43 protein-coding genes are annotated in these 57,671 nt (G+C 49.4%); 1 reads left to right on the top strand and 42 read right to left on the bottom strand.

Translation table 11 applies throughout. The features are described from left to right. Positions 1 to 116 precede the first annotated feature (116 nt). The 12 genes from BM200_RS27105 to BM200_RS27050 all read right to left on the bottom strand — a co-directional run bounded on the left by BM200_RS27105 (position 117) and on the right by BM200_RS27050 (position 10,793). Positions 117 to 1,850: a flagellin N-terminal helical domain-containing protein gene (locus tag BM200_RS27105; protein WP_091190009.1), complete on the bottom strand. Its 1,734-nt coding sequence runs from the start codon at positions 1,848 to 1,850 to the stop codon at positions 117 to 119. 150 nt (positions 1,851 to 2,000) lie between these two features. Beyond that, a complete protein-coding gene (gene csrA / locus BM200_RS27100; RefSeq protein ID WP_091190008.1) occupies positions 2,001 to 2,237 on the bottom strand; it encodes a carbon storage regulator CsrA in 237 nt (78 codons plus the stop codon). An 11-nt stretch (positions 2,238 to 2,248) separates the two neighbouring features. Further along, positions 2,249 to 2,629 carry a flagellar assembly protein FliW gene (fliW, locus tag BM200_RS27095; protein ID WP_091190007.1) on the bottom strand — a complete coding sequence of 127 codons (381 nt, stop codon included), beginning with the start codon at positions 2,627 to 2,629 and terminating at the stop codon, positions 2,249 to 2,251. A gap of 119 nt (positions 2,630 to 2,748) precedes the next feature. Then, a complete protein-coding gene (locus tag BM200_RS27090) occupies positions 2,749 to 3,318 on the bottom strand; it encodes a DUF6470 family protein (RefSeq protein WP_091190006.1) in 570 nt (189 codons plus the stop codon). Positions 3,319 to 3,329: 11 nt separating this feature from the next. Further along, a complete protein-coding gene (gene flgL / locus BM200_RS27085) occupies positions 3,330 to 4,289 on the bottom strand; it encodes a flagellar hook-associated protein FlgL (protein ID WP_091190005.1) in 960 nt (319 codons plus the stop codon). Between the two features lie 30 nt (positions 4,290 to 4,319). Beyond that, on the bottom strand, positions 4,320 to 5,876 hold the full coding sequence (gene flgK, locus BM200_RS27080; RefSeq protein ID WP_091190003.1) for a flagellar hook-associated protein FlgK: 1,557 nt from the start codon (positions 5,874 to 5,876) through the stop codon (positions 4,320 to 4,322). Between the two features lie 21 nt (positions 5,877 to 5,897). After that, a complete protein-coding gene (locus BM200_RS27075) occupies positions 5,898 to 6,401 on the bottom strand; it encodes a flagellar protein FlgN (RefSeq protein ID WP_091190002.1) in 504 nt (167 codons plus the stop codon). Continuing rightward, positions 6,402 to 6,674: a flagellar biosynthesis anti-sigma factor FlgM gene (gene flgM / locus BM200_RS27070; protein ID WP_091190000.1), complete on the bottom strand. Its 273-nt coding sequence runs from the start codon at positions 6,672 to 6,674 to the stop codon at positions 6,402 to 6,404. Positions 6,675 to 6,781: 107 nt separating this feature from the next. Beyond that, complete coding sequence (locus BM200_RS27065; RefSeq protein WP_139230845.1) at positions 6,782 to 7,198, bottom strand: TIGR03826 family flagellar region protein; 417 nt, start codon at positions 7,196 to 7,198, stop codon at positions 6,782 to 6,784. 97 nt (positions 7,199 to 7,295) lie between these two features. Continuing rightward, positions 7,296 to 8,192: a ComF family protein gene (locus tag BM200_RS27060; RefSeq protein WP_091189997.1), complete on the bottom strand. Its 897-nt coding sequence runs from the start codon at positions 8,190 to 8,192 to the stop codon at positions 7,296 to 7,298. Between the two features lie 60 nt (positions 8,193 to 8,252). Continuing rightward, positions 8,253 to 10,238 carry an ATP-dependent helicase ComFA gene (locus tag BM200_RS27055; RefSeq protein ID WP_091189996.1) on the bottom strand — a complete coding sequence of 662 codons (1,986 nt, stop codon included), beginning with the start codon at positions 10,236 to 10,238 and terminating at the stop codon, positions 8,253 to 8,255. A gap of 102 nt (positions 10,239 to 10,340) precedes the next feature. Next, a complete protein-coding gene (locus BM200_RS27050; protein WP_091189994.1) occupies positions 10,341 to 10,793 on the bottom strand; it encodes a hypothetical protein in 453 nt (150 codons plus the stop codon). Positions 10,794 to 10,997: 204 nt separating this feature from the next. On the opposite strand from BM200_RS27050, the gene BM200_RS27045 reads away from it, so the two are divergent. After that, entirely contained in the window at positions 10,998 to 11,474 is a 477-nt protein-coding gene (locus BM200_RS27045) for an endonuclease domain-containing protein (RefSeq protein WP_245773165.1), read from the top strand. 408 nt (positions 11,475 to 11,882) lie between these two features. On the opposite strand, the gene BM200_RS27040 is transcribed toward BM200_RS27045, so the two are convergent. The 30 genes from BM200_RS27040 to BM200_RS26890 all read right to left on the bottom strand — a co-directional run bounded on the left by BM200_RS27040 (position 11,883) and on the right by BM200_RS26890 (position 57,238). Beyond that, complete coding sequence (locus tag BM200_RS27040; protein ID WP_091189992.1) at positions 11,883 to 12,611, bottom strand: response regulator; 729 nt, start codon at positions 12,609 to 12,611, stop codon at positions 11,883 to 11,885. 8 nt (positions 12,612 to 12,619) lie between these two features. After that, positions 12,620 to 13,780 carry a sensor histidine kinase gene (locus tag BM200_RS27035; protein WP_091190147.1) on the bottom strand — a complete coding sequence of 387 codons (1,161 nt, stop codon included), beginning with the start codon at positions 13,778 to 13,780 and terminating at the stop codon, positions 12,620 to 12,622. 174 nt (positions 13,781 to 13,954) lie between these two features. Continuing rightward, a complete protein-coding gene (locus BM200_RS27030; protein ID WP_091189991.1) occupies positions 13,955 to 16,672 on the bottom strand; it encodes a stalk domain-containing protein in 2,718 nt (905 codons plus the stop codon). A 756-nt stretch (positions 16,673 to 17,428) separates the two neighbouring features. Next, positions 17,429 to 21,859: an Ig-like domain-containing protein gene (locus BM200_RS27020; RefSeq protein ID WP_091189988.1), complete on the bottom strand. Its 4,431-nt coding sequence runs from the start codon at positions 21,857 to 21,859 to the stop codon at positions 17,429 to 17,431. 180 nt (positions 21,860 to 22,039) lie between these two features. Further along, positions 22,040 to 23,248 (bottom strand): methionine adenosyltransferase, encoded by a 1,209-nt coding sequence (gene metK, locus BM200_RS27015; protein WP_091189986.1) that lies wholly within the window; start codon positions 23,246 to 23,248, stop codon positions 22,040 to 22,042. 246 nt (positions 23,249 to 23,494) lie between these two features. Next, the gene (locus tag BM200_RS27010; RefSeq protein ID WP_091189985.1) at positions 23,495 to 23,764 is read right to left on the bottom strand and encodes an alpha/beta-type small acid-soluble spore protein; all 270 of its coding nucleotides are present in this window, start codon (positions 23,762 to 23,764) and stop codon (positions 23,495 to 23,497) included. A 122-nt stretch (positions 23,765 to 23,886) separates the two neighbouring features. Then, complete coding sequence (locus BM200_RS27005) at positions 23,887 to 24,384, bottom strand: hypothetical protein (protein WP_091189983.1); 498 nt, start codon at positions 24,382 to 24,384, stop codon at positions 23,887 to 23,889. A gap of 98 nt (positions 24,385 to 24,482) precedes the next feature. After that, positions 24,483 to 26,564 carry a hypothetical protein gene (locus tag BM200_RS27000; RefSeq protein ID WP_091189982.1) on the bottom strand — a complete coding sequence of 694 codons (2,082 nt, stop codon included), beginning with the start codon at positions 26,562 to 26,564 and terminating at the stop codon, positions 24,483 to 24,485. A 203-nt stretch (positions 26,565 to 26,767) separates the two neighbouring features. After that, positions 26,768 to 29,320 (bottom strand): S-layer homology domain-containing protein, encoded by a 2,553-nt coding sequence (locus tag BM200_RS26995; RefSeq protein ID WP_175533041.1) that lies wholly within the window; start codon positions 29,318 to 29,320, stop codon positions 26,768 to 26,770. Positions 29,321 to 29,824: 504 nt separating this feature from the next. Continuing rightward, positions 29,825 to 33,970 (bottom strand): S-layer homology domain-containing protein, encoded by a 4,146-nt coding sequence (locus BM200_RS26990; RefSeq protein WP_091189979.1) that lies wholly within the window; start codon positions 33,968 to 33,970, stop codon positions 29,825 to 29,827. A gap of 296 nt (positions 33,971 to 34,266) precedes the next feature. Then, the gene (locus tag BM200_RS26985; RefSeq protein WP_091189977.1) at positions 34,267 to 35,403 is read right to left on the bottom strand and encodes a glycosyltransferase family 4 protein; all 1,137 of its coding nucleotides are present in this window, start codon (positions 35,401 to 35,403) and stop codon (positions 34,267 to 34,269) included. Between the two features lie 105 nt (positions 35,404 to 35,508). Continuing rightward, positions 35,509 to 36,270: a WecB/TagA/CpsF family glycosyltransferase gene (locus tag BM200_RS26980; protein WP_091189976.1), complete on the bottom strand. Its 762-nt coding sequence runs from the start codon at positions 36,268 to 36,270 to the stop codon at positions 35,509 to 35,511. A 7-nt stretch (positions 36,271 to 36,277) separates the two neighbouring features. Then, complete coding sequence (gene csaB / locus BM200_RS26975; RefSeq protein ID WP_091189974.1) at positions 36,278 to 37,432, bottom strand: polysaccharide pyruvyl transferase CsaB; 1,155 nt, start codon at positions 37,430 to 37,432, stop codon at positions 36,278 to 36,280. Then, a complete protein-coding gene (locus BM200_RS26970; RefSeq protein WP_091189973.1) occupies positions 37,396 to 39,498 on the bottom strand; it encodes a DUF5693 family protein in 2,103 nt (700 codons plus the stop codon). The genes csaB and BM200_RS26970 overlap by 37 nt, the downstream gene beginning before the upstream one ends. A gap of 69 nt (positions 39,499 to 39,567) precedes the next feature. Next, entirely contained in the window at positions 39,568 to 41,280 is a 1,713-nt protein-coding gene (locus tag BM200_RS26965; protein ID WP_091189971.1) for a phospho-sugar mutase, read from the bottom strand. A gap of 63 nt (positions 41,281 to 41,343) precedes the next feature. Then, positions 41,344 to 41,775, bottom strand: coding sequence for a 3-hydroxyacyl-ACP dehydratase FabZ (fabZ, locus tag BM200_RS26960; protein ID WP_091189969.1), 432 nt, complete (start codon positions 41,773 to 41,775; stop codon positions 41,344 to 41,346). Between the two features lie 161 nt (positions 41,776 to 41,936). Next, positions 41,937 to 42,479, bottom strand: coding sequence for a CDP-alcohol phosphatidyltransferase family protein (locus tag BM200_RS26955; protein WP_091189967.1), 543 nt, complete (start codon positions 42,477 to 42,479; stop codon positions 41,937 to 41,939). Between the two features lie 200 nt (positions 42,480 to 42,679). Next, positions 42,680 to 42,976, bottom strand: a complete 297-nt coding sequence (locus tag BM200_RS30535) for a DNA-directed RNA polymerase subunit beta (protein ID WP_245773164.1) — start codon at positions 42,974 to 42,976, stop codon at positions 42,680 to 42,682. 13 nt (positions 42,977 to 42,989) lie between these two features. Then, positions 42,990 to 43,817: a flagellar hook-basal body protein gene (locus tag BM200_RS26945; RefSeq protein ID WP_091189966.1), complete on the bottom strand. Its 828-nt coding sequence runs from the start codon at positions 43,815 to 43,817 to the stop codon at positions 42,990 to 42,992. 40 nt (positions 43,818 to 43,857) lie between these two features. Continuing rightward, positions 43,858 to 44,724 carry a flagellar hook-basal body protein gene (locus BM200_RS26940; protein WP_091189964.1) on the bottom strand — a complete coding sequence of 289 codons (867 nt, stop codon included), beginning with the start codon at positions 44,722 to 44,724 and terminating at the stop codon, positions 43,858 to 43,860. 165 nt (positions 44,725 to 44,889) lie between these two features. Beyond that, positions 44,890 to 45,891, bottom strand: coding sequence for a rod shape-determining protein MreB (mreB, locus tag BM200_RS26935; protein ID WP_091189963.1), 1,002 nt, complete (start codon positions 45,889 to 45,891; stop codon positions 44,890 to 44,892). A 138-nt stretch (positions 45,892 to 46,029) separates the two neighbouring features. Further along, positions 46,030 to 46,317, bottom strand: coding sequence for a sporulation transcriptional regulator SpoIIID (spoIIID, locus tag BM200_RS26930; RefSeq protein ID WP_042170162.1), 288 nt, complete (start codon positions 46,315 to 46,317; stop codon positions 46,030 to 46,032). A gap of 156 nt (positions 46,318 to 46,473) precedes the next feature. Beyond that, entirely contained in the window at positions 46,474 to 47,223 is a 750-nt protein-coding gene (locus BM200_RS26925; RefSeq protein WP_091189962.1) for a M23 family metallopeptidase, read from the bottom strand. Between the two features lie 80 nt (positions 47,224 to 47,303). Next, positions 47,304 to 48,452, bottom strand: coding sequence for a stage II sporulation protein D (spoIID, locus tag BM200_RS26920; protein ID WP_091189960.1), 1,149 nt, complete (start codon positions 48,450 to 48,452; stop codon positions 47,304 to 47,306). Between the two features lie 137 nt (positions 48,453 to 48,589). Then, positions 48,590 to 49,780 carry an ABC transporter permease gene (locus BM200_RS26915; RefSeq protein WP_091189958.1) on the bottom strand — a complete coding sequence of 397 codons (1,191 nt, stop codon included), beginning with the start codon at positions 49,778 to 49,780 and terminating at the stop codon, positions 48,590 to 48,592. Then, positions 49,722 to 50,477: an ABC transporter ATP-binding protein gene (locus BM200_RS26910; RefSeq protein WP_091189957.1), complete on the bottom strand. Its 756-nt coding sequence runs from the start codon at positions 50,475 to 50,477 to the stop codon at positions 49,722 to 49,724. Before BM200_RS26910 ends, BM200_RS26915 begins: the two co-directional genes overlap by 59 nt. Next, positions 50,474 to 52,186 carry an efflux RND transporter periplasmic adaptor subunit gene (locus tag BM200_RS30690; RefSeq protein ID WP_281248444.1) on the bottom strand — a complete coding sequence of 571 codons (1,713 nt, stop codon included), beginning with the start codon at positions 52,184 to 52,186 and terminating at the stop codon, positions 50,474 to 50,476. Before BM200_RS30690 ends, BM200_RS26910 begins: the two co-directional genes overlap by 4 nt. A gap of 178 nt (positions 52,187 to 52,364) precedes the next feature. Next, complete coding sequence (murA, locus tag BM200_RS26900) at positions 52,365 to 53,735, bottom strand: UDP-N-acetylglucosamine 1-carboxyvinyltransferase (RefSeq protein WP_091189954.1); 1,371 nt, start codon at positions 53,733 to 53,735, stop codon at positions 52,365 to 52,367. A gap of 314 nt (positions 53,736 to 54,049) precedes the next feature. Continuing rightward, complete coding sequence (locus BM200_RS26895; RefSeq protein ID WP_091189953.1) at positions 54,050 to 54,313, bottom strand: DUF1146 domain-containing protein; 264 nt, start codon at positions 54,311 to 54,313, stop codon at positions 54,050 to 54,052. 42 nt (positions 54,314 to 54,355) lie between these two features. Next, the gene (locus tag BM200_RS26890) at positions 54,356 to 57,238 is read right to left on the bottom strand and encodes a S8 family peptidase (protein WP_091189951.1); all 2,883 of its coding nucleotides are present in this window, start codon (positions 57,236 to 57,238) and stop codon (positions 54,356 to 54,358) included. Positions 57,239 to 57,671 lie beyond the last annotated feature (433 nt).

The raw sequence follows: 57,671 nt of genomic DNA, 5'->3' as shown, positions 1-57,671 counted from the left end.
TACCTATTATATCGGCATATTAAAAAGCGATTATTATAGGTACATTGCAAGTAAACCCTATTAAAAAAGAGACCTTAGTCGCCTAAGGTCTCTCTTTATTCCGTAATGGTTAAAAATTAACGGAGAAGTTGAAGTACGCCTTGCGGCTGTTGGTTCGCTTGAGCAAGCATAGCTTGAGCAGCTTGTGCAAGGATCGAGTTCTTCGTTTGCTCCATCATTTCTTTCGCCATGTCAACGTCACGGATACGGGATTCGGCAGCAGTCAGGTTCTCGGAAGCTGTACCCAGGTTGTTGATCGTGTGCTCCAGACGGTTTTGAACAGCACCAAGTTTGGAACGTTCGCCGGATACGGAGCTAATAGCCGAGTCCAAAACTTTAATTGCGGAAGAAGCGCCTTCTTTGGTCGAGATATTAAGAGCAGCTTCGGATTTCACGTCGTTAGTTCCGTTAGTAACGGAGTTAGCAGTAGTGAAGCCAGCTTGACCAGCGTTACCAGTGATACCGAGTGCAGCGGAACGCATGTCAGCGATTGTCAAGGACATCGATTGGCCGGAGTTTGCACCGATCTGGAATTTAGTGGAGAAGCCAGAGCCTTGAGCGCCAGGTCCAACTACTTGTTCGATGTTACCAACAGCTTCAAGGTCACCAGGTGTACCTGAAGTACCTGTGAATCCAACAGCAGTTAGAGGAGCACCAGTTCCATTTTCGAGTTTAATATCTTTTCCATTTTCGGAAATAAACTGAATTTTATTATCATCCGAAACAGAAGCCGTTACTTTGCCATCAAGGCCAGCTTTTTGCAATGCTGCGTTCAGATCTTTTACCAGATCAGCTGTCGCTGCTTTTGCAATATTAGCGTCAGTGTTACTAGTGTCGTAAGTTTTAGCGTTAGGTCCCAGATTAATTTCAACCGCGCTATCCGTACCAACAGTAACCTTAAATGTGGAATTAGCGGCAATTGTAACATCTGTGCCGTCTACAGCTGTGGAACCTTCAAGACCATGACGCTCAACAGTTGTTGGTGTACCTTTAACTTCCGTACCAGTCGCTGCTGCGTTAGCGAAACCTAACATTACAGCTGCATCGTCGTCATCTGCAGTAATAGTAATGCTGCTTGTATCGCCTTTAGATTTAGCTGTGAAAGTAAGTGCTGTACCGTTGTCTTTAATGTCAACGAGATCAGACAATTTAACTCCGCCAGCAGTTACATTTTTCAATTGGTCGATTAATTGATCTTTAGTGATAGCTGTAGCAGGGGGGCCAGCTACGCTGAAATCTTTATCGAGTACAGATGTAATATCAAATGTAGTACCATCAACTTTAATTGTTGCAGAAGTAAGTCCCGTAACATCAGCATTACCAGCGAAAGTAGTAGCACCAACAATTTCAGCGCTCTTAGCTTGAGTAATTTTCGAACCATCGTTCGAAGCGATACCGCCATTCAGCAATTTTTGAGTATTGAACTCAGTTGTATTGCCGATACGGTTGATTTCGGAAGTCAATTGGTTCATTTCGTCTTGCAGAGCCGAGCGGTCAGTATCCGTATTCGTACCGTTCGCGGATTGTGTAGCCAGCTCGCGCATACGTTGCAGGATGCTATGAGTTTCGTTCAAAGCGCCCTCAGCCGTTTGGATCAAAGAGATACCGTCTTGACCGTTTTTAGCAGCCATGTCCAGACCGCGGATTTGGCCACGCATTTTTTCGGAAATTGCCAGACCAGCTGCATCGTCACCTGCACGGTTGATACGAAGACCGGAAGACAGTTTTTCCATGGATTTGCTTTGTGCTGCAGAAGCGCTGTTCAGCGAGCTCAAAGTGTTAAGAGCTGCAATGTTGTGATTAATACGCATTGTTATTTCCTCCCTGAATGTCTGTTAGTTCCGCATCCTTGCGGAAGCTTACGGTGAAAGGGTCGGCCGCCCCTCCCCCGCGCTTATTAATTATATCGACAGCATTCGAGGAATTTTATAGAGGAAAAACAAAAATTTCTATTTTTAATTTTATTTGTTTCGATTCTGTTTAAGCAGCTGGACTACATCATTTAAAGACTGCAGGCTGCTCACCGCTTCACGGTTAGAAGATTGTATATTGGCATAGAGCTCTTTGCGTAATATTTCTATATCCTTAGGAGCTCGGATGCCAATTTTCACATTGTCACCTTCGACACCAAGCACAACGACTTCAATATTTCCACCGATCATAATCGACTCATCTATCTTTCGGGATAATACAAGCATGTCGTTCCTCCTTAGGCTTGATATAAAGGGGCTCTTGAACTAAAGGCATGGTCATGAATGATGTGCTGCTTGCCGCGATTTGTTGACTTGTTCAGAACGATCGGCGCAAGTAGGTTTATCGTCGATTTCATAGGATCCGGATTTAACGTAATGATCGACCAGACCTCTACATCCTTTTCGTCGGTTAGGCTTAATTCTTGTATGACCGACTCCGGTAAATCCCATTCATATTCATTATAAAAGAAAAAGGGGTTGGCAATAAGAAACGTGATATTCTCATCCTCAACGGATTGCATCAGCCTTACCGGTAATTCTCCCTCTACTTCAGACAATGTAAATTGTTGCAGGTGTTCAAAGCCCGGTATTCCGTTATCAAACTGGTATGTAGTCAATCGAATCCCCTCTTCGTCTACAAGATAAAAAAGAAAACTACAGACCTCGTATATAAGGCATATACGTTGAAGGCCTATAGTTTATTAAACCTAATTCTATGAGACTTGTAAAATCACCGCTACAGAAAGGTATCTATGCTTGGCGGTGTAATCTGCACGGATGCATATTGACGCATGTAGATTTCTGCTTTGCCCGGCGTATATTCATGAATAGGACGATTAGGTGTGACATTCAAGTCAACACCGCCCTGCTCAACGGATATCTGTACTTTGCCCGGTGTAAAAGATACATCTACATTATCAATAGAAGCCGGCCCTGTAACGGGCATCGACGGCCCTTCGATCTGCCAGTCTTTCGACAGGCTTGCGACTGGATTATTCTTTACATGTGCAAGATCCGCCAGCTGCCGCCCTTCTTCCATCCGACGGGCTACACCCTGAAGCGCAATTTCTTTGGCTTGCGAATAAATTCTACTCGATACTTCCAGGTTGTTAGCTAATCCTAATGCATCCCATGCCCTATCCTGATTAACTTCCAGAACACCCATAGGCTGCTCAATAGACAGCTTCGCTGGAATCTGCCGCATATCGACGGAAGCCTGCGGCTGCTCAATACGTTGCTCCGCAGGTCTTACCTGGATCCCTATTAAGGCTGGCTGCTGATGAATTTGAATCTGACCAATCGCCATTAGAACCCTTCCTATCTCAAGAAGTCTACAAGGCTAGGCTGAATGATTTTAGCACCTGCGGATAATGACGCTTGATAAACGTTCTCCAAGGTGGTGATATTTGTAATAGCTTGTGCCATATCGACATCTTCTACTTTTTGCTGCATCTGCTGGAGATTAACATCCACATCCGACAGTCTGCCTTGTACAATTTCCACACGGTTAACACGCGCGCCAATCTGAGCTCTTGCCGTCAGCATGGTGTTCATTCGCGTATCAATCTGACCGAGCAGACTTGTTAACCCTTCCTGATCACCTGAACCCAACATATCATAGGCACGATGCATAAGCTGGAACAAGTTATCACTTGTTGTATCGGACTCATTACTAACCGGGTCTCCAAAAACATCATTTCCGGTAATGTTTACTTCCATTGTCATGCCCGGTGACAGCTCATAATTGATGCTTCCGGTATCGGTCTGGCTGCTGAATGCTTTTAGTTGAGGAGGATCAGCCAAGGGATCAGTCACCTGATCCAATCCGATTGTAGAATATGGTTTAACACTTGTCTGTTCGCCATTAAACATCTGTTTTCCGTTAAACTGGCTGTTTCCGATTTCAACCATTTGATTGTACAACTGCGAAACCTCTGTCTGAATAGCTGTGAGACTTGTTTGTTCGAGCGTACCATTTGCGCCTTTAACGATCAATTCACGAAACCGTTGAACGATATCCGTTGCCTGACCAATGGTAGTATCCATATATTCCAATGATGACAAAGCCGCATCTGCGTTATCTGTATATTGATCATTAGAAGCAATCTCACCGCGATACCGCAAAGCAAAAGTAATACCAACTGGATCATCTGAAGGCTTATTGATTGCTTTCCCGGTAGAAAGTTGGTTTTGCAGCTTATTCATACTGTTCATGTTGTTTGTAATGTTGCTAAGCATTTGAGAAGACATCATTGTTTGCGTTACGCGCAATGCCACGTGGCTGCACCTCCGGCTCTATCTATTAGATTACAGGCCGACACGGCCCATGCTGTTGATGATACGATCAAGCGTTTCGTCGATAACGGTCATCACACGTGCAGATGCATTGTACGCATGCTGGAACTTCACGAGATCAGACATTTCTTCATCAAGCGATACCCCGCTGACAGACATCCGGCGTGAATCTACCTGCTCAACAATCGTTTTTTGATTCGACTGCAAACGTTGCGTTTCCTTGGACTGCACACCTAATTGGCCAACAACAGAGCGAAGGAATCCATTGATTGTGTTATTGTCTGTACCGTCAAAAGCAAATTTTGTATCGCGAGCCTGGGACATCAGAACTGCCATTGAATTGTTGCCTGATACAACTGATTCCGTTCCATCTGCGTTAAGAGTCACTTTCATGGAAGTTGCTAGCAATGTAGGGTCAGCTGCTATCTTCGGATTCAATTGGATATTAGCTGCGGTTAAATTATCGATATTGCCGTCAGCATCCGTGAACAGCGGTTCACCTTGCTCCCCGTTCATCGTATAGCCCAGCTGATGCAGGCCGTTCAAGCCTTGAACGGTAACTTTCAGATCCTCCGTCAGCGTGCGGTTAGCCCCTGTGTAGGTTACACCGTTAAGCACCGTACCTTCGGGCAATACCGAACCTTTAGGAATTGTGACCTCAATATCGCCATTTGCGATTGTGTTAGCCATTTGATCCAGCTGCTCTATATAACCTTGTACATATTTGTCACGCGACTGAATAGTACCGTAGATAGCGCCGTTACTTAAATCACCGTTCTCTATCGCACTTGCCATATCATCTAAAGTCAATCCTTGTGATCCTTCCGCAGTCTTACCCACAACCAAGGTCACATTGCCCATTGTAATCGTATAACCGTCGGATAAATCAGACACCTTGATATTAGCGAGACCGGATAGTTCATCTACCAGAGCATCCCTTTGATCCCGCAGGTCATTAGCATCATCGCCGATTCCTTCAATACGCTGGATTTGTCCGTTCAAGTTGGCGATTGTGCCCGAGATCGACTTGAGGTTATCAAGGTTAATTTGAGCATTTTCCGACAAATCCGTTTTCAAATCAGTAAGCTGTTTGTATGTATAGTTAAAAGCATCCATCATGGCCTTCGTCTGTTCAACAAGTACAGCCCGGCCATCCGAGCTTTCTGGTGTTTTACTTATATCCGACCAACTATTCCAAAAATTCGAGATTACCGTCTGCAGGCCCGTGTCACTTGGCTCATTTACGATGGTTTCCAACTTCTCAAGCGTATCTGCCTGGACGGTATAATTGCCGAGCCACTTGTATTCACTATGAAACTGGCTGTCCAAAAACTTGTCCCTCACCCGGGTAATTGAGCTCGCTTCCACGCCAGTACCAAGTTGTCCTGCAGCTGTGGAGTGAGAATAGCCATAGGCTTCAATTGGACGAGCTGCAGTGAAGTTAACCCGCTGCCGGGAATAGCCTACTGTATTCGCATTCGAGATATTATGACCTGTCGTATTCAGCGCGGTCTGAGTGGTGAAGATGCTTCGTTTCGCGGTCTCCAGACCATGAAATGTAGATGCCATCGTATCTTGTCCTCTCTATGCTTAAGTCTTGAGATTATAGCGACTAGCACGCTGCACGTTCATCCCTTGTACGGCGCGATGATAAGTAACCTCGTCCTCCGGCGCGCCAAGGAGCAGATCCTGGGTGAATTGCAAGTAATCCAGATTCATTCGAATCAGCTGCTGATTAAATGTATTCACATCCTGCAGTGTCTTAATCGCGGCAGACAGCTCCCGCCACATTTGCTGAAGTTCCAGCTTCTGTTCGGCATGGTAGACCATCTGAATGAGTTTCTCCATCTTTAGAGAACGCATATTGCGCAGCCCTTGTTCAACCGTATACCTTCCTACTTGAAGGAGACGGGTTTGCTCCAGATCGACAATACGCTGCACGCTTTTTCTCTCGCGACTCGTAATGAGCGATACCGCTTCAACATTTTCCGTTCGGATGGCTTCCGTCTTCTCATTGGCATGCTGGATAAGCTCACGATGAGCATCCAGCAGCTCCTGCAAAGTAAGTAAAATCTGACGGATATGTTCGTTCATCTACTCATCACCCTTCAGGTATGGAAGCAGCTTGTCAGCGATTCTCCCGGCATCAACCTTATACGTACCGGCAGACACGGATTGCTTGAGCTCTTCGATGCGTTTTTGCCGCTCAGGGCTGTTTGCTTGGGTATTGGAGAGCATTTCCTTCGCCTCCGCCGAGATCTCTACGACATCCTTCTGTTTCTTCTTATTTGCACCATCAACCCGTTGTTCCATCTGCTTCTGGTAGTAGTTGTATGCGCCGATCCGATTCGTTTCATTTATCTTCATGGATAATCACCTCTTTAGTTACACAATAGAAAAAAACCGATAACCTTTAACAGTATTATCGGTTCAGTAAGTTTGAAAATGAATAGGCCAAGTTATGGGACAAAATATTAATTTAACCTGTTTTTGTACTTATCAATGCCTTTGTAAGATACTCTCTCTTCCGAACGATGAGAAGCATTCCTTGCCTCGTCCTCGTGCATGCGCTGAGTATCCTTCAATAACCGTGCACGGCAATTGCCGCAGATATTGTTTTCCCTAATCAGTGTACCACATACTTCGCAAGGATACATAAGACTCGGGGCATTTAAGAGCGAAATCCGTCCTTCTTTAATAAACTTCGTGATTTGTTTGATCGATACACCCGTTGCCTCGTGCAGCTCGGTTATGATCGCGCCTTTATTCTCACGCAAGTACGTGGAGCACAATTCGTATTCTTTATCAATATCCCGAATACATGCAGGACAGACGTCACGAAAATTTTTCGCAAACAGCTTTCCGCACCGAGGACAATTGTCTAAATTCATCATCGTTTCCCCATTCCAGCAATCAAGAGTAGATAGGGTTTATTTTAACGGATATTGGGAGTTTTTTCACTAGTAATCTTGCAGAGGATATTATCCGCTAGGATCTCGCCCATGTCAGGGCATAAATAGCGAGAGAAATAGATGCCTGCTCATGCAGCGCAGTCGCGCAGGCCTGAATGGTACTGCCCGTGGTATAGATGTCGTCAATGAGCAGAAGACGGATAGGACGGGAGGGTGCTAAAGAGTTTGAAAGTGATGTATGCAAAAGGCCCATTGTCTCCGGCTTCGCTTGAAATAAGCGCCTCGTATCCTTCATACGTTCGGATCGGGTCTTAAAGCTTTGCTTCTCCGTATGACGCTGCCGGATGAGCAGATCATAGAGCGGAATATGATGGTATCCGGAAAGTATCGAAGCAAAACGCTCCGCCTGATTAAAGCCCCTCTCCTCTGCCCGCTCCGAGCTGACCGGCACAAAGGTAATGGCATCCCAGAAGGAGGATGAGCTGCTGACTTCATCGGGAGAAGAGGGTTGTGTGCGAAAGGCTGCTTCCTTCGTAATAGCTGCAAAAGCAGGGAGCATCATCTGGGCAAGCATATGCTCCAGCCTCTCATTGCCGCGATACTTGTATTGGGCAAGCCATTCTCTCATCTCGCTGCTGTACTGAACCGCGCTCCGATTTGCTATAAATCGGGCATCCGTCCGGCGGACACAGTCGGTACAGGTGATTCCTCTCCCGCAAATCCGGCATTTTATTGGTGTTAGCCATGGTATTGCTGCCTGGCAGGAAGAGCAAACCGATTGAATGAAGGAGGACGGCAGATAGGAGAGATAGGCTTGGAGTCCTCCTGATTTGAGAAATGACGGAGATAGGAGAGTTTTGCTTAATCCTTTTCCGCAGAAGGGACATTCGGATGAACTTGTGTTCAGCCACTGCAAAGCCTGCTGGATGTCATGTGTCGAGCGCTGAAAAAGCTGTCGGAGCAGCTGGAGCATGGTAGACCTCCTTCTTTTTTTGAGTGGAGCTTCGTGCGTATGGATGATATGGATTATGCCTCACCGCTTTAACAAGCGGCTCCAAAAGGTACGCGTGGCTGTTCCTTCTTGGATTAAGTATCCTTGCTTTCCGGCTATCCGGTTCATTCCGCGAATATGGCGGACAGCTGAGATTTGGGACCGGGAGCGCTCCCTTCCGCAAAAATAGACGAAGCCATTCGGATCATCTCCCGAACGCCCGGCCCTTCCTGCCATTTGTACGAGTGATGCCTCGTCAAACAATCGTCCGTCCGCATCGAGAATATAAACATCACTGCGCGGAATCGTCACTCCCCGCTCCAGAATAGTCGTGGTTACGAGAACCCGGATCTGGCCCTTGCGGAATCTGCTTACTTTATCCGCTCTAAGCGGATCTTGGGACGAGGTCCCTTCGACAGCTGACTGTTTGAGTACTGTCCGCAGAAGCTTGGCCATCGGTTCAACCTGTGAGATCCGCTGGACAAATAAGAATAGCTGGGCGCCTCTAGCCAGAGAGTGATTCAAAGCGGCAAGCAGTGCTCTCGGCAGACTTTTGGCCTGAAGCAGCTTGGCAACGGACGGTGTACGTATCAGCTGGGGCACAGGCAGCGGATGACGATGATAACGGACAGGTACTCTCGCATGGGGCAATTGACCACTCCTCGCTCTACGTTGAAGCTCAGTTGGCGGCGTAGCAGACAGCAGCAGCTTTGGCGCATGAGGCGCGCGGCTTTTGTCTGCCGCAAAATGCAAGATCGGATCTCCATGGTAGGGAAACGCATCAAGCTCGTCGATAATCACCAGATCAAAAGCTAGATAGAACCGCATCAGCTGATGCGTGGTTGCTAACGTTATATCGCCCGCTTCCCAGCGCTGCTCGCTGCCGCCATATAAGGTGACCACCCTTGCGTCGGGAAAAGCACGCCGAATGCGCGGGTCAAGCTCGATAACAACATCCCTTCTAGGTGTTGCAATTAAGGCTCTGCCGCCCCGGATAAGGACCGACTCGACAAGCGGAAAGATCATTTCCGTCTTGCCGGCGCCGGTGACGGCCCAGAGGAGGAATTCTTTGCTCTGCTGTGACTGGTGCGGCGCTTCGATGAATCGAAGCGCCGATCCGGTGGCGGCAGCTTGCGCGGGGCTGAGCTGCCATTTGTGCAAGTCGGCCGGAATAGAATCGGCCGGTAATGGCGGTGCAGGCATGCCAAGCACCAGCAGCTCGCATTCGCGGCTGCGCCCCATGGTGAGGCATGCCGAGCAATAGGCGCACATGCGCCCGCACGCCGCGCAAGCCGTGCGGTGCATGTGCGCTTCGCCGCTGCCGCATCGCCTGCAGCGGCACTCGCGCCGCCGCCGGCCGTTCCCGGCGGCGACAGCGCCAGTGAGGCGCAGCCAGCCTAGCAGCTGCGCTAATTGCAGTGCGCCGCCAATATCGGCGGCGGCGCCCTCAAGCAGGGCGTGCGCTTCGCTGCGAAGCAGCGCACGGCCCTGCAAGGCCGCGGCGGCCCGCTGCGCAGCGGCCGCCATGGCCTCCCGCGCGCGAGCAGCCGCGCGCGCGGAGCCCGGGCTAGAGCCGCCCGCTTCAGCGGCGGCTCGCGCCCACTGCCGGGCGGGCAGGCTGGCATCGCCTGCAGCCTGCCCGCCCGGCCCCACAAGCGCGCCAGACGCTTCGCGGCGCGCCTGCTCCACACAGGCCGCAAGCGAAGCCAGCGGCCCGCAAGCTTTGCCCGCCTCACCCCGGGCAGCTCCGGCACCTTGCCACAATTCCACGCACCGAATCGCATCGCCTAAAGGCAAGGCTTCCTCCGACAGCAGGCCTTCCTCCACCCGCTCCCCTTTTAACCTCAGCTCCACGGCTTTACTCCGTAGCTTCTCCCTACTCTTCCTTCCACTTTGCCGGCCATCCACCACCCTAGCTGCCTCCGCAAGCCCATCCTCCATCCAAAACAGCCGGTCCACCTCTGGTGCAATCGTCATCTGAGCAGACCACGCCCCTCCAATACATACTAGATATACATAAGCCTTCACCCACACCCCTCCCTGCACACGCAAAAAAGCACACCTCAATGACGCGAATCGCATCATCGGGGTGTGCTTCACTCCGTACTTTCAATTAGGTCCCATTATAGCTCAAAACGGCATTTTCGACAAATCCGAAGGATTCTGCAAATCCACAAGAATAGCCTGGTCCGGCTTACTCACAATTCCTTCGTTTGTAAGCATCCATATGAGACCTGCGGAAGAATCGTCTCGATGTGAGCGCTTACGATCTTTTAAACCTTCATCCGCAAAAACCGTAATATTCCCGTTCTCTTTCCGGAGTCGGTCTACAATCTGAGCAGTCTCGTCAGCCGAGTGACTATCTACAACCGTAAGCTGGACATCCGTCCCCATTCTGCGCGAATACGAAGAAAACTGGCGAAGAAACATCTCCATCTTCATATGCTGGTCATGGGCGACAAGAACATAATGCTTGCTTTCACGCGCCTTGTTTCTCCTAAGCCTATAAGCCACATGCACCGATGCGGCGGCCAAAGCATAACAGCCTATCACAAGGAGTAAAATCGTAATCAGGTCGGCCACCTCCTCTTTGTGACAATATATGCCGTTATGCGCCTAGTGGTTACGGACACAAGGACAAGACAGACAAAATATGCGATCGACATGCCAATTAGCCTGATGTAAAATAAATACAAATATATTTGGCGCGTGAAGCACACCGCTCTATTTCCGTTTTCTAACGGGAGAGAGTAGTGTGCTTTTTATTTTGCTAAGGAGGGATCTCGAATGCTGGAAGCTCAATATGATCAATGGTTAACTTCCCAATTTGCATCCAGTGGAGGAGAACGCAAACGAAGGCTCGAGGAGGAGCGGCATGCCGAGGATATTTTTCTGAAAAAGGTCTGGTGGCCAGCAATCGGACACTTGGAACATCTGCATGCTGAATTTGAAGTCAATGATTACAAAGACGGCCCGCGTTTTCTGGACTATGCCTATCTTCGTAAGCCCTACAAAATCTGTATCGAAATCGACGGCTACGGCCCGCATCACCGGGACACCGACCGCAGACAATTTGCTGACAACCTTATGCGACAAAATCATTTCATCCTGGACGGCTGGACGGTTATCCGTTTCTCCTACGACGATGTGAAAAACAAACCACGCCAATGCCAGCAATTCATCCAGCAGCTGTTCGGCAAACTCTTCAGTCTTGCTCCCGAGACTAACCTTACGCTGCAGCAAGATTTCTCCGAAAGAGGTTAAAACGTTGCTCCAAGTTGGTAATAAAGCTGCTCGATCACTTTTGAAGGAATTAGTTGAAAAGAAGCTCCTTGCCCCAGCCTCCAGCGGCAGCTCCCGAGTTCGTTTTTATACTCTTACCTCACAACTTCGACAGTCGTAGGCCACTCCGACGCCTTTAAGCTCCCTCAGGGACCTTAACTCCCACGCTTCCCATGCTCTCACCAAAACACAAAAAAATCCCGCGTCTACGACACGGGACTCTATTATGTACCTGTAACCAGACCTGCTCTGACTTCGGGTCGCCTGACGGCGGGCCGCTCTTCACCGGGTTCCTGCCTCTCGCATGCAGCTTTGGTCTGCCTTCGATCGAGCCCCTCGCCTCCTGTGCGCTTAGAGCGCACTTTGCGTGTGAAACTAGCTAGCCCCCGGCTACAGTGTTACCCAGCCAAATTTGATGGATTGAATAACCGCTTGCGTACGGTCGTCAACCTCCATCTTCTGCAAAATGCTGCTTACATGGTTTTTAACGGTTTTTTCGCTAATGAACAAATACTCGCCAATCATCTTATTGCTCTTGCCCTCAGCCATAAGACGCAGTACTTCCGCTTCGCGGCGTGTCAGCGGATTGTCTTCGCCCGCTACAAATTTCACTCCCGGCTCCATGCCCGCTGCAGCTCCGGAGATAACGCCCATCTCGTCCAGGTAAGTCATACGGCGCAGCTGGTTGATCAGCTTGCCTGTCACCTTCGGATGGATATAGGCATGACCGTTCACAACGGAACGGATTGCGTTAATCAGAGACTCTGCTTCCATATCCTTCAGCAGGTAGCCTGTAGCCCCTTTGCGGAGTGTCTCGAATACGTAGCTTTCATCATCGTGAATAGATAGAATAATAACTTTCACATCAGGGAAAATCGTTTTCAGTCGCTCGGTTGTTACAACACCGTTCTCGATTGGCATGTTAATATCCATGAGCACGATTTCCGGAATCGTGTGATTGCAAAACTCGAGTACTTGAATGCCGTCCCCGCATTCCCCGATTACTTCAAGATCGTCTTCCATGTTTAAAATCCGTTTAAGCCCTTCGCGGAAAAGTTGGTGATCGTCCGCAAGCAATACTTTAATCTTGCGCTTACTAGCCGGCGCTGCCTGGTTCATTCGTCATCTTACTCCTTTCTACTCTCTACTGAAATGGGGATGTTGACTATAATCTTCGTCCCGTGTCCTATTTTTGAGTCGATTTCCATCCTCCCTTCAAGAAGATCTACACGCTCGCGCATGCCTATCAAGCCAAAATGGGAGTTATTCTGCGCATGTACTTCCGTCTGTTCGGTCTGGAATCCAATACCGTTATCCACGATTGTAATCGTGACCGTCTCTGTCGTAAAAGCAACCTCCAGAGTAATAAAGGATGCTCTTGCATGCTTCTGTGCATTGGTGAACGCTTCCTGAACAAGGCGGAATACCCCAGCTTCCATGGCTGACGGCATTCTGACTTCTTTTCCGTTAAGCTCGAAGATCGTCCGGATCTTCGTCTTATCCTCGAAGTCATGAGCGAACTTGCGAAGTGCAGGTACAAGACCCAAATCATCCAAGGCCATCGGGCGCAGATTGAAAATAATTTTACGTATTTCCTCCAGCCCGGAACGAACCTGACCCTTCAGATCTAATAATTCGTCCTGTACCAATTGAAATTCCTTCTTTATAAGCATTCTTTCTACAATTTCTGTTCGAAGCACGATATTGGCGAGCGATTGGGCCGGTCCGTCATGGATTTCGCGTGAAATCCGTTTCCGTTCTTCCTCTTGCGCCACAATGATTTTGAGTCCAATCATCTGTCTCGTCTTCGCCGACTCCAATATGCGCGACACTTGGTTAAGGTCGCCGGACAAATATTGGAGTACTACATTAATTTGCGAGGCAATCGTCTCCGCCCGTTCGATCGACTTCTCAACATTGCGAACCCGCTTCTGCAGATCATCCCGGCGAGTTTTTAAATAAGCCTCTTTCTCCCGGTAGACCATCAGATCAAGCTGAATTTGAGTTGCCTTCTCATAGGCGGTTTTGATGTCCTCTTCTTTATATCGAACAAAGTCACGGCTAACTTCAGTCAACCGGATGCGGGCGCGCCGATAGTCCTGCTCGAGCTGGTCAACTCGTTCAATTGTGGTTAGCGTTTCTGCCAACACAATCTCGAGCTCCTGGCCAAGCGATTCCAACTCCTGACGCGCCGACTCACATATTTCGTAAATTTGTAGTTTACTGTCCTCCATAACGGAGATCGCATTTGTAATCACATTATTAATATCGACGATGTGCTGGTCCAAAACAATCGGCAACCTTTCTCAAACTCTAATAATATAAAAATTTCTCCTTATAATAGAGCTTAGAATTCTCCGGATTGAAACGCTCTTAACTATCAAAGGACGGCAAAGCCGTTTTACCTTGTAGAAGGCTATTCTCCCCTATCATAACACAGATTGGCGGCCGTTCGTCCACACCTAATCGATGGCAATCTTTTTCGTTTTGCTGTCGTAGGTGACCTTTAGTCCCAGCTTTTCGGAAAATAACCGGATCGGAATTAACGTTCTTCCGTTCTTGATGATAGGAGCAACTTCTGTCTCAGAGAGCGCGCCATTGATAATTATTTCCTTTTTGCCAATAACCATTTCAAGCATCTTCGAGCCATTCAGAACCGTAACGCGATTGAGCTTATTGTCCCATTTTAGCGTAACGCCCATCGCATCGGTTACGAAACGAATCGGTACATAAGTCGTACCACCCGTCTCAAAAGGAGCAACCTCCATTGCAATCGTTTTGCCGTTGGATACTGCCGATTTCTTGCCGATTGTCATCTCGATATGGCCCTTGGTCGGAGTTGTAGCCGTTGCGGCATATTGCAGCTTGATATTATCCAGGCCTACAGTACCTGTCGCTGCACGCTCATCCTGGCCGTCAGGCGTTGTTACTACATAAACCCGCTTAAGCTTGACCGGATAAGCCATTCCTTTGCCGGACAGATCGGCTTTTACCGATTTCCAGCCTGTCCAATCCAGCTGCTTCGCCAGATCAACAAGATGGGCAGTACCATTCGCATCGATAAATTCGGCACGCAGCCAGTTAAGGCTCTTGTCGCCGTATACATCCATAGTCATCGATACCGGCGAGCCTTCAACCGATTTGCCGGAGGTGCCATTGAACTGGGCATATACCGCTTTTGTACCGGTACCGGCACTAAAGTCATAGGAAATTTGCAGTGCTTTTCCGGACGTTTGACCCGGTATATCCGTCACCAGCTTGACGCTTCCCGTTGTGGTAGCAGCAGGCGTCACCTGTGAATTAATGCCATAATTTACATTTTCAAAGTTCTCCAGCGTCTTCTCTGAACCGCCTTGCGTGAACGGAATCATCGTCGGATAACCGTCGTAACGTCCGATCGCGTATCCTGTTGTGGCACCTTGGTTTACGGAATTAACCGTCAAAGTATCGCCGCTCGCCGTTGCGGTAAAGCCTGTAAACTCCCATTTCAGCGAATCGCCTGACAGCTTATAGGTTTTGCCGTTTTTCAGTGTGACTTTCACCGGAATGGAGACTGTCGCGCCATTCGACAATGCGCCAGCCGCCGTGTCAAGCTTCAGCTCAGCAATCTGATCCTTGCCGATGACTTCCACCGGGTAAGTCGCTGTAACCGAACCGGATTTGACTGTAATCTTCGTTGAGCCGGGCTTAGCAGCCGTAAACGTATTGCCGTTAAATGTACCTATGCCAGCGGCAGAGCCGCTCCAGGCAGCATTAGATCCGTCTACGGTGTAAGGATTATAGTACGTGTCATAGCCTTTTACCGAGAAGCTGGCCTTTTGTCCGACAAAAAGAACATTCGAACCGCTAATCGCAATGCCTTTCAAATTACCCTGTGGAGCGGTTGTGAATACCCCGATGCCGTTCGCAACACTGCGCTGTGTCGTCTCATATTGCGTGGAATGGGCAAGGCGTACCGCTGTCTCGCCAAGCGGTCTGTCGATCATTGTTGTGGAACCGCCGCCGTCCAGGTTAATCCCTTTGTATACGCCAAGCTTCACCATTACCTGCTGCAATTCTTTCAAGTTAAGACCCGTGCTGTCGCCGTAGTCCTCGCTTGTAATCAGATAGACCTTGGTGCCGTCTTTGGAGTACCCTACAGCCGAGCGGGATACGTATGACGATCCGCTGACCCCGGTAATATCGCGGGAGAAGGATGCTGCCGCGCCGTTATTTACGAGAATCGTATGACCGCCAACCAGCATCTCAAAGGACGAAGGATCTACCTTTTGACCCGTTGTTGCAGATACGAGCGAATAATCCGACGTCACCGCCTGGCCTACCTGCAGGTGTTCCACAATAAATTTAGCCGCGGTACCATGACCGCGAAGGATATAGCCGTCTGCAGGAATAGCCCCTGTTAGCGGTTTGCCTTCCGAGATTTGCTGAACAACCCCGCCCACGACCAATGCCTCCGTAGGCGTTGCAGAAGAGTTCTTAGGACGCTCTGCGCCGCCCCAGGCGCTGTTGTAGATAAACAGGGCATTGGCATGGCTGTAGTTCGATGTACCGCCCTCTGGCATATACGCAGACTGGTTGAGGCCTGTCAGGACAAAGCTCGAGCCGTCTGCGGACATCACCGTGCCGTCAAACGTAAAGCTGTCGATCGTTGGCTTACGGTCTTTTGTCACGGCAAAAGCATACATGCCTTTGATTTGCATCGGGCTGGTCATCAGCGTTCCGCTTGTAACTTGCGCGCCCATTGGCGAGCCTTCCGTTGTTGTGATGAAAACATCGGCGTTAATACCTGCAACTGCGCCGTTTTCTTTTGTCATGTTCATAACCGTATTCAGCTTGCCGATGGTGTCGTTCTTGCCGCTCATGACGTCCAAGCTTACATAAGGATTCGATAAATCTACTTCAATGACATGAATATTCGCTTTAGCAGCTTTTCCGCTGCGTGTCGTTGTCCACAGATAATCCATTCTTTGCGCGCCAGCCGTAACATAGGACTGCTGGAGAAGCTTCAGGGACGGCTGTGCCGTAGCAGCTGCTGCGGTTCCAACCTGGAGGGGATTCCAATCGAAAGAAATAGCTGACGAGACTGGTTGTGCTAGCAATGTACCACCGATTACGACAACCGCGATTTTCTTGCCTAGGCTACCCGTCTGCCGAACTTTGCTGTTATGTAACTTACTCATCGTTATAGCAACTCTCCTAATCTAATCTATTAATCTACTCATTATAGACTACTAGAAGGCAGGAAAAGTTCCGAGTATAAGAAAATCTTAATAAATTTGAGAGGGAATTACTGGAGGATGATAGGGCTAAAGTCTGGGCAAGGAAGGGCAAGGCTGCGAGAAAAGATCATTCTTCCGATCGCTGTTGCAGACGAATTCCTTGAATTTAACGATGCTATCGTTAGAATTCGCCTGCAAAGGCGAGCATTCCATTTCTCCAGAATGATCTTTTCTCTCCGCCCCTTCAACCAGTCCCCGCCCCCATCCGCCAGCACTTGTGGGGGCGGGCAGAAGGATGTTGGTCATCGCGTGGGCCTGACGCCCACTGATGACCTACTCAATCCAGCAACTTTAAGGTCCTTCTGGGACCTTAAATACCATACCACGGTCCATTTCGACCGCCTACACTACCATTCCGTCAACCTTAAGGTCCTTCAGGGACCTTAACTACCTAACCAGCTGCTCTTTCTCCGCTCTGAAGGTCCCTCAGGGACCTTAACTCCCACGCCACCGTCCATTTCGACCGCCTACACTACCATTCCATCAACCTTAAGGTCCTTTAGGGACCTTAACTGCCTAACCAGCTGCTCTTTCTCCGCTCTTAAGGTCCCTCAGGGACCTTAACTCCCGTGCCATCATCCTTCCTATGCTCACTGGACAGTAAAAAGCCCCGTCATGGCGAACATATCGCTTTGACGGGGCTTTCGATAGAGTAAGTTAGTTTAAGAGATCGACGTATTCGAGCAAACGTTTGATCATAACGATCGCTTCGGCGCGGGTGGCGTTTTTCGTTGGGCCGAAGGTGGTTTCGGTTTGGCCGGTGATTACGCCGATGTAGACGGCTTTGGCCAAATCGCTCTTTGCCCAGGAAGCTACCTTCTTCCGGTCGCTGAATTTCGACAAGTATGTCGTTTCAGACTGCGGAAGTGAAATCGTCACTGCGGCAGCCTTCGCCGCACGCGACATCATAACCGCCATCTCCTGGCGCGTAATCGGACTATTCGGCTTAAACGTGCCGTCTGTATTGCCTGTTACGATGCCTGCCTTGGAAGCAGCGCCGATATAAGCGGCCGTTACTGTACCTGAAGTTACATCCTTATACTTCGAAGCCTCGCTCCGGCTGCCTGACAGCCCAAGACCACGAACGATATAAGCTGCGAACTCTGCCCGAGTGATCGAGCTTTGCGGATCAAACTTCGTTGTTGATCCCGAACGACCTTCGATAATAAACTTGTTTGCCATCATTTTAATCGTAGAACCAGCCCAATGCGAGCCGATATCATTAAACTTCGATGCTCCGCTGACCAGTGCGTATGCACTGTTGCCCTTCCGTTTGAAGGAGACTATGTTCGTGCCGCTTTCTGTAGAGAACGTAGTCGGTACATACGACAGCTTACCGGTTTGCGGATCCAGCCATACTACCGCACTGTTGCTTGCATTTGCAGACATTAACGGCTCAAAGCTCCTTTTTACATAGCCGCCGAATTCCGATAGCGTCTTCTCCGTAGTACCATTCACAACGGATGTCTCGAACGTAATCGGCGTCGACAGAAGGGATGCCCCTGCTTTGCTGATTGCCGAAGTCAAACCGCTGGCTTTGGAGCTGCTGCCTTTTTCAATCTTGATCAAAAGATTACCGGTTGTATAACTCGATCCAATGAGAGAGGCCATACTCTTGAAGGCAAGAGCACTTAACGGAATCTCATACGAACTTGTTCCATACTGCACAACAAAGGACGCTCCGGTACTAGACCGGTATGCACTTTCTAAAACAGTCAATGGAACAGCTACTACAGCAGCTCTCTCTGAGCTTGGAACTTCAAAGACAACGCGTGCGTTGCTGATTCCCGCTCCTTTGGCCGCAGTGTAAGCCGTCGACAGCTTATCGGACTGGATCGTATACCGGGTTGTGGAATAACCAGCAGGAGAAATATCCGATGTCTGAGTCGCCATCGATGTTGTCAATCCGATACCGCCGCCATCGGCTTCTTCATACCCGCCTGGCAGGGAATCAATAAGCGTCGTCTGATTAGCAACGGTCACATTCGTAAAGCTGTTAATAATCGTCCCGTCAGACGTACGCAAGCTATTCGTAGAAGTCGCATAATAAGTAACCGTAATCGAATCGCCAACGCCAGGTGCTTTGGCAAGGGTCAAGACAACCGTATTGCCGCTAACCGTTACATTGGTTGCAGGATCCGATCCGTTATTTACCTTCACAGCGAAGTAAGCTGATGAAGGCACATAAGATGAACTGAGCGTTTTCCAGAAGGACAAGGTCAACTTGGTTCCTTTCGCAACCGCTCCGTACAACCCGTTATCCGCAGATGAACCGTTTCCTACAGATGCCGTTACGTTGCTGAATACCGAAGCTTCATTGCCGGATACATCGGCTACATTCGTATATAGCTTCGAGTAGGATACCCTTACAGTAGAGCCTGATTGGATGTCAGGGCTAACTGTAAGAAGTACCTGAGAACCAGATACGGACACCTGCGTCACACTGTACTGCGAATTGTTGACGATAACCGAGTACTGGCTTGTTGACGGCCTTCTGGAGGAATCCAGCGTTTTATTGTAATTAATAAGGATGGAAGAACCCGACGCTTCAATCGACTGTAAAGCCGGGACAGACGTATCTCCCGTACCTGTCAGTGCATAACTGCTAAAGTTGTTCACTTTGTTACCTGCCGCATCCTGCAGCGGATAGGAACCGGCACTGTAAGATACTCGAACGCTCGAGCTGGAGTCTATCGACGCATTAACAGCCAGAATAACTTTGTTCCCCGTGCTGTACACGGAAGTTGGCGTGTAATAATTGCCTCCAACATAGACACTGAACTGCGAATACGCATAGCTGCTGACCGAAGCCAGATTTTCCGAGAAGACCAGGGTCACGATACCGCCTGCTGCCGTACCGCCGGTCAACTGAGGCTTTGTTGCATCCACTGCGGTTGTCACCGTCTGTGAAGCAAGACTCAACGCCTGATTGCCTGAAAGATCACGAATGCCCAGCGTAGCAACGGATGGTTTGGTATAAGACAGCTTTACCTGCTGCCCATCAACAATTGTGCTGGACACCGTTAACGTAACCTTTGGTCCAGATACGGATACTCCGGTTACGGACCGGTATGCCCCGTCAACGGTTATATAGAAGCTGCCTGCTGTCGGAATCGAGTTCTCCATTAGATCTTCATTATAAGTCATCACTATGTTTGATCCCTTGGCTTCAAGCTTGGATATCGCTGGCGCTGTTGTGTCGCCGCCAATGGTCTTGAATGTCCATTGATATTCATTCTGAATGCCGTTAAACGCATTGCCTGCCAGATCTGTCACGGCATCCGGATCAATAACGACATAATATACTGCACCCGCCTGAAGAGCTTGATTAGGCGAAATAATCAGCCTCTTGTTATTCAGCGGATCTACATTTACCGATGTTCCAACCTGCTGTGTAATACAAAGACTGCTCGTGTTGCTGACACATTGAAGCTTAATTTGACCGTTGCCCGGCTGTACAGCTTCACTGAATGTTGCAGATAAATTCGCATTCGGATCAGCTGAGATCGAGTTGTTAGCCGGCGAAGTTGCAGCCAAAGTCGGCTTCACGTTATCTTGAGTAACCGTATATCGCCAACTGGACGAGCTTGTTAATCCGTCAAAATACAATCCTACTCCGTCTTTAAAAGCACGGCTCCCAACGGTTACGTAATACGCCGTATTGTTGACAAAGGCTTTTGCAGCCTCGCCGCCGTATGCGCTCGTTGCATCGATCGTGATGGTGTCTGTCCCGCCGCCAGATACGCGCCCTGACGTAACCGGTATAGAGCGGAACAAGCTGCCTCCTGTTACTGTTCGAATCTCGATCGTGCCGCTGTCCTGGAATACAGGCTCTGTAAACGTTAATACGAGATTACCTGTTGTTGCCGTTAGAATGCCGCCAGCCACTGGCGAAAGACTCTTAAGTGAAGGCCTTGTTGTATCATTGCCGTACCCGGTTGTAAAGTTCCATGCCGAGGCATTCGAGATCCCCGGGAAAGGATGATTCGAACCGGAATCCGTCTCTATAAATGCCCCTGCATCGACCAATACATAGTAAGACGAGTTGGCATTAAATTTTGGGTAGGATGGCAAGGTGATTATCGCCGTTGCCCCATTAATCGCAACTTGCGAAGAGCTTGTTCTAATTCTTGCAAAAGTCGTGTTGCTCTTCACATCTTTGATCTCCACATATTTCTCGGTTCCCGCCGCAACGTTATGATCAAAGGTGATCGTTAACTTATCCGTCAACACGGATACGGAAGTCGCATTGTCTGCCGGCGTGATCGACACCATATTAAGTGGAGCAAGGTCAGTGTGGAAGCTCCAGCTCACATAGGATGCTCCTCCGGCTTCTATCGCGTTACCGGCGCCATCTTGAAACGCGGTTCTTGGAATCGTAACCGTATAATCCACATCCGAATCCAGCGGCGCATTTGGCGTGATCGTAATGGTAGTTGTACCGCTGCCCTGCACCATGCTTGAGGTTACGGGAATATTTTTCGTATCCGTAACACTGCTAAGAGTCACATAGCCGCTTGACGCATACACGGGTTCATTAAATTGGATAATAACTTTGCTGTTTACAGATACTTGTGTAGCGCTCGAATCCGGAGATTTCAGAGTAATCGAAGGCCCCGTTGTATCCACAACCGCAGCCGTTCTGAAATTCCAGGTTGTTGCACTGGATATTCCCGCATAATAAGCACCATTGGACACGTTGGCAAAAGCGCCGTAATCAATCAAAACATAATAATCCGTATTTACGTTCAGTACAGCATCCGGATTAATTGTCGCGACCCGGCCTGTCGCATCAAGTCTGATTTTGTAAGAGGACAGAGGGATGCTTTCGACAATATCACTGGTGTTGTAGTTATAGATGGTCAAAACCGCTGAATCTGAGCCCTTTGTAACAGCTTCATCAAACGTCAGCGTTAGATCGCTTGTAGGTGTAATTCCTGTTGCATTATCCGCTGGACTCATGCCTGCCACCAAAGGTCCGCTTGATGCAGCATGAACCGCATTCGTATCCCCTGCCCATCCCGGCAGTAACAATTGAAGCAGTAGCAAGACGGCTATCATTACACTTAATCGGCTTCGTACTAACATTTCCCGCAATCACTCCCCAGCTAAATACACTTGTACCCTATTTGTCGGCAAATCGGCTAGAAAAATTTAGGCTGACACGGTATTAGTCGAGGAGAGTTGCAAAAAGGTTGCATCTTCCTGCGAAAAATCGCATAAGAAAAGCCCCGAATCCGAAGATTCAGGGCTTAATTTAAGGCGAGCTTACTTTACAGCAAGCGCGTCTGCTTTAAGGTTCTCTGCTTTGTCCACGCGCTCCCAAGGGAGATCCACATCTGTACGGCCGAAGTGACCATAAGCAGCTGTTTGAGCGTAGATTGGACGGCGAAGGTCCAGCATTTTGATGATGCCCGCAGGACGAAGATCGAAGTTGTTCTTGATTACTTCAACCAGAACTTCTTCCGATACTTTGCCAGTGCCGTAAGTGTCAACGTTGATCGATACCGGCTGTGCTACACCAATTGCGTAAGCCAATTGGATTTCGCATTTGTCAGCCAGACCAGCAGCAACGATGTTTTTCGCTACATAGCGAGCTGCATAAGCTGCGGAACGGTCAACCTTCGTTGGATCCTTACCGGAGAATGCGCCGCCGCCATGACGAGCATAACCGCCGTAAGTATCAACGATGATTTTGCGGCCAGTCAGACCAGCATCGCCTTGAGGACCGCCGATTACGAAACGGCCTGTAGGGTTAATGAAGTATTTTGTTTGCTCATCCAGCCACTCAACAGGAACAACTGGTTTGATAACATGCTCAAGGATATCTTTCTGGATTTGCTCCAGGGAAATTTCTTCAGCGTGTTGAGTCGATACGACAATCGTGTCTACGCGAACCGGTTTGCCGTCCACGTACTCGATTGTAACTTGCGTTTTACCGTCCGGACGCAGGTAACCCAGCGTGTCGTTCTTACGAACTTCGGACAGGCGGCGTGCAATGCGATGCGACAATGCGATTGGCAAAGGCATCAGCTCAGGTGTTTCGTTCGTTGCAAAACCAAACATCAGGCCTTGGTCACCAGCACCGATATCTTCGTTTTCCTTCTGAACGTCTTTTCCATCGCGGCTCTCAAGCGCAGCGTTAACCCCTTGCGCGATATCCGCGGATTGTTCATTAAGCGATGTCAACACCGCACAAGTGCTGGAGTCAAAACCGTATTTTGCACGCGTATAACCAATTTCTTTAATAGTACGGCGAGCAATTGCGGAAATATCGACATAATCAGCACGGGAGCTGATTTCTCCAATAACAAGTACAAGACCAGTTGCAACCGAAACTTCGCAAGCTACGCGAGCGTAAGGGTCAGCTTCGAGAAACGCGTCCAGAACAGCATCCGAGATTTGGTCACAAATCTTATCCGGGTGGCCTTCTGTAACCGATTCCGATGTAAACAAGTGACGACCTTTTACAGACATCCGTATCAACCTCCTACAGCTAGTATGAAATAAGTGCAGACATTCTACACAAAAAATGAACCTTTCCCCGTAGGAAAAGGTTGTTAGACAACTCTCTAAAACAGTATAATACCGAAAATGTCGCTTGGTGTCAACGGATACCAATTTTTGATAAAATATAAGGAAGTATAAATTATCTCTATACTGTGCTTATATTTCACCGCGAAACGTATCTTCGCCACCTTCGGAAGGCACAGCCGTTTGCGCTTAAGAATACCCGTTTAATACTTTTTCAGCTTGAGCAACAAGACGTTGCGTAATGCTTCCGCCGATCGAACCGACATCACGGCTCGTTACTTCTCTCCATTGAATACGAGTGCCGCCGCTTACTCCTCCAAGCTCATCAGCAAACTCCGTATCAGCACCTGTGCTAACGCCATGAGAAGCAAACAAACCAAGTTCCGCAGCAATCTCATACTTCATTTGGTTCAGTGCAGCTTTGCAATCTGGAACGACAACTTTGTTGGAACGACTCATAATAAGAACACCTCCATTTGAATTAGGAACGTGGCTTTATTGTGTGTCCTTCCGGCGAGTTTGAAGCGTATAACCTATTGTCAGTCCGGGCAAAATGTTCTATATCATCCATTGCCTCTGGCTTATTTGATCACGTAACTACCGCGTACAAGCAAAGTTAACGATTTGGTGTACGTTGGTGCTGTTGTCACACCGCGCCCTGCCCGAGGAAACAGGATGTGATGATTAGCAGGGATGGCTTTGCCATTCGTTAGATCTTTGCCGTCGGTCAAATCCGCTATACCATTCGCGTCAGTCGTATATACAACCGCTTTACCCGCGCGTACAACTACCTCCGTGCCTTCATTAGCGATAAGGGTCTTACCGGCAGGTACAGCCACAACCTCAAGCTTCGCGCTGGTACCGCCTGTCTCAGGCTGCTCTGAGCCTCCGCCAGATCCGGAACCTGCTTTCGCAATCTGTTCATCTACATAGCTCTTGGTTACAACCGGATCATCTGCAGAACCTGGTACTGTTGCATTTGATTCCGCTTCAAGGGTTGTCGGCCAGTTCACCCCGGCAATAATGCCTGCTCCTACAAGAACCACTGTCAATACAATCCGTAGTGCATATTTCTTCACTTCGACAAGCTCCTTTCTTACGCTATTACACAAACAAATCTAGTATCTCTTAATAAGATACTAGATTTGAATGGGATTAACCAGTTATTTCTGGACTATTAATGTTCACCGTCAAGCCAGTTGATAAGAGAAGAAAATTGGATTTCTTTGGAAAACAGCTTTTTCTTGCTGCCGTTTACGGTTTCGTAGACGTTTAATGTGTAGCTGCTCCAATACTTATTAGTTTCCATTTTTTCGCTTAAGGAGTTGTAGTTGTCCCCAATCTTCCACGTTAAGCTATTATCTGCTTTGCCTTCCAGACTAATAGTCTTCGTCCAGAGAACGTCACCTGCAGGTTCATATTCTAACTCCATGGTGAGCTTAGACTGTGTAAACCCATCATAGCTGTAATCACGCTGCACTTTGCTGCCGATGTCCAGTTCAAGTGTCTCTCCATCAGCAAATACGTTGAAGTAGTTAAAATCAATATTATAAGGTCCTACTTTAATGGCATGATTGTTAGTCAGATCTGTATTTTCTGCCGGAAGACCAAACAGAACACCACGGATATAACCAGTTGGAGTACCAGTTGCACCTTTAATGAGACCATTCGCATCAATGGCTTCACCAAGCAGCAGCTGCAATCCATCACGGCTTACGTTGCTAGGAAGCTGAGTGTATACGATAATTTGTTCTTTATTGCCTGGTGTTATAGAAGTTGCTGTCTTCTGAATGGTTGCTTCGTAGTAGTTGCCTGCAGCTGATTTGAAGTAACCCGTCCATTGCGGCATCACTTTGCTGCGTGTCTGATTATTCATTACATCCATAAACACCGCATAGGTATCAGTAGTATCACCTTTGTACGTACGCACGTCTGTCACTTTAACGCTCATCTCGGAGCCAAGCGATTTTTGCGTATACACCTTGCCTGCATCAACCGAGTATATACCTGTAATCGCGGATTTTGTTACTTCTGCTACTTGAACATCTTCCGTGCCGGACTTCTCGTTCAATTGAAGCTCGAATTTCTTCCAATTGTAGCCGTAAGGCAGTTTGCCTATAAAGCTAATGGTTGTAGAAGCTCCTGGCGCTAATCCGATGTCACCTGTATTTTTTATGGTCTGGCCATTGATCGTAATGTTCTCATCTAGCAGCATTGTACCTGTTAATTCAGGCAATGGCAGGTAGACAGACTCTTTATTCTTAATAGAGAGTTTAGCAATTACATTATCATCATTACCCCATGGCATACGCTGTACGGATTGCAATTCGACTTCATAAGTACCTTTTTCATCCGTAAATGCTTGCTTAGCTGTTCCAGGAGTGGTATCCAGCGAGAACGGAACCATAAACGATGCTACGGGCAGTTCAACCTGGCTGCTGTCTGCCCCTACTTTTTGAGTAATAACCAGCTTCCAGCCCGTTGTTTTAACGGTATTCGGAATCGATCCTGTTAGTCGAATAGAATTAAGTACAGCAGGCTCAAGCGTCAAGTTAGAATCTGCAGTGTTTTTCAGCTTCAACTTATACAAGCCGCTAGATGTTTTTAAGTAGTAGTTATACTCCGGAATGGCTACACCAATCTGGCTTGTATTACGGGCTACAAATGATAAGTTCACATTATAATAATCCTTTGTTTTGGATACGGTGTTCTGATCCACACGCATATTTACGTTAGAACTGCCGATTTTAACCGTTTTGTATCCGCCCAGTTTAATATCATTATTGTAGCCGGCAGGAAAAGTAAATGAACCAATTGTTTTCTCATAACCGGAAACCGAGAAATCGAACTTCACAAAGTTTAGAATGAGTTGATCAAGAGTAACCTTAGGCCCTACCGCACTATAGAACGTGAGAGTTGTGCTGGACTTCGGGCTGACCATTTTCTTATTAGCTTTGTCTAGCAAAGTCAGCGTATATTTCGTTCCGCTTTTGGACTTTAAGCGTGCCCAGTAATCTACAAGATTAATAGACGAGCTATCGCCGTTGTAGAATTCAAAGGTGAAGCTAGCCGTTGCGCCATTGGCACTCGGTACTATGCTGGCATCTGTCAGCTGTACATACGAAGCCTTCGTTACATACACCTTCTTGTTGACAGAAGAACTTGATGCAGCGAAAGACACCGGTATCGCACTGAGCAGCATAACAAAAGCAACGAAGAGGGATACAAGCATTGTCGTTCGTTTAAAGCTTTTCCGCATTGTCACATTCACTCCGTATAATTAGATTTACTTAAATAGACGATAATGGAATCCCATAAGTTTCGGTACATCTTAAAAATCTTTGCTTCGTCTATATCCGTAACTATATCGAATGTATGTGAACAGCATGTGAACATGTCCTTAAAAACAAAAAAGAAAGCTGAGAGCTTAAGCTCTCAGCTTTCTAGTTAAGTCAGCGAATCTTAGTAAGCAACTACTACGATTACGCCAGCTTCTTCAACGTCACCAGTGGAGGAATCGTACATATCACCAGTACCTTGTACGATAACTTTGAATTGACCGCTGCCTACACCATAGTTAGTGCCGTCTGCAGCTGCACTTACGTCAGCAAATGCACCAGTGCTGATAGTACCGTCGGATTTTTTCAGCAGTACTACTTGAGTGTTGCCAGTTACGATGTAACCAGTACCACCAGCGACGATTGTTCTCGCAGAGTTGTTAACAGTCAGAGTAGCCGCCTCAGTGTTAAACGGAGTTGTAACATCGTAAACGGCGTTAGTTGTAACAGTATCTTGCAGAGTTACGATGTCGTTTTTAGCAACGCCAGTGATTGCAGCACCAATTGCGAATGTTTTCTCTTCGCCTTTAACGTTGAGTTTAACAGTGTATGAAGTACCGTCAGCAGTTGTAACTGCGGATTGGCTAACGAATACACCTTGTACTTGTGGCAGTGTAGTAGATGCCGCACCTTTAGACTTGATAATTACATATTGAGCCACACCGTCTTTAGCTTTAACTGCTACTACGTCGTTTTTCGCAACGTCTGCAGCTTTAGCATTAGCAACTGTGTTCTTAGTAATATCAGCTGCATCGATACCTACTTTGAGGTAGATCGTGTTGTTGTTCAGAACATAGTTAGTAGTACCAACAGTCAGTTTTGTAGCAGTAGGATCAGCTGTTACAGCCGCTGCATCAGTAACTACGTCAACAGCTGCGCTTACTTGAGCAGCCGTCAAATCGATAGCACCGTTAGTGAAGCCCAGTTCTACGATAGTGTTTGCCAGAGCAGCAGCATTATTTGTAGTGTCAGCATCTTTAGTGTAGGCTGTGATTACTTTTTGGTCTTTCAAGGAGTAGTAAACTACTTTTGTCCAACCAGTTTGAACTTCACCGTCTACGATAATCGATTTACCAGCTTCAACGCTGTAAATAACCGCATATGCGCTAGCAGTTACTGCATTTGGAGTCTCGTAAGCTACAACTTCATTGTCTTTATTGAGCAAGAACGAGTACTCTGTGCCGATTGTAGGAACAGTGCCGGAAACGTTTTTGTAAGTAGTGCCGCTTACTTTAACAGTAGCAGAACCGGATTCGGTACCAGTAGCTTCAACTTTACCTGTTACAACGTTACGAGTAGCAACGATTTTAAGCGCGCTGTCAGCAGCGTTCTCAATAACGTTGATAACGTCGTTAGCTTTCAGGTCAGCCAATGTAGCATCTTTACCATTCAAAGTAATCGACGTGTTAGCGTCTACTTTAGTAGAGAAGCCGCTCTTAGCTACGATTCTGCTGTAGTTCGAGTATGCAACGATGTCAGATACAACAAGGTTGGATGCCCAGTTGTTTACGAGTACTGCTTGAACCAGACCAGCGCTGTTTTTGAAGATTTGAACTTCTTTAGCACCAGTAACAGTCAGATTGAAGTCAGCATCCAGATCAGTGTTGTTGTACACTACGAAGTCAGTTGAAGTAGTGTAAGTTGTGCCACCGATAGTGAATGTTTTCGCAGAAGCAGTTGTGCTTCTTTCGAATGTTGTTGTAGCTGGAGCAGCATTAGTAGTTGTAGTAATGCTATTGGAAGCTGCTTGTGCGTCAGTGATAGCAATAACTTTGCCGTCTTTGTTTTTCAGTACGCTTACCGAGTGACCAACCAGGTCAGCCAGTTTTTTGCCGCCAGTGATGAAGTAGTTGTCAGCAACTGCTACATCGCCAGTAACGAAAGCGATTTTTTTGTCAGAAGTCAAAGCCGAAAGCTTAACAACTTCAGTAGCGCTTGTGCCCAATTTGTTGATCAGGTATTGGTCAACTTTTGGAGTACCTGCTTGAACGTTGGATACGTTGCCGTCAGCATCGTATTGAACCAGGTTTTCGCTCAGAGCGTTTTCTGTCAGCTCAGCAACAACGCCACGAGTAGCGTTAGTGCCTTGAGCCAGTTCAACACCGCTGAACAGACCTACTTCGTCAGCTTGCAGCAATACGTTGTAAGGCCACGAACCGGACAGGTATTTATCTTTGTAGCCCAAAGCGCGAACCAAGATTGCAGTTACTTCTTCGAACTTAATTGTATCATTAGGACGGAACTTGCCGTTGTAACCTTGGATAAAGCCTTTAGCTGCAGCAGCATTGATGTAGCCTGTGTACCAAACGCCTTTTTTAACGTCTTTAAACGCTGGAGGCGTGTTAGCCATCAGGTTTGCTGCACTTGCGTTGCCAGTAGCTGTGATAACGATTTTAGCCAGCTCAGCGCGAGTGATCGTGTTGTCTGGTTTGAAAGTACCGTCAGCATAACCATTGATAATACCCAGAGCTGTCAGAGCCTCAACTGCATTTTGAACCGGTTTGCCAACTACGTCAGATGGAGTAGCTGCAAACGCAGGAACTGCCAAAGCGGAAAGCATCGAGCCAGCGAGTGCCAGCGAAATTAAACTTTTTTTCATAACCTTTTTTTCTCCTCCTCTAAATACCTTCGGTTGTTGAGAGTTTTGTGTAGATAATGAATTGCTCGTTTTTCTCATAGCCGATTCACCCCCTTCCCCGAGATAAGAGCATAAATTAGTAAAATGAAATATAAATGATGTCTGCTGCCATGCTTCAACCCTATGTAAGAACATGTCGCAGAAACTCGTAAACCTGCGAAAAAACCATATAAATATATTACTAGAGAAGACCTACCACTTTAACATTATACAATGGGCTATCCATAGCGTAAAGAGGAAGTTGAGAAATCATTCCACTTCGAGAAATAATAGTAGTCCCAAGGCACTACATGCCTCGCTATTTGCAATGTCATGTAATTAAACGCACAGCAGCTCAAAAAGTTGCGCTCAGTTCAAAAAAAGTTCTGAGTTTTTTTCGATTCGGTTGTTTTATGTATTGCTACCCTTCCCTAGGTATGTACCTAGTATAGCTTGGCCTATCAATCTCGTCGATGCTTAACATTTTCCATGGATAAACTTACTTTAGAAATTAATAGAAGAAAACTAGAGCAGTTCGGCCAAGAGCCGAGCCGCTCTATCCCATTAATTTGCGTATATTGCCGGCAATGTTTTGTTGCTCGCCATTACCTTGGAGATAAGAATAGCTGCGTCACTGCGCAGGAGCCTGGAACGAGGCTCAAACACGTAGCCGGCTTTCTTATCATTAGGATTTATCATGGAGCCTTGAATAAAGCCTTTTTTCTGAATCGCAAGAATGGACGGCACTGCATAATAGTCTGCGTTAGCGGAGTCCTTGAACGCTTTATCCAGCGCTGCCTTCGCTTTAGCCGAGTTAGTCTCCAGCTTCAAATTAAGAGCTTTTGCTAGAATAACCGATGCGTCCTGGCGCGTCAACTTGCTAGCCGGTTCGAAAGTTACCGGCTGCGTGCCCCGGATAATACCAGCCCTTGCTGCTGTCTCGATATAGCGGTAATCATAAAGCGCGTCCATATTTAAAATTGGATCAACCGGTACATCGATAAAATGCTTTGGACCTTCGTAGTTCAGAGGGATACTCAAAGCTTTAACGATCATACGAGCGAATTCCCCGCGGGATACGTATTGATCAGCGCCAAAGATACCAGTCGGGTCCTCAGCATTCATGACGCCTTTAGCGAAGATAGCCTCCATCGAATTACGAGCATAGCCGTGGTCGTTGATATCATTGAAGCCATAAGTTAGCTTGCCTACTACGTAGTAACCAAATTTCTGGAACGGCACTTTAATGGTATGCTTCTTCGAATCAACCGTACCGCCCATGTTCTCCCACACATTCTCGTAAGGATCATAACGGAATACCGTTACAATGGTTCCAGCATCCTGCGAAATACTTGAATCATAGGTCAGCGTTAAGGTTCCCGACTGCGATGGGATAATCTCTCTTCCGCTGCTGAACCGTTTGAAGAACTGCTGAGTCGTGTCTCCTTGAACCATTGCGTATGGATAAGGATCCTGTCCCGAAGTAATCGGATCATAAGCTTTCGTGCTGTCATCATCCGCCAGACCACCATCGATCCAGAAGAGCGAGCTGACTTTAATAAATCTGTCCGAGAAATATTCACTTAGATAATACGAGCCTATTCTATTCTCAGACCAATAATCTGCTGGTTGACTTCTAAATTCGTAACGATTCAATACGCCATCTGTAGGGTTGGCAATGCCGAACAGCAGCTGATTCCCGCTATAAATCTGGCTTGAGTTGCCGCTTGTCGAATTATACGAAGGTCGGATCAGCTTTGTGTTTCTCGGGAATGTCAACGTAAGACTGCTATCAAACACTTTATGAGAACTTGCCATCGTTTCCGTATATTGTGCTCCAGGAATTTTCGCTGGTTCATAATTAACGGTTAGGGAATCAGAAATTTTATCCTTGCCGCGAGTAATAACAATTGGGATTGCTGTTTCTTTATCGGCTTTCAAGCCCGTTACACGAACTTTGTACGCCTCGATAGGTGCTGGTGTTACTGGATCCTTGCTATAGTCAAGATACGTTACCTTCTTGGCAGGCAGCTTGTTAATAGTCATGGAATCCGCGCCAGGGGAAGCGATGATGACATCCACAAAGTTAGAGTTCAAATTCCGTTCTTCTGTTACAGGTGCAAGTACCGTGTAAGGAATGGCAACCGGATCGACTTCGAGACGATAAGTCGCGCGAGGCCCGGCTTCACCGGTATTAAATACCGTAAACGTATAAACTTGCGAACTGCCGTCCTCAGGTATTTCTTGATCCTGCATAATGAAGTAGAAATATTGGTTAGTTACATCGTAATACACCTTGATGCCGGCAACTGAACCACCTGTACCTGAATTAATAGGTGCACTGCCAACGGCTTTGCCATTGAGAGTTGGTGTGAATTCTTTCGATAAATCCCATTCCACGTCCTTAACGAAGTTAGGAGAACTTACTCTCAAAATATAATTAGTGAGCAAACTATCATTGGTCGTGGGAATCCCGTCCGGGTCCTTCAGTTCAGCCATTTTGTTCGCAATTTCTACCGTATCGTCACCAAGATCTACAAAGTCGAACGTACCGTAAACATTCATTCGAGCTTCTTTCGTTTGGAAAATACTCGATACATTCGTAAAGTTAGGATCGCTTGCAAGTGGCTCCTGCAGATTTATACTGTACGGATATATGCCGTCGGTATTTGCAGCCGGAATTGAAGGCAAATTAGTCGGAACAATATTGACTTTAACGGTGTTCTCATAGTTGTTTTTAGCCGTTTTATATACGATTTTGAAGGTGTTTTCACCAGTTTTGTTCAAGACACCAAAGGCTGTAGATTTAACCGTGTCAACATCGACACCGTTATTGTTCACAATCTTTGAAGCAAGTTTAAACTTGGTCTTTGTTGCAGTTCCATCTTGAATCAATGGAACCTCTACGTTATTAATATAGAAGAAGACCGATTGTGGCTTTGTTGCCCCTAGAGTACTTGGATACACAATCTCGTCTTCATTGGCGATATTCATCAACTGTCCGGCAAAATTGCCAAGTTGATTAAAAATATAAGTAATACCGTCATTTACTTTCATTGTCGTATCGTAATTTATCTGCATGCCATTATACAATTTGTCATACTTCACGTATGGACCATACAACAATCTAATAGATGCTTCTTTCAGTGCAGCATTGCCCGTTACTTTGAAATACAGCTTTTGAGTACCTGCGGTTGGCAACTTCGAAATCTCCATAAATACGCGCAGGAATGGAACTGAAGTACCATTCACGTTTCGGTACACAATTTGATATTCCGTATCTTGACTGAAGCTTATGCCTGAGGAAGAATTCAACGCTTGTCCAGCACTGTTAACCAGAGCAACAATGTTGGAATAGTTCGTTCCCATGGAGGTGTAGTTGCCGATCAAAACTTCTACACCCATTGGCAGCGAGTAAATGTTCGCATTCTCGATATCAGTACCTTCGAGTACTTGAAGCTGCGGTAAGTTCCCCTTCATACCCGCTGTATAACCAGTCAGGTAGTTGACATCATAGATATACGGAAGCGTGCTATTATGAAGCGTCAGTGTGTAGGTGCCTGATTGCTGAGATTCTGCCTCTACCACATTATTACCTTGCATTTTGAAACGGTAAGGTGTCTCATAAGCAAAGCCCGATGAACCAGTTGTACCAATATTGAACTTAAACGAAACTGTAATGTATTTCGTCGTTTGCGTAATCGAATCTTTGTCTGGGCTTACGCCTATGATATCAGCCGCAACTAACTGATAATTTGTTCCGTTTACCCATTGCGGCAAATATTGAAATTGGCTAGCAAGATTGGCAAAGTCCGCTACATTCGGCGTATACGCGTTGCTTGCATATTTAACCGGAATAATCGCTTTACCCGAAAGCGTCAGCGTCTGGCCAGCAGAAACAGACAGATCAGACGTTTTGTCCAAATCGATGGAAGTTGTTCCATCTGTTACGGACATATCGTAGAAGGTCGAAGAACCGTTATAAAATGCAATTTCTCTTATTGTCTCTACGACTTGGCTATTATTGTACACGCGAATTGTTACAATATTTTTGCCCGACTTGATGTTTAATGGCGAAGCAACAAAATTGTAGTCCCCGGCATCAGACACATTATATTCATAGCTCTTGCCGTTTACAATAACCGCAACTTTTGTAGCGTTTGGAGCTTTACCGCTAATGGATATATCTTCGCTTGTTTTGCCGTCGGACAAAGCCGATTGCAGAACCGTTGTTTGATCCTCCAAAATCGGGTAACTTGTACCGCGGATCGTAGCCGCCAAGTCATAAAGCATTGGGCTGTTGCGGTATTCGATGTAGATCGATTCGCTGACTGTCGAAGTACCGTAGATCCCCTTAAATGTCAGTTTGTTGAGACCCGGATACAGCTCCACGTTTGAAACGGTAATGTTATTTCCGCTCAATGTGACATTAGCCGTTTGATTCTCAATGGAATTAACAACGGTCTCTGTATTTCCGTTGACCGAAACGTTATAAACGCTGTAACTGATTGAATTACCTACTACATTATTAATCGTACCTTTAAGCGTCACGCGCTGGTCAGTTGTAATTCTTGCACTAGCCGCTGAGTACTGTTCATTATTAAACAAGAAGTAAGTTCCTGCCGCAGAAGCTTTGTGCGGTGTACCAAACGGCGGCAGCAGCGTAATTAGAAGCGCCAGTGACAGCACAAGGGATAATAGCTTTTTCAAAACGATGTTCCTCCTTTATATAATGGCTGTTAGCGTAATAAACAAAAGTATGGTCGACTGTTCCAACTGTTTGACATTGCAATTAGGGGTCGATAACACGGCTATACGTCTCGATTTACTTCCTCCCTCGTCCGCTTCAGATGAAGAATAGTTCTGTACTGTTGTTATCGGTCCTTTAGCCCCAAAATGTTAGTCCAACCGGCAGATTGGAATTATAAAGAAATTTTAATAAAACAGAAAAAGGGTTGTCCTCATCGGACAACCCTTTGGTCTAACCTATATAAGATAATAGCCTATTATTTCGAGCTTCTTGCATCGACCTTCGAGCGAAGCACGCGGTTCAAGAAGTTAATGAGCGGACGACGCGACTTGTCTACGATACCGATCAGCTCCGCACCAATCTGAAGGCTGAAGATTACCAGACAGATCACGATAAACGTAATCCAGTTTGCCGCGGAAGATTGGACAACCGTTGATTGCAGGATCGCAAAGCCGCCGAACACCGCAGCCACACTCCAAATGATAAGAACCGTCTTGCGGTGGCTGAAGCCAAGCTCTTGCAAGCAGTGATGCAGATGTCCTTTGTCCGGCGCAAAGATCGGGCGCTTGTTCACGAGGCGACGGATAATCGCGAAGAACGTGTCGGACAACGGTACGCCGATGATAAGCAGCGGAGTTACGAAAGATACGATCGTAATCTGCTTGAAGCTCGTCATCGAGAGCATCGCCAGGCAGAAGCCCAGGAACAAGGAGCCCGAGTCTCCCATAAAGATTTTGGCCGGGTGGAAGTTGAAGTACAAGAATCCAACAATACCGCCAAGCAGCAGAACGCTAAGCAGGATAATCGGTACATTGCCCATGATGATCGCCATCACGAGAATGGTGCCAATCGCAATAGCGGATACGCCGCCTGCCAGCCCATCTAGACCATCGATCAGGTTGATCGCGTTCGTAACGCCCACAATCCAGAAAATCGTAAGCGGGATGGATACCCATGCTTCAATCGGCTGCATCGTCGCGCCAAACGGTACGTTCAGCAGGTCGATCTTGATACCAAAACCGAATACGACTACGCAAGCCGCAGCGATTTGGGCAACGAGCTTCACCTTAGCCGACAGCTCGAAGCGGTCGTCGAAGGCACCAATAAGGATAATGATCGTACCGCCAACAAGAACGGCGCGGATCAGATTCGTTCCTTCATGGTTCAGCAACCCGTCCGGAATAAACGGCATAAGAATGAGAAATCCAATTGCAAAAGCAAGATAGATCCCGAGACCACCCATACGAGGCATAATCCGCGTATGTACTTTACGGTGATTCGGTTTATCGATCGCTCCAACCTTGAAAGCGAATTTTTTAACAAGCGGTGTCATAACCAAAGCTATTATTAAAGATATGATAAATCCTAGTGTGTACAGTAAGCCTGCTGGCATATTGTGCAGCTCCCCTTTTTCTTTCTACCGAAGTGAATTATACTCCGACAGAAGAAGAAACTCCAAATCCCGTTTTCACTTGTTTTCAACGGTTTTGGGAGGTTATTACGTAGTAGAGCGTGGTTTCTTGACGTTTTCTTTATCGCGAACCACTTTCACGACGAATTTCGGCAATACCAACATTCTTGGCAGCCTTTTCGGCTCCTGTAATAACCGGTAAAACCACTCCAAACGCAGCTTCTGGAACAGGATTGGCGCTCTTTTGAGCTTGCCTGCAACAATATCGAAACTTCCTCCAACTCCCATAATAAACGGGACTCCAAGTTGCTTCTTATATTTGGCAATCCAAGGCTCCTGCGTTTCCGCGCCTCGTGCCACAAACAGTAAATCCGGTGCTGCCTGCCGAATCGCTTCGACTACCTCGGCGTCCTGATCGGCGCCAAAATATCCGTCGCGATAGCCTACGATGCGAACCTGCGGATATTGCAGCTGCAGCTTTTCGGCCGCTGCTTCAATCACTTCCTGCGAAGTGCCGAGCAAATAAGCTGTCCATTTCCGTTTTTCGCCCTCTTGCATAAGACGATGCAACAGGTCAAAGCCCGTTACGCGTTCTGTCACCGGCGTGCCAACATAATTGGCTGCCCATACGACTCCCGCACCGTCAGGTACGATAAGCTCGGCTTTTCTCATCATCTTGTAGTAATCCTGGCTCTCAACCGCCGACATTACCATAATCGGATTAGCCGTAATGACATGCGTCTGGCGCTTCTGTTCAATTGCTTCTGTTAGGTAGTTGACCGTCTCGTCCATGCTCATCTTAGAGAATGGAATTCCGTAAATCGGCACCGTTGGGACTTGTTTCGACAAGTGAAAATCACCTCGATATGGTATGACGCAATAACTGCGCGATTTGTTGCGCCGGTTGCTGCGATTGTTGCCTTAATCGTTCGATCGCTTCGCGATGCTTCTCTTTCCAGCCGCTTATGTCGTCCAGCAATTGCTCTGCGCTGTCCGCAAATGCGCCCGGATCGAGCTGCTCGGTCGTACCGACCGCCGCAAGACCAAGCCGGTGAAGGAACTGGTCGATCTTCGGATCGTACGATAAGCCAAGCATCGGAACCATCTGGTTCGCTGCGTAGATGAGCGCGTGCAGGCGCATGCCCAGCAGCGCGTCGCAGCGGCTTACCTCCAGCAGCATTTGCTGGGGGTCATCGCCAGGGGCGGCCAGCTCGGCCGAGCTTCCTTCGGCCAGCCTGCCGCTGAGCCGTTCCATGACCAGCTTCGATGCTTCAGCATCGTCCGGCGTATGGAACGGAAGGAACCGCAGCCGCACCGGGCGGCGGCTGGCAAGCTCGGCCAGCGCGTCTGCCGCGCGGCCAAGATCGGCGCCGTCCTTGCGCCAATGCCGCAAGGACACGCCCAGCACGGGCACAGCCGCCGCATCATCGGCGGCTTGCGCCCGCCCCGCTGCCGCGCCAGCCGGCAGCGGCAGCCCCATTACCGGATCGGGTACAACCTCGATCCGGCTGTGCGGCACGCCAATCCGCTTAAGCAGCTCAGCGGATTCGGCGTCCCGCACCGACACATACGCGCTCTTCCGCATGCTCGAGCGGATGAGCGGATCCATCCAGCGCCGGGTTACCGGCCCGATCCCTTGCGAATAAATAAACGTCGGCTTGCCAAGCCATTGGGCAAGCTTGATGATTCCGGTGTAATACGGAATCGTCTTCGAGCTTGTGGCATCCTGCAGCAGGCTTCCGCCGCCGCTGATCAGCCCGTCGCTCGTACGGAGCGCGTTCAGCAGGTCCTTCGGATGCATCCTCCGGACGGCCTCCACGCCGTACATGCGGCTTGTCCAGTCCGGGTCGGCTGACAGCACGACCGGCTGGATGTGAATGCCGGCGGCTTCGCCTTGCTCGGCTAATGCGAGCAAGATCGACCGAAGCACCGCTTCATCACCGCTGTTGCGAAAGCCGTAATAGCCGGAGATCACTATTCGGTAATTTTTCTTATCAGTCCCGGTGACCATTTACGCCATACCCCTTCCAGCACTTGCCACACGCCAATCAGGATCAAACCGATGATCGCGCCGAGGCCAAGGCCAAGGAATACGCGGATAATCGAGATATACAGCGGCGTATGAATATGAGCGAACGTATCAACCATCGACAGCTGCCCGATCGAACCAACGATAATGAATACCCAAGCTACGCGGTAACGAAGCGCCAGGAACAATCCAATTAATAACAGCGGATGGGACAAGAGGAATTCCTTGCTCCGCGGACGAACGCCAAACGTTTGCTCCAGCCAGTTACGGAACGTCAGTTCCAGGGATGAAGCAGAGCCCTCATTGCCGGTACGCGACAGGTAGTACATGCCTACCACCGCAATAACGACAAACGCGATGACCATAAATACCGTAATCGGCATATTCGCTACCTTACGCAGACGGCGTACAGGCGAATGGCCGGTGTAGAGCAGCACGTAGATTGCGGTTAAGCCGATTGGCGCCAAATGAAGCAGGCTCACGCCGCGGAACTGCTGCAGGACCATGCTGTACGTAATATTGTTCAGAAGGCCGAAAACAAAAGGCACGGCCATCAGCGAGATAAGCGCGGTAACGACGAACCAGGTGATTGCAAGGCCAAGACGGCGTCCCACCGTCAGACCTTCAAATATCCATTTACCTTCTTCCGCCGTACCAGCTCGTCCATTCCAGGCGGTCCCGCCTACTGTGCGGAGGCTGCCTTCGGTTCGCGCATATACGCGGTTCATGACCCAGACCAGGGCAAGCGTAGGAGCGCTAATGCCTGCTCCAAGCGCCAGCGCCTGCTCGGCGAGCGCGCTGTTGATCTGGAACAGACCGGCCGCCCCAATCAATCCGATCAGGAACAGCGCAATGAGCGTGCCCGGGATAAAGACATTAATAAGAAGGGCAATCAGAGCAACGGCGCCTGCCGCCACGACCATCTTAAGCGGCTTCGCATAAGAAGGATGCTTCACATCAAACGGCTGAGCCAAATTTGGAGAGAAGCCGGCATCTGTCAGTTTCTGAACCAGGCCGTCTTTGCCCTTCATTGTGATATACAAGTTGTCCAGTCCGCTTACAACTGCCGATTTCTCCGTGCTTGTCTGCACGCCAGCATTCATGAAGAACATCCGGATGTTGCGGTCCTTCGCAGCAAGCAGGAAGCGGTCGGTTAATACTTCCGGCGACTTGCCGATAGCATCTTCAGCCGACAGCGAATAGAGGCGTACAATATTATAGTTTGTAATAAATGCTAATTTATTTATGCCGGACTGAGGTTTTTTCAAATTCTCAATCGTAGCGATCCCCATGCCATACTTGTTGAGCAGCTCTGCGAACGAATTCAGGCTTCGAAGCTCGAATTGATCCTTGTAGCCCTTCACCGTTGCACCGTCAAACAATACGCGAGTAACGCCAACCTCCTTCAGACGAGCAAGCTGCGCATCTGTAGCTGCCTCATCATAAGGCAGTACGCGGTCAGAGAATCGAGCCAGAATATGAAATCCTTTGTCATGCAGGGACTGCAAGGTCATCGGATCGAAATCCATCGGCTGCAGCAGCACTTCCTGCAGAGGCAATTCAATAACAAGGCCATTACGTCCGTCAAAAGACCAGGGACGGTAGACCGCGCCTGCACGATCCATCGCTTCACGGACGATTGGACCGATCTGCTCTTCCTCCTGCGGGCCGCTGAAGAGAACGTAGGAGAAGTTCTGCCCTACAGGCTCCAGCTTGTTTTGGAGCAGTGCGATATCCTTCGAATTATAATATTTCAAGCGGCCGGACTGGGAGAGCTCCTTCATGGAGCTCTCGTACAGCGACATCGTTGTAATGCCGACGGCTTTCATTTTGTTCAGCTGCTCATCGATATACTGCTGCGGGCGTGCCTGATAGTCCGAGATCTCTACCAAGTCGCGATAATCGAATACATACTCCACGGACTTCGAGGAGGCTTCCATGTCCATTCGATTCATCCCGATGGGCAGTGCGGCGATTGCGCCAATAATTGCAATTACCCACAGCCAGAGTATCGCTTTGCGGTTCCATTGCTGCCAACGTTGAAGCACAATAATCCTCCGTTCAACTCTTTACGAATGTGATCCTAATCTAATGTGATCCGAGCCGGGCGGATTAGATTATGCCTTGCTGTCAACCCGCTCCATTACGGCCCCGCGCAGCCCAGCCAACACTTCAGCCGCATGCTCCGTCGATTGTCCGCGAACGGCAAAATAGACTTTGATTTTAGGCTCCGTACCGGAAGGACGAAGACAAAACCACGATCCGTCTGCGAGCATATATTTCAGTACATTTTCCGGACGCAGTCCATCCAGTCCGCCGAGGTAATCAAGCACGCGTTCAACCTTCACGCCATTGATCTGCGCAGGCGGGTTATTGCGCCAGTCGTTCATAATGCCGGCAATCTGCTGCACGCCGTCAAGCCCCTTCAGCGTCCGCGACTCCAGGCCCTCCAGATAGAACCCATGCTTCGCATACAGCTCAAGCAGAACGTCGTACAAGGTTTTTCCTTGACTGCTATAGTATGCCGCTGCTTCGCAAATCAATAACGAAGCGACAACGGCATCTTTATCGCGGGCATAATCGCCGGTCAAATAGCCGTAGCTTTCTTCATAGCCAAACAGGAAAGTATGCTCGCCTGTTTGCTCGTAAGCCGTCATTTTCTCACCAATATATTTGAAGCCTGTCAACGTATTCTCAACGGCTGCACCGTAAGAACGGGCGATATCCGCACCCATCTCGCTGGTAACGATCGTCTTGATCACGACGCCGTTTGCCGGCAGCTGCCCGCGTTCCTTCAGTTGACTAAGCACATATTCAATCATCAACGCGCCTGACTGGTTGCCCGTCAGGACGACATATTCGCCGTTATTGTTCTTCACCACGGCACCCATGCGGTCAGCATCAGGATCCGTACCCATGATAATGTCAGCATCAATCTCTTGCGCAAGCTTGATGGCAAGGGTAAAAGCTTCACGCTCTTCCGGATTCGGCGATTTGACCGTGCTGAAATAACCGTCAGGCGCCTCCTGCTCGGCTACAATATGAACATTGCTGAAGCCTGCTTTGCGCAGCACTTCCCGGACAGGCAGGTTGCCGGAACCATGAAGCGGAGTAAAGACAACTTTGAATTTCTCGCCCAACCCGCTTTGCAGCAGCTCCTTATTCAGGCTTTGTGCAACAACGGTATCCGTATACTGCTCGTCTGCATCAGCTCCAAGCCATACGAGAAGGCCTTGCGCTTCCGCTTCCTCACGGCTGATTCTTTTCACTTGACCAAAGCTTGTCACTTGGCCGATTGAAGCAATAACCTGCTCTGCATCTTCCGGAATGAGCTGGCAGCCGTCAGAGCCGTATGCCTTATAGCCGTTATATTCCGGTGGATTGTGGCTGGCTGTAATAACAATGCCCGTAGCGCAGCCAAGCGCGCGTACCGCATAGGACAGCTGCGGTGTCGGACGAAGCGACGGGAACAGATATGTTTTGACGCCGTTTGCCGCAAGCACCAGGGCAGAATCAAGCGCAAACTCAGGCGAATAGTTACGCGAGTCGTGGGCAATAACAGCCGACGGCTGGCCCTCCGCGCGGGATAAAAGCCAGTTCGCGAGTCCTTGCGTAGCTTTGCCTACTGTATATGCATTAAGACGGTTCGTGCCTGCGCCCATAACGCCGCGAAGACCGCCTGTCCCAAATTCAAGATCGCGGTAGAAGCGGTCCGTAATTTCCTTCTCTTGTCCTTCAATGCCGCGGAGCTCTTCCTTTGTAGCTTCATCGATCAGCGAGTCATTCAACCAAGCCTGGTAACGTTCGATTGCTTTTTCATTTTGATTCAAGCAGCTTCACTCCTTTATTTTTTGGTTATTTCTCTATTGTTACATGGAATTATTAAAACCGGATTAAGTTCTTTCGGACAAGGCAAACATAAGCTCGCCTTCCGCCACCACTTGGCCGTCCACTTTGGCTGTTGCTTTCCCTTTGCCGATTGGCCCTTTGAGGCGCGTAATTTCCACTTCCAGCGTCAGCGTATCGCCCGGTTTCACCTGGCCGCGGAAACGGAAGCCGTCGATGCCGGCAAAGAAGCCAAGCTTGCCGCGGTTTGCTTCAACCATCAGCATCGCAACGGAACCCACCTGTGCGAGCGCCTCAACGATAAGAACGCCAGGCATAACCGGATACCCCGGGAAGTGTCCTACAAAATAGGGTTCGTTCATCGTAACGTTTTTGATGCCCACTGCACGGACGCCAGGTTCCACCTCGGTAATGCGGTCAACGAGCAGAAACGGCGGGCGATGCGGGATAATTTCTTGGATTTGATTGATATCGAGCATGAATTTTCGCTCCTTTCGATGTTAGCAGGTATAAAATCGGTTCACTTTACTGAAACTAATACTATCCTTCATCAAACTGCAGGTTGTGAAGGTTAAGATAAGGGGGCTTGGCTGGCGGATGACGATAATCCACGGGCCAAGCCTCTTTGTGTGCCTGTTCCCTATTGCTCCGGCCCAATCGTGGGTTTCTGTCCGGAACCCGGCTTGTTCAGCGCCTGGAGCAAAATGATATACACGATCGCCGTCACGAATGAGAAGGCAATTACAGCCCACAAGTACATGGCTGCAAACGGTGTTTCAAGAAAAACAAACATGATGCCGAAATAGAACAGCACAGTCGTCAGCTTGCCCATCCAATTCGCCGGCACGGTCTTTTTTCCTTTAAAGTGAAAAATCATGCCTCCGGCTATCATTCCCAAATCGCGCAAAAAGATCGCTGCTGCGGCAGCCCATGAGATGTGACCGGCCAGTAGAAGCGATAATATAACGGAAATGAACATCAGCTTGTCAGCGAGCGGATCGAGCATTTGGCCGACTGCCGTTACCTGCCCCGTGCGCCGGGCAATATATCCGTCGAGTATATCTGTGAGGCCTGCTGCCACGACAACCAGAAAGGCATAAATCATATGTCCCTGCGCGAATATCGCGACATAGACGGGGATCATCGCAAAACGCAGCGACGTCAAAAAATTCGGCAGATTCAAACGCGCACGCCCCTCTACCTTTATCCGTTTCTTCCACCAAGGTTCCCAATCATTATACAACTACCATATGAAAATGAAAACAGCACCTGACGGCTGTCCCTTCCTATACATCCTTATATTTGATGCAAAAAAAGCTGCTCCCCAGTCACTTTAACACAATGACTTCCGGAAACAGCCCTTCATTAATAAATATTCATGTTCTAGGTATCGGAGAAAACCAGATCGTACATGTGCTGCCAGGTCGACCATTCAAACACTTCGCTGCCTGGTTGCTTGCCTACAACCGCATATCCCACATACAAACCGGCGAGCAGCATGATAACCATAATGACCGGTACAATACTTTTGCGCAAAATCCAAAATGTCATTCGCGCGCCCTTGGAACGCTGCTGCTTCCCGGATTCCCCGCCGCTCGTGGCTTTGCCTGCTTCCTCAACTGGCGGTTTCTCCTGATTTTTCGGCGCGCTCCGCGATAGAACCGCCCGTTCATCCGTCATACTCTCACCCTATCTATTTGCGCAGACTGTTGGCTAACCCCATCATTGTATCGCTGGACGTTAAAGCTCTTGATGCCAGCTGGTAAGCGCGCTGCACATTAATCAACTCCGTCATCTCATCGCCCAGATTAACGTTGGACTGCTCCAGGGAGCCCTGACGAAGCGCAATGCCATTATCGCCGTTTGGCGTAACGTTCTGCAGCACATCTGCTACGTTAATGCCGTCGGCTATTTGATATAAGTTGTCGGCTACAAGCGTTAGCGCTGCGGGACGAGTTGCCTGAACCAGCTTGATCGAGCCAAGCTCAATCGTGCTGCCGTCAGTCGCTACCCCTTGCGCGGTGCCGTCCGGATTCACCCGTAGCTTATAGCCGTTTGGCACGACAAGCGGGCCTTCGCCTGCTGGCGTATTCGCTATAACCGGGTAACCTTCCGGTGTTGCCAAAATCGTATCACCGTTTGCCGCAACCGTCAACTGCAGCGCCCCGTTGCGTGTGTAGGCACGGTCCCCGGCAGCGTCTACGATAACCTCAAAAAGAGCATTGCCCTCAATGGCAAGATCGGTATCCTTGTCCGTTGTCTTAATGGTGCCCTGCTGCAGATTCGGCTGGATCATCGCCAGTCTGGAGCCCCAGCCTTGATTGAAGTTCAAGGAAGTCATTCTTCCGGGCTGATTGAAGGCATCCGGCTGCTTCCTTGTATTGTTCAGCAGATCCTCGAAGGTTGCTTCCTTACGTTTATAGCCTACCGTATTCACATTCGCAATATTATCAGCCATCATGTCCAATTTCTGCTGAAGCGCGTTCATCGATACGCTGGCATTAATCATCGAGCTGTTCATCTAGGCGAGTCCTCCTAAAAGTAGAGCATTAACCGAAGCCTTATACACGGCCTACCTGGTTAACCGCTTTGTCCAAGCTTTCATCATAGAATTGAATAACCTTCTGATTCGCTTCATAAGCGCGCAGCGCGGCCATCAGGTCTACCGATGATTGCGCGGCATCCACATTGGAACGTTCTACATAGCCTTGGCGCACCTCGACACGTTCGCCTGCCGCAACCGGCCGGGTATCTTCCGCATTGCCGACTAACCGAAACTTGCCGTCTCCCTCGCGGGCCAGCTCATTCGGATTATCAATCCTTGTAAGCAAAAGCTGTTTTCCCGTGTCCGCTCCGGTATTCGCATCAACAAAACGCTGGTCCGCCGTCAGAGTGAGGCCGTCCAGGCTTACCCCCTGCGGGAATTGAATCGGATTACCGTCTGTCCCGAGCACATTCGAACCGTCACCAGATACAAGGAAGCCATCCGATGTCAAAGTAAAGGAACCTCCGCGTGTATAGCGGATCTCGCCGCTCTCATCCTGCATCGTAAAGAACGCCTGAGGCTGGAACGTCACCTCGCCGTCAGGCGAAACGTATTTGCCGGAGGCATCAAAGGCCATCCCAGGCACGTCAATATTGGAGACAAGAGCAAAATCAGATGATTTGCCCGTCTGCATCAAATCGCCCTGCAGATGGATCGCTAGGCTTTCCTCCGCAAATACGCCCGTGCTGATCCTGCCGATCTGCTTCTCTTGCTTCTCGTCCACGCCAGTTAGCGACAGCAGCATCTCCGGAAAAGAACGGGTAACCGCATACGTCTGCTTATAGCCCGGCGTATTAATATTTGTAATGTTATTCGTTATCGTATCATGTCTGCGCTGCTGCGCAGTGATGCCTGCCGCAGCTGTATAAAGACCTCTTAACATGTGGCGCCTCCTCGGCCGGTCCGCTTACGAAGCCGTGTTCTCGAAAATCGTATCTCTTCTTATTATAATATCGGCTTCGCAGGCAACCGCCGTAATAGATAGCCTCTGTGACCTTTGACTCATTTATGCCTCGGCGCGCCCCCCAGGCGCCCTACCCGCATAAGATTAAGCCCGGCTTTTTTTGCCGAGCTTGTCCAGGTTATCAAGCAGAATGCCTGTCCCTTTCACGACGCAGTGCATCGGATCCTCCGCAATGAGCACAGGCACCTTCAGCTCGTCCGCAAGCAGAGCATCCAGCCCGTCCAGCAGCGCCCCGCCGCCAGTCAGAATAACGCCCCGGTCGATAATATCGGAAGACAGTTCAGGCGGTGTCCGCTCGAGCACCATCTTAGCAGCTGCAACAATGGACATCACCGGATCCCAAAGCGCTTCGCGAACTTCTTCAGAACGGATTGTAAGAGTAAGCGGCAGACCCGACACCATATCGCGGCCACGAATATCAATCTCGTCATGGCGTCCATCGGCATACACCGTACCGATCTTGATCTTGATCTCCTCGCTTGTCCGCTCGCCGATCAGAAGACGGTATTTATCCTTGATGTATTTCATAATCGCCGCGTCGAACTTGTCTCCCGCGACTTTAATCGAAGATGAGGTTACGACATCGCCCATCGACAGAACGGCCACATCTGTTGTACCTCCGCCGATATCCACGACCATGTTGCCGCTAGGCTGGAAGATATCCATCCCTGCCCCTATTGCGGCAGCCTTCGGCTCGTCCTCCAGAAAAACTTCCTTCGCGCCGCTGCGTTCAGCCGCTTCGCGAATCGCTTTCTGCTCTACCGACGTAATGTTGGTAGGTGCGCAGATCAGGATACGCGGACGGCTGAACCATTTGCGGCCTTCAACGCGATCAATAAAAGCCTTAAGCATTATTTCCGTGATCTCGAAATCGGCAATAACTCCATCGCGAAGCGGACGTATGGCAACAATGTTGCCAGGCGTCCGCCCGACCATGCGATGCGCTTCTTCGCCTACGGCAAGCACCCGTTTCGAATCGCTTTCAATTGCGACTACCGAAGGCTCGTCAAGAACAACGCCCTTCCCTTTTACATGAATGGATACATTGGCTGTACCCAAATCGATTCCGATATCCTTGCTTAACATACGGCTTTGTTCCTCCAACGAATAATATAAACATCCCGTCCATAAATAGTTCCCATGACATAGGACATATTGATATACATTATTCGCCAAAAACCACTAAATTCCTCTTGCTTATGTGCGGAAAAACTCGAAAAATGTTTATGATTTGCCGGCTGCGAGAACTTCCCGCTTCTTTGTGCTCGTCTTCTTGTATTTAATCTTTGTTGCTTCTCCGCCCCTCAAGTGACGGATGGATTTGTGGTACTCGAGAATGTGCTTCACCTGGTCTGCCAGGTCAGGATTAATTTCCGGCAACCGTTCGGTTAAATCCTTGTGAACCGTACTCTTGGAAACGCCGAACTCTTTAGCGATCGTACGCACCGTATGTTTGGTTTCCACGATACAACGACCTATTTTAATGGTTCGTTCTTTGATGTAATCATGCACGTTCCCGCCTCCCTACTCGAGATAGTTTGGTACAGTATATGAGAGGTCCGGGTATATATTCTTTGTGGTCAAGCCTCTAAGACGTGTTTGGCCTAAAATTTTCATAAAAAAACGAAACAGGCAGGGGTTTCCACCCCTGCCTGTGAGACTTTCGTCCTATTTTTCTTCGCTAAGCGATTTGCCTACGAGGGAAGCCGGGTTAACCGACTTGCCGTCTTCTTTCACACTGAAGTGAAGGTGGACTCCGAGATCACTCTCGAGGTCGTTACGGCCGGCTACAGCGATTTTGGTTCCTTGTTTTACATCGTCGCCAACAGCAACTTGAATGTCGCTAAGGCTTTGGTATACGGTCACCAGACCGTTGCCGTGGCTGATCTCCACTACGTTACCGTTGGTTGGATGTTTCTCCACGCGGGTTACTTTACCCGAGAGGGCAGCCAGTACATCAAAAGGCTGGTCGCTTGGATCCGCAAGGTCTACGCCTGTGTGAGCTACAAAGGTATTGTCGTTCGTTTGAACAACCGCCTTCGCATTCTCCTCAACTGTTGCGTTAGCATCATAGTAAGGAAGCACTTCATCCAGAGCATCTTTGCTTGCTACAGGCCATTCCAGCATTTCGCCTTTTCTGCTTTCTTCAAGCGCTTGGTCATCCGGCTTCACAGCTTCATTGCCTACTGCGGTCTCCGTTTGTTCGGAAGTCGTAGCTGAAGTTTCTTTGGTGTCGTCCGAACCCTGATAGATCCACATTAAGGCTACGATAATTGCTGCCGCTACCATGAACGCTGCCGGGGTTACCCATTTCCTCGACAACAGTCTTTTAAAGCCGTTGCTAGACTTAGCGGCAGATACTTCTCCTAGTACGTTTTTAGGAGATTCTTGCTTAGGTTTGTTTTGGTTTTCATTCATTTGATATCACCTCACTAGCCATTGTTGCCAGATCATCTAGCTTTATACGTGAGGCGTATACTATTTTTTGAGAATTGATTTTATGTTTTCGCCGCAAGCTTCGAAGCTTGCTCCACTTTCGTATCGGTATAATAGTAGGTCACAATCTGCTCTGCGCTTTTGCCTTGCTCTGCCATGCCATTGGCGCCCCACTGGCTCATGCCGACGCCATGCCCGTAGCCAAAGGTCGTGATCGCTATCGAATCGCCGTCCAGCTTCCACAAGAATTGAGAGGAGGCAAGCCCTAGCTTCTCTCTTACTTCCCGGCCCGTATAGGTCTTGCCGTCTATCATAATATCGGCGATCCGGTTGCCCGCTGTCTTGTCCAATACCCGAATGACCGGCTTCTTTTTCGTGCCAAGCCCCAGTCTCGCATAAAAATCAGAGAGTTTCAGCTTTACCGTCTCCTGATAACGAGGGGAGATCCGCTTATCCCAAGGACTCGCCACACTGCGCAGATAGGGAAGCTCCTCTTGAAAATACTGCTCCGAATTTTCCGTATAACCGTTGCTGGTAGAAAAAAACACGGCCTGAATCGGCTCTCCGCCATAGGTGATAACCTTGCCGCGAGTCTCGCTCACCGCTTTATTGAGCTTGGCCAGCTTTGCCTCTTGCTCGTCCTTTGGCCAAAGCTTCTTTAACTGATCAAGCGAAATATAGATCTGATGACTAATCGTATCCGTGACATCCGCCTGAGAGGCTGCGGCCGTTGCCGGCATGCCGCTGTGGTCATCGAGCTCGAGCCTTCTCACTATATAAGTACGGGCAGCGATCGCCTGAGCCTTTAACGCCTCCAGCTCGAAATCGGCAGGCATCTCTCCTGCGACCACGCCTCGGACATAAGTCTCGAGAGTTACCCGCTCCGTACGCTTTTCCTTCGTCAAATAAACATTGATATACGTTTGCTCTTCCTTGCTGCCCGCTGCTGCCGCGGGCTTCTCGGCCTTCGACGGCAAAGGCGCCTGCCCGATCCCGCCGGCAGACGCCTTATTCGTAGACGTTACGCCGCCGCTTTCCCCTTGGAACGGATCGGTATTGTCAGTCCCGGCATTGCGATAGGCCGAGGCCGCCAGCATTACGGAAATGCTCATTACAATTCCAATTCCGAAGGCTGTCCAGCATACAGCGGTAAACCACCTGCTGCCGGGCCGCCTGATCGCCCGCTTCGGTCTGCCTATTACGTATCTCATAGTTCTCCTTTCCATCTGTAAGCTGCTTTAAGAGAGTGGACTCTCTTAAAGCCCGCCTTGATGGATTTATTCTATGAGGCTAAATAATAGGATAGAACCCGCGGCTCTAGTTAAAGCTGGGCGCATATTCCATTGTACTAGTCATGACGCAAGGCATCTACCGGACGCAGGCTTGCCGCTTTATTCGCAGGCAGATAGCCGAATACAACGCCAACAAAGGCAGAGAAGCCAAAGGAAAGCAGCATCGTATTCATTGGCACCTCGGTTGGGGTTTTCATAACCTCGCCTATGATATAAGAGGCAATATTACCTATAATAATGCCGAGCATGCCGCCTAGTCCGCTGATCACCACTGCCTCTACGAGAAACTGGAACAGGATGTCTCTCTTCTTCGCTCCTAGCGATTTACGTATACCAATCTCGCGGGTACGCTCCGTTACAGAGACAAGCATGATATTCATAATCCCGATCCCGCCGACAATAAGCGAGATTGCCGCTACATAGATCAGCTGTCGGTTCATCGTTTCATTCACGGAATTGAGCGTCTTCATCGCTTCTTCCTGATTCAATACGCGATACGCATTCTCGTTGCCGCGGAACTTCTCATATAGCTCTGCTTCCACGCTGCTGACGACCGAACCCATAAGCTTGGTGTCCGTCACCTTCATATTAATGGTGGTAACGCCGCTGACCTGGAAAATTTTCTGCGCAGTCGAGATCGGAATCAGGATTTTCTCATCGTTCGATCCCGTCAGGGAATCCCCTTTGGATTCCAACAAGCCTACAATGGTAAAAATATAACCGTTTATCGTAATCTTGCGGCCAACCGCATCCTCCGGATCCACTCTCTCATCCTCGAATAAGTCCTGCGCCGTCTGCGTACCTATCAGCGCCGCCTTGGTCTTGTTGTTAATGTCCGGGGCCGCGATATAGCGTCCATCCTGAACGCTGAAATCTTTCACTTCCTCATATTCGGGCGTAATGCCCTCGACAGTGACGGATACTTGTGTCCGGCCGTATTTGGCGTAGCCGTTTGTGCTCGTAATCGGAGCTACGCCAATCACATTACTAAGCTCGCCCAGCTTCAAGGCTTCATCAACCGACAAGGAGGTAACCGTTCCCCGGCCCGTTATCGTAACCGAGAGGGAATCCGGACTGCCAAGCGTAGAGACCTGGCCGGCCACTTCATTGGATGACGCTTTGCCCATCGCAACAAGCGCAATAACGGTCGCAACTCCAATCAGAATGCCGAGCATCGAAAGGATGGTTCTAAGCTTGTTCGATAAGACGCTCTTGACCGCCATTATGAGGCCCTGCGTAATCTTCATGGCCGTCCCTCCTTTTCTGCTCAGAAAGCACCCCATCTCGGATGATAACCGAGCGGCTTGCACGCTGGGCAACTTCCATATCATGCGTAATCAGCACAATCGTCTGTCCCGCGCGGTTCAGCTCCTCCATCATGCCAAGCACTTCCATGCCGGTCTTGGAATCAAGTGCTCCGGTCGGTTCATCCGCCAGCAAGAGCGGAGGATTCGTCGCGAGTGCCCGCGCGATCGCGACACGCTGCTGCTGACCGCCCGACAGTTCATTCTGGCGATGTCCCACTCTCTCCCCAAGCCCGACACGTTCAAGTGCCTCCATAGCGCGCGCTCGGCGCTCTTTCGCCGACAACCCGCGATAAATAAGCGGAAGCTCGCAATTTTCAAGGGCAGTCAATCTCGGAAGCAGATGATAGCCTTGGAAAATAAAGCCGATCTTCTTATTCCGCATCTCCGTCAGCCTGTTATCGCTTTGCCCGCGAATCTCCATGCCGTCCAGCTTATAGCTGCCTTCATTGGGCACATCCAGACACCCGATAATATTCATCAGTGTGGATTTGCCGGATCCGGAAGGGCCAACGATGGCCAGAAAATCACCATGGTTGACCGTCAGCGATACGTTGTGCAGGACCGTCATTTTCTCCCCGGCCATCTTGTAATATTTGACGATATCATTCATTTCAATTAACGCGGACTGCCCGGTCATCGTGTACCACCGCCGCCGGCCGCACGCGTTGTTGTGCTGGTTCTTACATTGCCGCCCCCGGCACCGCCTCCGAAGCCGCCGCCAGCAGGGAAGTTACCTCCGAAGCCGCCTCCTCCAAAGCCGCCGAATTGCTGTGTTTGCTGCTGCTCAGTTGACGAGGAGCCCATTCCTTGCGCACCGGTTGCTACAGGAATCAGAACCGAGTCCCCTTCTGCGAGACCCGTTTTAATCTCAACATAAGTTTCGTTGCTGATACCAACCGTTACTTCTTTAAGCTGGCCGCCAAGTGTAAGGCTCTCCCTCATCTGAGCGCCCATGCCGCCTCTTCCGCCTTGACCGCCGGCTGCATTACCGCCCTGGGCATTTCCGCCTTGTGCTCCACCCGGCACAGCACCTTGGCCTGATCCGGTTGCTCCGCCCTGGCCTGTTCCGCTTGGAGCAGTACCCGTTGCTCCACCATTACCAACGTCACCCGATGGGGTTCCTCCCGGTGTGGTTCCTCCCGAAGCCGTTCCGCCTTGATTGCTGCTGTCTGCAGCCGCGACGTTGCGTCCGGCACCTTGGCCAGCTGCCGCTATTGTTCCGCCGCCGACTCCGCCTCGGCCTCCAGCCGCAGCTGCTTCCGTACCGCCTGCTCCTCCCTGGAATCGGCCTCCGCCGCCGCCTTGCCAGCCGCCGGCAGCAGCCGCTTCATTTCCATTTGCGTCTTGTGTACCTTGCGTGCCTTGGCTACGTTGACCGCCAGATGTTGTGCCGGTTCCTGTACCTGTACCCGCACCCGGAACACGGACATACGACTTGCCGCCAAACTCCACTACGGCATTAACCGGCACCAGCACAGCACCCGTACTTTGTTCCGTTGTAATATCTGCCTGTCCGGACATGCCAACCAAAACGCCATCAATATCATTGAGCAGCAAGCTTACGCTGTAAGACGCTGAGCCGTTGGAAGATGTGCCTTCCTTCGCAATCTCGGATACCGTTGCTTCAATCGTCCGGTCCGTAATTGCGCTAAGCGTAATTTGCGCCGTCTGTTTCAGCTTCACATTAGGAATATCCAGCTCATCGATGCCGGTTACAAACTCAAGATGAGTGTAGTCTACTATCTCCGCGATGGTTGTATTGGATTGAACCTCATCGCCAACACTTACATCACTAGTCGTTACTTCACCATCAATAGTAGCGATAACCTGCTTCACTTCTTTCGCCTGATCCTCGTAAATGTCCTGGAGCTGGTCATTATAGTCATCGATGCTGGACTCAAGATCATCGATCTCATTCTTGATTGATTTCGTCGTTTGCTCTTCATTCTCGGTGCCTATCGCTTCTTTGTATTCCTCTTGCTTGTCAGCGATCTGCTCTTTTGCTTTTGTGATATTTTTGTTGATTGTCTCGATCTGATCATCATAATTATCGTTATCCTCGAAAGTAGCAAGCACTTGCCCTTTCTTCACCTTGTCTCCTTCTTTGAAGAATAAGGCTGCAATGGTGCCGCTTTTCCCCGCGGTTACCGTCTCTCTGGAATTCGCCTCTACCGAGCCTGTCCCGCTTATCGAGGTCTTAATGTCGCCTTTTATCGCTTTGGCCGTAACAGCAAGAGGCGTCTCGGCGGTCGCCTTCTCATCGCGCATGAAATAGTAGTAATACGCGCCCCCGCCGGCGGCAGCAAGAATAATGATGATACCTAGCCATAATGTCCACTTCTTCATTGACTGTACTCCACCCTCCATCGGTCATATCTACCGACGAATATATCATGGGAAAATGAACACAGCATGAACAAGCCTACGGGGGCCGCTGCACGAGAAACGGCAAGTGAAAGTGAACACATGCACAAAAAAAGCTGCTTCCTCTGCAAGGAAACAGCTTTATCGCCAAACTTATAAGTTACGCCCAGGTAGGCTGTACTTTCAAGACTGCGGCTTCGCGCTTGAAGCTGCCAACCGGCTCAAGCTCAGCAGCAGGTGCAGGAGCAGCGGCTACAGCGGCAACCGGAGCTTCCGGCTCAACCCGTCTGATATCTGCACCTAGTGCGGCAAGCTTGCCAGTAATATCGACATAACCGCGGTCTACGTGGTATATGCCGGATACTTCCGTCTCGCCGTCTGCACGAAGTCCTGCGCAGATCAGCGCGGCGCCTGCGCGAAGATCGGTTGCGCATACTTTGGCACCAACGAGCGGTACACTGCCGGTTACGAATGCGGAACGGCCCTCGACCTTAATCTGCGCATTCATCTTCTGGAACTCTTCGACATGCATGAAGCGGTTCTCGAATACCGTCTCCGTTACAACCGAGGTTCCTTCCGATACGAGAAGCAGCGCCATCATCTGGGACTGCATATCGGTCGGGAAGCCCGGGTGCGGCAATGTCTTCACATCTACCGACCTCAGCGCTTTAGGGGCACGGACACGAATGCCGTTGTCTGATTCCGTTACTTCAACGCCCATTTCCTGCAGCTTCGAAATAACCGGTGTCAAATGATCCCCAATCGCATTTTCCACAAATACGTCTCCACCCGTGATCGCTGCAGCAATCATATACGTGCCTGCTTCCACACGGTCCGGAATCACGTTATGGTTCACGCCGTGCATACGCAGAACGCCTTCGATACGGATCTCGCCCGTACCTGCGCCGCGCACCTTGGCACCCATTGCATTCAAATAGTTGGCCAAATCAACGATTTCCGGCTCTTTTGCAGCGTTCTCGATCGTTGTTGTGCCTTCCGCCAAAGCGGCGGCCATCATAATATTTTCCGTTGCCCCGACGCTAGCTACATCCAGATAGATCTTCGCACCTTTAAGACGCGACTTTGTACTTGCTTCAATGAAGCCGTGTCCAAGCGTAATCTCCGCTCCCATTGCCTCAAAGCCCTTCAGATGCTGATCAATTGGTCTTGTACCAATCGCGCACCCGCCCGGCAGCGAAATCCGGACCTTGCCGATTCTGGCCAGAAGCGGTCCCATAACAAGGAAAGAAGCACGCATCTTGCGGACAAACTCGTAAGGAGCCTCAAAGGAGGAAATCATCCCCGCAGATATCTGCATGGTTTCATTGTTGTAAGTAATTTTTGCGCCTAACGAAGCCAATACTTTCTGAATGGTCATTACATCGTCGAGGAGGGGAACGTCACAGATGACGCTGTCTCCTTCCGCCGCTAATAACGAGGCTGCCAATATGGGAAGAACTGCATTTTTTGCACCGCTGACACGGACCGTTCCCGATAGACGCTGGCCTCCGCGGACGATAATTTTGGTCATCTTATAGTTCCCTCCGCGAACTGATTTTCTCCGAGCTTTAGTTCCATTTTTTGTATAAGAAAATGACAAATTCATGCTTTATCCAACCTTCATCTTATCATTCATTTACACAAATCGACAAGCGGTAAATTATTACCAGAAAGATCGTCATAAAGCACTAAATAAACCGCTAAACCGAGCCGAAAGAACTGTCCGAATGTTGCCTTACGGGCAGCGTTCCAGTTCCAATCCGGGGCTTTATATATAGTTGTTCGTAGTCTCGTGTCATTTTCATACCGTCCTGTAGTATCCATTGTTGTCTTTTTTGAGGTTTGTTATTCGACAAAATACTGCAGGTACTTCGTCCAGTTCCAATAATCCAGAATAAAACTGGCGAAGCCATGGCCGATGACAATGGCGAGTACAACCTGGAACATCCTGGCCTTCGGACTGCGCGGAAATTTAAAGAATACATCCAGCTTTATCTCCTGCAGGATATACCAAACAAACACTATGCTGAACAAATTAACTACAATTGAAAACAACGCCGTGGTGCCGGCCACATTTTGTGCGTCGTTCACCATCTGATCGATACCCATCTGTCTTACTTTCCCTTCTACATCCATATGCCTGAGCGATGGTTATTGTCTATATACCCGATATAAAATCGTCGTAAACTCTGCGCGGCCGGCTTTTTTCCCAGGTTTGTAGGCCTGGTCTCCCGTGCCGCTGATAACCCCCTTCAGCTTGAGCGCATTCAACATCGGAGCGGCCCAGTGGGTACGCCCTACATCCTTGAACGGATTTCCAATCGGCGGTACAGGCTGCACCTGATCGGCATAACCAATCATAAGCGCCATCTCCGCTCTTGTCACCGGCTGCTCCGGATGGAAGGTTCCATCCGGGAATCCTCTGATCCACCCCTTCTGCACCGCTTTCGAGATAGCGCCATAAGCCCAATGATCACCATCCAGATCCTTGAACCGGACAGTGGTCGGCATGCCGGCAATTATCGGCTTATACGCTTTGACCGTCATCGCTACCGCTTCCGCACGGGTAATCGGCCGCTCCGGCTCAAAGGTATAAGGACCGGTGCCGCTCACAATATCCAGCCTGCTCATCTCCGCAATAGCATCCCGCGCCCAGTGTCTGCTGATATCGCGGAAGCCTGCGACAAGCGGATCGGCTTTCATCTTGAAACGGTAATACTGTTTGTCAAAAGCGGCGTTCGCCGTAAGCTTTATGTAGTACACACCCGGCTGCAGAACTTTATTTGCAGCTTGAAGTGTCCCGCTGCTCCCGGTCGATTGGGCAAAGACCAGCTTCTGCTTCTTATCGTATGCTTCCAGCTTCATCTTTTTGCCTGACGGAACGTTAAACAAATTCATGTCCACCACGCTGGCTTGAGAGAGCCGGATTTGGAACCAGTCTACATCACTTGCGCTTCCGATCACTCCAACATATTCGGTGCCGGAGGTCGTCATCAGCGCTTCATAATATTTATCGTTTGGTTCGTTGGGATCCACATATTTCGGAACGTAGTCCATCTTCAGCGTATAGGCACCCACTGTAGGACTAGCCTCCGTCGATATCGCATTATGGATACGGATATAGTATTTGCCCGGCGAAACCGTTAGTACCGGAGACTGCTCGGGCTCGCCCTCCCGCTCCTCATCGTATGACATTAACGTCTGCCCGGCCTGCTGGACAGCAAGCTCCGAATCAATCCGTACCGTATCCGTTGTCACACGAAGGCTTAGCGTTCCGCCCTGCGTGAATGTCACGGCATACCAATCCCGGTCCGCAAGCTGGTGAAAAGAGCCGGTAATGCTCTGACTCCGCGGTTGAAGCGTGTAAGCCTCATACGACTTGTCATTTTGCTCATAGCTGTCGGGCGCCATATTGAAAGTCGCCGTCATCAGATAAGGCAGCTTCTGATCCGTCTCCGAATTCATGTATTGAATAAGGAAGGCTTGCTTGCCCTTTTTCACCTTAAACTCAACCACACGGCTTCCGAGCTTGGTCTCTGCTGCAGCCTGCAGCTTATCACCAGAATAATGCGCTAAACGGACAGGAGGTGTCGCACTGCCCTCAGGGATCAGCTCTTCGAAGTCAAGCGTTATGGTCCCGTTATAAGGAGCATCATAAGTATACCAGTCCATATCGCTGCCTCCTGCTAAGAGTGCAGTGATCTGCTTGCCCGACGGAAGGCCTTTGGCGCTTGTACGGGAGCCGTTTGGCTCGAATCGGTCGGACTTCGCCGTCATCGTAACGGCTTTGTTCACCTGAAGCAGGCCGTAACCCGATTTGGCATCTAGACCAGAAGGTCCGATATCTTTGGCCGTCTGGCGAAGCAGCTCCCGGACCTGATAAGTTTCAAGCGCCGGATAACGGGCCAAGACTAGCGCAGCCGCAGCCGCAACCTGAGGGGCCGCCATGGACGTCCCTTCCTCCTGCTTGTATCGTCCTCCCATTGCGGTTGTATACACATGCCATGGCGCTGCAAGGTCAACCTCCGGGCCGGGATTCGAGCGGGGATCCGGCGTGTTATCCGTCTTCACTCCGCCAACACCAAGCACAGTCGGGTAGGCAGCCGGATATTTGACAGCCGCTTTATTCCCTTGTATCACTCCGTCGTTCCCTGCAGCGGCGATGAGCAGGACGCCCTTGCTTTCGGCGTAATTGACGATGTCCAGCATATAGGGCGAATACCGGTTAAGACCAACCGACAACACAACGATACGGGCGCCATGTCGGACGGCGTACAGGATCGCCTCTCCCAAGTCACGTTCTGTTCCATCCCCTAGAGAATCAAGCGCTTTGATCGGCATCAGCTTGGCTTCCCAGAGGATGCCGCTTACGCCAAGGCGGTTATTGCCCGCAGCGGCGATAACGCCGGCCACGCTTGTGCCATGGCCGTTATCATCTTCTGGCGGCTTATTCGGCGCGACGAAGTTGGTGCCGGGTACAAGATTGCGCTTCAGATCCGGATGGTCAAGATCAATCCCGGTATCCACGATCGCGATCGTCAGATTGGTCTGCTTCCGCACCGTCTTCCAGGCTTCCAGCGCGCCAATCTGCTTCAAGTAGGACTGCTTGGCGAGCTCGGGATCATCCGCCGCATAAGGCGCAGCGGCGGCGGATGCGAGGATGTGCACCCGCTCATTCGGGTGCACATATTCAACGCCCGGCTCGCTCTGCAGCCGGGCTAGCCATGCGCTGGCGTCCGCCCCGCGGTCAGCGGGCTGGACGAGCCAGATCTCCGCCGCCTCGCTCTGGCGGCGGAGCACACGCGTCCCGCGCAGCTCATGCGCCTGCGCGGGTTCGCGCCATTTGAGGAGCCAGCTTTGCGGCTCCTCGTCTGCCCCGGCGGGGGCGCTGGCGGCGGCTATGCTCGCCGCAGCGGCCCGTGTCGGGGCCATGCCTGCCGGGGCGGGGACAACCGCCCCGCTGGCGAGAATCCCCGCGAGGAGAACCGCGGGGATGGTTCTTTTCAACAGGCTGCCAAGAGCATCTTTTCTCATCTAATTCTGCCTTTATCGGTATATTTGTCTCCGTCTCAAATTATACGTATGCTCTTGCCACACGTTTCTCTATTGGACTATCTACGAGTCTCTCTTTATCTCCTATTATCATTCGATTTCTGCACCCCGTTCTCCTGTCTCTAGCAAAAGATAATTGCCTGCAAAACCACCCTTTTTCATAGCAATCCACCATCGACAAAAACTCACCAACCATCTATATTCCCGCTCCACTCAACCTCTGTTTAAGGTCCCTTAAGGACCTTAACTCCTCTCAGAATAGCTGCTTTTTCTCTCTTAAGGTTCCTAAGGGACCTTAACCAGGTCGCTCCCCCGCATTTCCGCCTCATTCCCACCTCAACCACCCTACTTAAGGTCCCTTAAGGACCTTAACCCCTCACTAACTAGCTAGTTTTTCATATCTTAAGGTCCCTAT

The organism is Paenibacillus catalpae (assembly GCF_900112695.1).
In the GTDB taxonomy this organism is placed as follows: domain Bacteria; phylum Bacillota; class Bacilli; order Paenibacillales; family Paenibacillaceae; genus Pristimantibacillus; species Pristimantibacillus catalpae.
The sequence above is the reverse complement of the archived record's forward strand: the minus strand, read 5'-3'. Positions and strand labels throughout refer to the sequence as shown.

Bases quoted from the DNA above. Each gene is read 5' to 3' on its own strand.
- BM200_RS27105 (WP_091190009.1), bottom strand. From the start codon at position 1,850: ATGCGTATTAATCACAACATTGCAGCTCTTAACACTTTGAGCTCGCTG.
- csrA (WP_091190008.1), bottom strand. From the start codon at position 2,237: ATGCTTGTATTATCCCGAAAGATAGATGAGTCGATTATGATCGGTGGA.
- BM200_RS27090 (WP_091190006.1), bottom strand. From the start codon at position 3,318: ATGGCGATTGGTCAGATTCAAATTCATCAGCAGCCAGCCTTAATAGGG.
- flgK (WP_091190003.1), bottom strand. From the start codon at position 5,876: ATGGCATCTACATTTCATGGTCTGGAGACCGCGAAACGAAGCATCTTC.
- BM200_RS27075 (WP_091190002.1), bottom strand. From the start codon at position 6,401: ATGAACGAACATATCCGTCAGATTTTACTTACTTTGCAGGAGCTGCTG.
- flgM (WP_091190000.1), bottom strand. From the start codon at position 6,674: ATGAAGATAAATGAAACGAATCGGATCGGCGCATACAACTACTACCAG.
- BM200_RS27065 (WP_139230845.1), bottom strand. From the start codon at position 7,198: ATGAATTTAGACAATTGTCCTCGGTGCGGAAAGCTGTTTGCGAAAAAT.
- BM200_RS27060 (WP_091189997.1), bottom strand. From the start codon at position 8,192: ATGCTCCAGCTGCTCCGACAGCTTTTTCAGCGCTCGACACATGACATC.
- BM200_RS27045 (WP_245773165.1), top strand. From the start codon at position 10,998: ATGCTGGAAGCTCAATATGATCAATGGTTAACTTCCCAATTTGCATCC.
- BM200_RS27040 (WP_091189992.1), bottom strand. From the start codon at position 12,611: ATGAACCAGGCAGCGCCGGCTAGTAAGCGCAAGATTAAAGTATTGCTT.
- BM200_RS27030 (WP_091189991.1), bottom strand. From the start codon at position 16,672: ATGAGTAAGTTACATAACAGCAAAGTTCGGCAGACGGGTAGCCTAGGC.
- BM200_RS27020 (WP_091189988.1), bottom strand. From the start codon at position 21,859: ATGTTAGTACGAAGCCGATTAAGTGTAATGATAGCCGTCTTGCTACTG.
- metK (WP_091189986.1), bottom strand. From the start codon at position 23,248: ATGTCTGTAAAAGGTCGTCACTTGTTTACATCGGAATCGGTTACAGAA.
- BM200_RS27010 (WP_091189985.1), bottom strand. From the start codon at position 23,764: ATGAGTCGTTCCAACAAAGTTGTCGTTCCAGATTGCAAAGCTGCACTG.
- BM200_RS27000 (WP_091189982.1), bottom strand. From the start codon at position 26,564: ATGCGGAAAAGCTTTAAACGAACGACAATGCTTGTATCCCTCTTCGTT.
- BM200_RS26995 (WP_175533041.1), bottom strand. From the start codon at position 29,320: ATGAGAAAAACGAGCAATTCATTATCTACACAAAACTCTCAACAACCG.
- BM200_RS26985 (WP_091189977.1), bottom strand. From the start codon at position 35,403: ATGCCAGCAGGCTTACTGTACACACTAGGATTTATCATATCTTTAATA.
- csaB (WP_091189974.1), bottom strand. From the start codon at position 37,432: ATGGTCACCGGGACTGATAAGAAAAATTACCGAATAGTGATCTCCGGC.
- fabZ (WP_091189969.1), bottom strand. From the start codon at position 41,775: ATGCTCGATATCAATCAAATCCAAGAAATTATCCCGCATCGCCCGCCG.
- BM200_RS30535 (WP_245773164.1), bottom strand. From the start codon at position 42,976: ATGACGGATGAACGGGCGGTTCTATCGCGGAGCGCGCCGAAAAATCAG.
- BM200_RS26945 (WP_091189966.1), bottom strand. From the start codon at position 43,817: ATGAACAGCTCGATGATTAATGCCAGCGTATCGATGAACGCGCTTCAG.
- BM200_RS26940 (WP_091189964.1), bottom strand. From the start codon at position 44,724: ATGTTAAGAGGTCTTTATACAGCTGCGGCAGGCATCACTGCGCAGCAG.
- mreB (WP_091189963.1), bottom strand. From the start codon at position 45,891: ATGTTAAGCAAGGATATCGGAATCGATTTGGGTACAGCCAATGTATCC.
- BM200_RS26925 (WP_091189962.1), bottom strand. From the start codon at position 47,223: ATGAATGAAAACCAAAACAAACCTAAGCAAGAATCTCCTAAAAACGTA.
- spoIID (WP_091189960.1), bottom strand. From the start codon at position 48,452: ATGAGATACGTAATAGGCAGACCGAAGCGGGCGATCAGGCGGCCCGGC.
- BM200_RS26915 (WP_091189958.1), bottom strand. From the start codon at position 49,780: ATGAAGATTACGCAGGGCCTCATAATGGCGGTCAAGAGCGTCTTATCG.
- BM200_RS26910 (WP_091189957.1), bottom strand. From the start codon at position 50,477: ATGACCGGGCAGTCCGCGTTAATTGAAATGAATGATATCGTCAAATAT.
- BM200_RS30690 (WP_281248444.1), bottom strand. From the start codon at position 52,186: ATGAAGAAGTGGACATTATGGCTAGGTATCATCATTATTCTTGCTGCC.
- murA (WP_091189954.1), bottom strand. From the start codon at position 53,735: ATGACCAAAATTATCGTCCGCGGAGGCCAGCGTCTATCGGGAACGGTC.
- BM200_RS26895 (WP_091189953.1), bottom strand. From the start codon at position 54,313: ATGGGTATCGATCAGATGGTGAACGACGCACAAAATGTGGCCGGCACC.
- BM200_RS26890 (WP_091189951.1), bottom strand. From the start codon at position 57,238: ATGAGAAAAGATGCTCTTGGCAGCCTGTTGAAAAGAACCATCCCCGCG.